Origin of the sequence: Micromonospora sp. NPDC049240 (genome assembly GCF_040647835.1) — a bacterium.
Classification (GTDB): Bacteria; Actinomycetota; Actinomycetes; order Mycobacteriales; family Micromonosporaceae; genus Micromonospora.
Genome location: NZ_JBEZCX010000008.1, coordinates 275,672 through 333,342, shown reverse-complemented (window position 1 = coordinate 333,342; position 57,671 = coordinate 275,672). Strand labels below are relative to the sequence as shown.

Sequence of the window (57,671 nt, the reverse complement as noted above, 5' to 3'; positions counted from 1 at the left end):
ACCCGCAGGCTGGGCACCAGCGCCTCGTCGAGCGCCTTCAGGGTGGGGCAGAGGACCACCGGCGCGCGGGTGGCGGCGGCCACGGTGGACAGGAACTCGGGCTCGCGCACCACCACCAGGAACGGCCGGCCGATCCGCTCCAGGTAGGGCAGCCACATGGTGACCTGGTACTCCGACCCGGGCGGGGCGGAGAAGTGCAGCACGAACTCCGGCTGCTGCCGCCGCAACGCCCGGCCGACCGGACCGCCCCCGGCCGGCGGCCGGAACCGGCGCCGGGCGAGGTCGAACGCGATCGCGGCACAACCGGCGCCGACCAGCAGCGTGGCGGCCAGCGGCAGCCAGGCCGGCAGCGGCCACGCGGCGGCGAGCGCCACCAGGGCGAGCAGCACCAGCAGGGCGTCGCCGAGCCGGGCGGCGACGAGTGGCGTCCAGGAGCGGACCGGCAGGTTCGCCGCCCGGATCTCCAGCGCGCCGGCCTGTCGCAGCGGGCCGACCAGCAGCACCAAGCCGAGCAGGACCAGCGCGGTGGCGGCCAGCGCCGGATCGAACCCGTCGTCGGCGCGGCGGGCGTAGCCGACCAGGATCCCGGCGGCCACCAGCACCGTCTCGACGAGCCCGTCGGCGCTGGGCCGGACCCGGCGCTCCCAGGCGGCGGCGGCCAGCGCGGCGACCGCCAGCGCCAGGCCGGCGCCGGTGGCGCCGGTGAGCGCCACGACGAGGAACGCCAGCACCGCCAGCCCGCTGGTCAGTACCCGGGCGAGCAGCTTCCGGACCAGGTCACCACGCATCTGCACGTCCCTCGGGTCAGGCGCGGGTGGACAGTTCGGACCGGTGCGCGCCGGGCTGCGCCGGCACGTCGGCCACCGGCTCGCCGGGTGCCCGGCGGACGTCGACCACCTGCCCGGTCAGTTCGGAGATCAGCACGTCCAGGGAGGCCTGGGCGACCGCCTCGGAGGCGAGCAGCGTGTGCTCCGGCTCCTCGCCGAACGCCTTGGTCCGCATCGGGGTGGCGGTGCGTTCCGGGTTGACGCAGTTGACCCGTACGCCGAACTCCGCCCACTCGTCGGCGAGCGCCTGGGTGAGGTTGACAAGCGCGGCCTTGGTGGCCGAGTAGAGCGCGTACCGGGCCCGGCCCCGGGTGTAGGAGCTGGACGTGTAGAGCAGCAACTGCCCCTTGGTCTGCTGGAGGTACGGCAGCGACTGGCGGGCGATGGTGACCGGGCCGACGAAGTTGACGTGCAGGAGCCGGTCCATCGTCTCGTCGTCCATCTCGGCGAGCGCGCCCTTCTCCAGGATGCCGGCGGTGACCACCACGTGGTCGATCCGGCCGGTCGCCTCGAACGCGGTCTTCAGCGCGGCGGCCACGTCCTCGGCGCGCTCCACGTGCGTGCCGGTGCTGGACCGGCTGAACGGGAAGACCTGGGCGCCGTAGCCGCGGGCCAGCTCGGTGAGGTCGTGCCCGATGCCGTAGCTGCCGCCGAAGACCACGATGGTCCGGCCGGTCAGCTCCTCGGCGTAGCCGCGGTGGCTGAGCCGGGGCGCCTGGGCGGCGGCGAGCTGGAACAGCTTGTCGGCCAGGTGCACGTCGACCGGGTGGGTGACCTTGATGTTCTCGTCCGAGCCGTCGATCACCTTGATCGGCGTGCCGGGCAGGTAGCGCAGCACCACACCGCAGTCGTCGGTGGCGGCGAAGTCGGGGTCGCCCTCGGCCCGCCGGTACGCCTCCCGGATGGTGCCGGAGCGGAACGCCTGCGGGGTCTGGCCGCGGCGCAGCCGGGACCGGACCGGGATGTCGGTGATGCAGTCGTCCGCGTCGACCTGGACGATCGTGTCGGCGGACGGGATGGCCACGTCGACCGCCGAGTAGCTCCAGAGCGCGTTCACGCACTCGCGCACGATCCGCGCGCTGACCAGCGGGCGGACCGCGTCGTGGAAGAGGATGTTGACGTCGCCCTCGCCGACCGCGTCGAGCGCGATCCGGGTGGTGTCGTTGCGCGTCTCGCCGCCCTCGATCACCTTGGTGACCTTGCGGAACCCGGCGCCGGCGACGATCCGTTCGGCGTCCGGCACGTGGCCGGTGGCCATCAGCACGATGATCTCGTCGATCTCCGGCGCGGCCTCGAAGACGGCAAGCGTGTGCTCGATGATCGGCTTGCCGGCGATCTTCAGGAGCTGCTTCGGGATGCCCAGACCGAGGCGGGTCCCGGTGCCCCCGGCGAGGATCACGGCCACCGTACGCGTGGGGCGCCAGGGTGCCGGGCTCGCCGGCGCGGCGTCCGGTGCGGTGGTGTGGTCCTGCGTCATTGCCGTACCTCACTCTGGGTGAAGGGGATGGGTCCGGAAACCTTAACGCGTACGGCGGAGCGCACCGCCCGGACGGATCCCGGGTCGGTGCGCTCCGGCGGGTTACTTCTGGTTCTCGTAGGCGTCGCAGACCTCCTGGGTGGGGCCGTCCATCCGCAGGACGCCGCTCTCCAGCCAGATGGTGCGCTCGCAGGTGTCCCGGATCGAGCCGATCGAGTGGCTGACCAGGAACACGGTGCCGGCGCTGTCGCGCAGCTCCCGGACCCGCTGCTCGCTGCGGACCCGGAACTTGCGGTCGCCGGTGGCCAGCGCCTCGTCGATGAGCAGCACGTCGTGCTTCTTCGCCGACGAGATCGCGAAGCGCAGCCGGGCGCCCATGCCGGAGGAGTAGGTGCGCATCGGCAGCGAGGCGAAGTCGCCGCGCTCGTTGATCCCGGAGAACTCGATGATCTCCGGGGCGATGCGCTTGACCTCCTCCGGCGGCATGCCCATGGCCAGGCAGCCGAGCACCACGTTCCGTTCGCCGGAGAGGTCGTTGAGCAGCGCGGCGTTCACGCCGAGCAGGGACGGCTGGCCCTGCGTGTAGACCGCGCCCCGGGCCGGCGGGAGCAGGCCGGCGATGGCCCGCAGCAGGGTCGACTTGCCGGAGCCGTTGCTGCCGATCAGGCCGATGGCCTCACCCTCGTACGCGGTGAAGCTCACCCCCTTGACGGCGTGCACCTCGCGGATGTTCGGCGCCTTGGTGCGGGAGACGATCCGCTTGAGCGCGGAGACCGGGGTGGTGCCGCCGGCCGCGCCCTTGTGGATCCGGTAGATCACGTGCACGTCGTCCACCACCACGGTGGGGACGCGGCCCGAGTCGGTCACGGTGCCGGCGTTCACCGGCAGCGTCTGCTCAGCCACGGCCGTACTCCTTCTCTCCGCGCCAGAAGTAGACGAACCCGCCGACGCCCATGACGACCGCCCAGAACACGCCGAGCGCCCAGAGCTTCGGCGGGGAGCTCACCATGTTGGGCTGGTGCGAGTCGAGCAGCGCGTAGCGGGCCAGCTCGATGAAGACCAGCGGCGGGTTCCACTCCAGGATGCTGGCCGCCCAGGAGGGCAGGTGCTCGCGCAGCAGCGCCACCGGGTAGAGCACGCCGGAGGCGTACAGCCAGGTGCGCATCACGAACGGCATGATCTGCTTGAGGTCGGCGACCTTGGAGCCGAGGCGGGCCATCACCATGCTCAGCCCGACGTTGAAGATCGTCTGGAGCAGCAGCATCGGGGGCAGCAGCAGCCAGCGGAACGTGACCGGCTCGCCGGTGAGCAGCACGATCGCGGCCAGCACCACCATCGACATGAGGAGCTGCTGGAGCTGCACCAGGGTGACCGTGATCGGCAGCGCGGCGCGCGGGAACTGCAACGCCCGGATCAGCCCCAGGTTGCCGGTGATGGCGCTGGTGCCGTTCGTGGCCGCGGTCTGGGTGAAGATGAAGATGAACACACCGGTGCACAGGTACGCGATGAAGTTGTTCACGTTCCGGTGCTGGGCCAGGATCAGCCCGAAGATCAGGAAGTAGACCGCCGCGTTGGTCAGCGGGGTCAGCACCTGCCAGAGTTGGCCGAGCTGGGTGTTGCTCAGCGAGGACGCGACCTTCGCCCGCGAGTACGCGGTCATGAAGTGCCGGTACGCCCAGAGCCGGCGGGCGTACTCGCCCAGGGGCGGTCGTTCCCCGGCGACCCGCAGTCCGTACCGCCCGGCCAGTTGGGCCCGGGTCAGTCCGGATTCGGGGTCGGCCACCGCGGTGTTGGCCATGGTCAGGCGCTCCGATCTTTTCGTGCCGATGGGGAGCAGTGCGGTGAAGACATCCAGCGTGGCCGGGCGGGGAGGAGCCGCCTCGCTGCTGCATGGAAGGTAGTCCACCGAACGTCGGGACGCAACCGTACCGTCGTTGCGCTACATTGTCCCACGTGACGACCGAGAAGAGGCGTGCCCCGGCCGGCGCGGCGGTGCTGCGCGGCGAGATCACCAGCGCCATCCGCACCGCCGTGATGCAGGAGTTGGCCCAGGTCGGCTACGGTCGCCTCTCGATCGAGGCGGTGGCCCGCCGGGCCGGCGTGAGCAAGACCGCGATCTACCGACGTTGGCGTTCCAAGCTCGACCTGGTGCTGGACATGGTCTCCGCGGTGGCCGGGCGGAACATCCCGCTGCTGGACACCGGGAGCCTCCTGGGCGACCTGGAGATCCTGCTGCACGTGATGGCGCGTGCGTTGCGTCACCGACTGGCCGCGCAGATCATCCCGGACCTGCTGGCCGAGGCGGCGCGCAACCCCCAGATCGCCGAGAAGCTCCAGACCGCGCTGGACGACTACCAGCAGGCCGTCGGCCGGATCCTGATCGGCCGGGCGGTGGAGCGCGGCGAGCTGTCCCCGGACACCGACCGGCGGGCCGCGGTCGACCTGATCGTCGGGCCGGTCTACTGGCGGATGGCCATCTCCCGGGCCCCGCTGGAGGCGGCCGAGGTGCCCCGGATGGCCGCCGCGATCGTCGCGGCGCTGCGGGTAGCATGCTTGGGGCCTGCCCGCGACGAGGTGGAAGTATGAGTCACCCGTCGATCATGAACAGCGCGGAACATCCGGTCGGACACTGAGCGCGAACGCAGCGTTTTCCGTCCAGACCGTTACCATCCCCCCGAACGTCCCCCACAGTCACGCGTCGACAGGAGGAAGCCCCATGGCCGGGCCGCATCCAGAGTTCATTCCCCCAGCACGACCGATCATCGGCGAGGCCGAGATCGAGGCGGCTGTCCGGGTGCTGCGGAGCGGCCGGGTGGTGCAGGGCCCCGAGGTCGCCGCGTTCGAGGAGGAGTTCGGCGACCTGGTCGCCGGCCGGCACTGCGTCGCCGTCAACTCCGGCACGTCCGCGCTCCAGCTCACCCTGATGGCGCTCGGCTTCGGCCCGGGCGACGAGATCATCGTGCCCTCGTTCTCGTTCGCCGCCAGCGGCAACGCGGTCCGGCTGGTCGGCGCCGAGCCGGTCTTCGTGGACATCGAGCCGGGCAGCTTCTGCGTCGACCCGGAGGCGGTCGCCGCCGCGATCACCCCGAAGACGGTCGCCATCATGCCGGTGCACCTCTACGGCCACCCCGCCGCGATGGACCGGATCATGGCGATCGCGCAGCAGCACGGCCTGGCCGTCGTCGAGGACGCCGCCCAGGCGCACGGCGCCGAGCTGAACGGCACCCCGGTCGGCGCGTTCGGCACCGCCGGCTGCTTCAGCTTCTACCCGACCAAGAACATGCACTCCCTCGAGGGCGGCATGATCACCACCGCCGACGCCGGGCTCGCCCGCACGCTGCGGCTGTTGCGCAACCAGGGCATGGAGCAGCGGTACGCCAACGAGATCGTCGGCGCCAACATGCGGATGACCGACGTGGCCGCCGCCATCGGCCGGGTCCAGCTCGGCCAGCTCGCCGGGTGGACCGAGCAGCGTCGCGCGAACGCCAAGTTCCTCGACTCCGCGATCACCGGCATGGTCACCCCGCCGGTCGCCGACGGCGCGAAGCACGTCTACCACCAGTACACGGTGCGGGTGACCGGCGACCGCGACGCCGCCCAGGCCCGCCTCACCGAGCTGGGCATCGGCAACGCGGTCTACTACCCGACCCCGATCCACCGGCTCAAGCCCTACCTGAACGCCGACGGCCAGCCCGGCCCGTGGCAGCTGCCGGAGACCGAGCGGGCCGCCGCCGAGGTGGTCTCGCTGCCGGTGCACCCGTCGCTGAGCCAGGCCGAGCTGGAGCGGATCGCCGACGCGGCGAACGTCGCGGGCGGTGCCCGATGAGCGGGGGACGCAAGCTGCGCGCCGGGCTGATCGGCCTCGGCGCCATGGGCCGCAACCACGCCCGGGTGCTGTCCAACCTGGACGGCGTCGAGCTGGTCGGCATCGTCGACCCGGCCGGTGACACCACCGGCACGCTGCGCGCGCCGGTCGTGGCCGAGCTGAGCGACCTGCTGGCGCTGGGCGTCGACTACGCGGTGGTCGCCTGCCCGACCGCGCTGCACGAGTCGATCGGCCTGGAACTGGCCGCCAACGGTGTCTGCGCGCTGATCGAGAAGCCGCTCGCGCAGTCCGTCGAGGCGGCCACCAAGCTGGTCGACGCGTTCGAGGCGGCCGGCCTGGTCGCCGGCGTCGGCCACATCGAGCGCTACAACCCGGCGTTGCAGAGCCTGCGTACCCGGCTGGAGGCCGGTGAGCTGGGCGAGGTCTTCCAGGTGGTCACCCGCCGGCAGGGCCCGTTCCCGCACCGCATCGCCGACGTCGGCGTGGTGATGGACCTGGCCACCCACGACATCGACCTGACCGCCTGGGTGACCGGCCAGGAATACACCTCGGTCGCCGCCCGCACGGTCTCCCGCAGCGGCCGGCTGCACGAGGACATGGTCGCCGTGGTCGGCACGCTCGCCGACGGCACCATGGTCAACCACCTGGTCAACTGGCTGAGCCCGCTCAAGGAGCGGTCCACCGTGGTCACCGGCGACAAGGGCTGCTTCGTCGCCGACACGCTCACCGCGGACCTCACCTTCTACGCCAACGCCGCCATCGACACCGAGTGGGAGGCGCTGCGCGCGTTCCGCGGCGTGGCCGAGGGCGACATGGTCCGCTACGCCATCCCGAAGCGGGAACCGCTGCTGGTCGAGCACGAGCGCTTCCGCGACGCGGTCGAGGGCAAGCAGAGCGACATCGTCACCCTGCGGCAGGGTCTGCGTACCGTGCAGGTGGCGGCGGCGCTGCTGGAGTCCGCGTCCGACGGCAAGGTCGTGTCGGTCGTGTCGAGCGGCAGCGACGCGGAGCCGGCGCTGCGATGAGCCCCGCGCCGGTGCGGCGGACGGTCTCGGCGGTACGGCGGCGGCTTCCCCGGCGGTGGCGCATCGCGCTCCGCCGGGCCGCCGCCGGCACGCGGCCCTTCCAGACCCCGTCGGTACGCGAGCTGTGTGAGCTGCCCGCCGGCACGCCGCTCCTGGTGCACGCCGGTGGGATCACGGCGGACCGGGCGCTGGACGGGGTGGTCCGTACGCTCGACCGGTTGCCCGAGTTCCACCTCGCGTTGGTCTGCGACGAGGCGGAGCAGACGGCGGCCCGGGAGCTGGTCGACCGCGCCGGCAGGGCCCGTCGCCGGATCCACCAGGTGCCACGCCCACGCGCGGTGACCGCCGCGTTCCTCGCCTCGGCGGACGTGGCGGTGTTCGGCTTCGACCCGGACGCCGGCCTGGCGCTGCTCGACACCTACCTCGCCGCCGGGCTGCGGATCGTCGCGGCGGACAGCCGGGTGGTCCGCGAGCACCTGGCCCGACACGGGACCGGCGAACTCTTCGCGCCCGGCTCGCTGCCCTCCTTCGCGAAGGCGGTGCAGCGGGCCCGGCAGCACGACGACGGGCCACCCGCGCCGGACGGGCCCACGGTCGCGCCGATCGAGGCCGGCACCCCGGGCCCCTGGCGGGCGCTCGGCGCCGGTCCGGTCCGGTTGGGGCTGGGCACCGCCAACTACGCCGGGCAGCTCTCCGCCCTGGCCGTGGCGCTCACCACCGCCCGGACGGACGTCGGCGTCGAGCTGGTGATGGCCAAGCCGCCGGAGACCTACCGCTACCCGGCCGACCGTTACCTGAACTACCCGGGCGAGCACCGGCTCGACGTGCAGGCGGAGCAGGCCCGCCGGGTGCTCGGCTGGTACACGCACCTGATCGTGGACGCGTTCCGCCCGGTGCTCGGCCGGGCCAACGGCGACGACATCGCCGCCGACCTGCCCGCGCTGCGCCGGGCCCGGCTCAAGGTCGCGCTGCTGGCGCACGGCAGCGAGATCCGCCATCCGGGCGCGCACCTGGAACGGCATGCCGAGTCCGCGTTCCGGGACGCCGACCCCGAGCTGCGCGAGCGGCTCACCACGGTGGCCGAACGCAACCGGCGCACCGCCGAGGAGAGCGGCCTGCCGTTCTTCGTGACCACCCCCGACCTGCTGGACGACGTGCCGTTCGCCACCTGGGCGCCGCTGATCGTCGACGTGGACGACTGGGCCTGCGACCGCCCGGTGCTGGAACGCGCCCGGCCGGTGGTGCTGCACGCGCCGTCGAAGCGGTGGACCAAGGGCACCGACCGGCTCCTGCCCCGGTTGCAGGAGCTGCACGACCGCCACGTCATCGAACTGCGCCTGGTGGAGGGGCTGCCGCACCACGAGATGCGCCGCCAGGTGCAGGACTGCGACATCGTGGTCGACCAGCTCGTGATGGGCAGCTACGGCACCTTCTCCTGCGAGGGGATGGCCGCCGGCAGGGTCGTGATGGCGTACGTCAGCGAGGGCCCGCACCGGGCCGCCGGCGTCCGCCCGCCGATCGCCAACGCCACGCCCGACACCCTCGTCAAGGCCATCGAATCGCTGCTCGACGACCGGCCCGCCGCGGTCGCCCTCGCCGCGGAGGGCACGCGTTACGTCCGTGACCACCACGACGGGCGACGGACCGCCGAGGTCTTCGACGCCTTTCTCCGATAGCCCCGCCCGCGCCCGCCCCCGTCAACGAGGAGAAGCACCCGATGCAAGCTGGCTCGAACACCGATGCCCGACCGACCCGGGGACGGGTGGTGATGCTGGTCGACAACGGGGTCCACGGCGACTCCCGGGTGCAGAAGGCCGCCCGATCCGCGGCGGACGCCGGCTGGGAGGTCGTCCTGCTCGGCATCCGCAACGCCCGCTCCGAGGTGGACACCTGGCGGATCGGCGGCGCGGAGGTGCGCCTGCTGCGCGTGCCCAAGCCGCTGCACCGGCTGCCCCGGGAGTACCGCCGCTCGCTGCGCCGGCCGCTGGCGTACGCGTCGACCAGCCGGGCCGCCTACCGGGTCCAGGAGATCAAGGCCTGGCAGGCCGACCTCTACGAGCGCCGGGTCCGCGCCCGGGCGCTCGACGGCGGGCCACCCGCGGCCGTGCGGCGGGCGGCCCAGTTGCCGTCCCGTGCCGCCGCCACGGCACTGGCCCGCTGGGTGCGGTTCCGCAACGGGGAGACCCACCGGCTGCGCAAGGCCCAGCTCGACCCGGAGGCGCCGCTGACCCGGCTGCCCATCCGGCTCTGGCAGAGCGTGCTGGGCAACCGCGCCTGGCGTCGGCTGGACCCCGGGTTGTGGGACTTCGAGCTGGCCTTCCGGACCGCGCTCGACGAGCTGAAGCCGGACATCATCCACGCCAACGACTTCCGGATGCTCGGCATCGGGGCGCGGGCGACGCTGCGGGCCCGGGCCGCCGGCCGGCACACCAAGCTGGTCTGGGACGCCCACGAGTTCGTCGGCGGCATCACCGGCCGGGCCGACAACCCGCGCTGGCTGCCGGCCCAGATCGCCTACACGGCCGAGTACGCGGCCTACCCGGACGCGGTGGTGACGGTCTCCGACACGCTTGCCGACCTGCTCCAGGAGACCCACGCCCTGCCCGAGCGGCCGGCCGTGGTGCTCAACGCGCCGATGGCACCGCCGGCCGAGGCCGAGGGCGAGGTGCCGGACCTGCGGGCGCTGTGCGGCGTGGACGACCGGACGCCGGTGCTCGTCTACTCCGGCGCGGTGAACCCGAGCCGGGGCTGCCAGATCATGGTGGAGGCGCTGCCGGAACTGCCCGACGTGCACGTCGCGTTCGTGACCATGAACCCGAACGGCGACAACACGTTCTCCGAGCGGCTGCGGGAGCGGGCCGTCGAGCTGGGCGTCGAGGACCGGGTGCACCTGCTGCCGTACGTGGCGCACTGGCAGGTGGTGCCGTTCCTGTCCGCCGCGGACGCCGGGGTCATCCCGATCCACCACAAGCCCAACCACGAGCTGGCGCTGATCACGAAGTTCCTGGAGTACTCGCACGCCCGCCTGCCCATCGTGGTCAGCGACGTGAAGACGATGGCGCAGACCGCGCGGGCCACCGGCCAGGGTGAGGTGTTCACCGCCGAGGACCTGGCCGACTACGCGCGCGCCGTGCGGGCCGTGCTCGCCGACCCGCAGCGCTACCGGGCCGCCTACGACAAGCCGGGCCTGCTGGACGGCTGGACGTGGGAGGCGCAGGCCCGCATCCTCGACGAGGTCTACACCTCGCTGCGGGGCGCGTCGCGCGCCGGCGGGGCCCACCCGCCGGCGTCCCGGCCGGCCGAGGACGAGCAGCAGCTCGCGGGCACCTCGCGCTGACCCGACGAACGAGTTCGGCCGGCTCCCCGAGGGGAGCCGGCCGAACTCGTTTCCGCCGGTCAGTCCGTGCTGGTCGGCGGCTCCAGCAGCAGCCGGTCGAAGTCCTTCTGGGTGACCGACCAGTCCCAGGTGCTCAACACGTGCGACGCCGCCGCCCGGCCCGCCTCGCGCCAGACCTCCTCCGACGCGGTGAGTGCCAGGATCCGCTCGGCGGCCTCCTCCGGCGTGCCCACCACCCAGTCGCTCGGGAAGAGCGTCCGGGCGCTGTGCTGCCGGCCGGCGAAGAACGGCCAGTCGCGGACCACCGGCACGGCGCCGCTGGCCGCGCCCTCGACGAGCGCGCAGTGGAAGCTCTCCCGCAGCGAGGTGCTGAGGATGACGCCGACGTCGGTGAGCGCGCCGGGCACGTCGTCGGTGCGGCCGGCCCGCACCACCGCGCCGGCCGCCTCCAGCTCGGCCAGCTCGGCGTCGAGGTCCCGGACGTACGCCGCGACCGCCGGGCTGAGCTCCGGGTTGAGCGGGTCGCCGACCAGTTTGAGGCGGTACCTGTCGTCGCGGCGGCGCAGCTCCCGCAGCACGGCGAGAGCCCAGCGCGGATCCTTGGCAAGGGAACTCACCCCGACCAGCCCGAGCGTGAACCGGCTGTCGGCGGAGACCTTCGGCGCCACGTACCGGTGCAGATCCATGGCGTTGAAGATCATGTGCGTCCGGGGCCCCTGCGGGGCACGCAGCCGCGGCACCGCGGCCAGCGCCAGGTCGCGGAGGTGTTCGGAGACGAAGACCACGTCGTCCACCCGGGACCAGTCGGTCACGTGCGGCCACCAGCTGAACGCCTCGAAGCTGTGCAGCCGGACGACCACCCGGGTGGTGCCCGGGTCGATCATCGACAGCATCGCGGCGCCCAGGTTGCACCAGTCCACGAAGACCGTGTCGGCCCAGTCGAGGTGCGGACCCCACGCCTCCCGGACCTCGCCGGCCCGCTTGGAGGCGCCGGCGAGCATGTGGAGCGTCACGTTCGTGCGGCCGTTGCTGAGCACCGGGAGGATCGACTCCTCCATCAGGTTCAGCCGGCGGACCTCCACCCCGGGCATCGCCTCGTAGCGGTCCAGGATCGGCCCGAGGAAGTTGTCGTTCAGGCCGGTGAAGAAGAGCATCCGGTGCGGCCGGTCGGCGGGCGGGAACGCCGCCGGCTGCTGCCGGCCGCGCGGGGTCGCCAGCGCCCGGCCGGCGTCGCTGTCGTGCAGCGGCGCGAGGAACTTCTCCGGGTCCTCGGCCAGCGGCGAGGTGGTGCCGTCGAACTGCACGATCCGGTGGAACAGCAGGTTGAACGCGCGCAGCACGTGCGGCGCGGCCTTGCCCGGGTTGCGCTTCTTGAGGAAGCCGTCGGCCAGTTTGAGCTGGCCCCGCACCACGGTCATCAGATGCTCGGGCACCCGGCCCTGGCTCAGTTCCGCGTCGACGATCGGGCCGAGGAGCTGCCCCCTGGTCGTCGGGCTCTTCAGGCGGCCCTGCGCCGCCAACGCCACCCGCTTCGCGCTGGCGCCGTGCCCGGACTTGAGCATGGTGCCGGTGACCCGCTGGGCGATCTTGCCACGGTGCCGTTCCGGCAGGCCGGGCGCCGTGACGGCCCCCTGCCAGAACCAGCGCACCGGGCTGAGCTTCATGGCCCGCTTGCCGGTGCTCAGCTCGAACATCCGCTTCGCCAGGTCGACGGTCTGGTTGCGGGTCGCGCTCGTCAGCACGGACGGGGCGGGGCCGACGGTGTGCAGCCGGGGACGGCGGTAGCGCGCCGGGTCGGCCGACCGCTTCTCCACCGCGCGCAGCGCCGGGGCGATGCCGTAGACCGCGTCCGCGCGCCGGTGCCGCTGGGCCAACTGCCAGACCGTGTGCAGCGCCTGCGCGTCCAGCGCGACCAGGACGTCGGCGCGCTTGGCGTGCCGGCGGACCCACGGGTCGCGCTGGGCGCGCAGCCAGGGCCGCCGGGCCGGGCTGGCCCGCTTGACCATCCGGCCGAACCGCGGGCCCAGTTCCTTGGCGGTCGGCAGCAGGTGCAGCTCGGCCAGCTCGGTGGCCGCCGGGATCCGCTCCGCCGGGTCGAACGTGGTGGCCACCCGTACGGTGACGCCCAGGGCGCGGAACTGCGTCAACGCGTCGGTGAGGACCGCCACCCGCCCGGGGACGGTGCCCATCACCATCAGGACCTCGATCATGACCTACCTTCTCGGGCCAGGACGCGCGCGCCGGCGGGGGACGTCCGCGGGGCGCCGGTGCCGAGGACCAGCTCGGTGACCTCGCGGACGGCGGGAATGAGCTGCTCCTCGCGGGCGTACTGCCGCGCCTCGGCGCGGGCCTTCGCCCGCTCCTGGGGGCCGGCCTCGCGGGCCATCGCGGCGGCCCGCCGGAACGCGCCGGCCAGCTCGGCCGGGTCCAACCCGACCGCGCCGGTCCAGAGCGGGTACGTCGACAGCACGGTGGAGGCGTCGTGGTCCGCCTCGTGGGCGGAGACCACCGGCATCCCGGTGGCCATGTACTCGTAGACCTTGCCGGAGGTCATGAACCGGCCACCGGTCACCATCAGCACCACCGCGTCCCACCGGGAGTAGAGGTCCACCACCTCGGCCTTGGGCACCGAGCCGCCGACCACCACCCCGTCGACGGCGGCGGCCCGGAGCAGCTCGGCGTGGGCGTTGTCGCCGCGCGCCCAGGCCGCGCCGATGTGGCCGCGGACCTCGAAGCGCGCGTCGGCCAGCGCCGGGTCCTCCGCGCGCGCCGTCCGCCACCCCTCCAGCACGGCGCTCAGCAGTGGCACCGGCAGGTTGAGCGCGCCGAGGTAGCCGAAGGTGAGCGGCCGGTCGGCGGGGGCGGGGAGCGTCTCGGCCGGGATGCTGCCCGCGTCGTAGCCGTTGCGCACGACCCGCATCTTGTGCGCCAGCTCCGGATAGCGTTCGCGGTACCAGCGGGAGATCGGCTCGTTGACGTTCCAGATGGCGATGGCGTTGGTCAGCAGCTTGATCTCCCACTGCCCGGAGACCGACTCCCGGGTGAACGCCTCGCCGTTGTTGATCACGTCGACCGACCAGCCGTCGCGGAAGTCCACCACGTACGGGACCTGGTGGGTCTCCCACAGCTTCCACGTGGCGGACAGGTTCACGTACGGGGCGCAGGTGGTGACCAGCAGGTCGACCGGCCGCTCCCGGTGGATCTGGAGCAGCGCCTTCTCCAGCGCGGGACGCCAGCCGCCGAAGACCGGCTCCGGGAAGATCTTCAGGTTCTGCTTGCGCAGGTCGGCCAGGTAGTCCAGGTGAGCCAGCGCGCGCTGCTCGGTGAACGCGCGGATGTCGGTCTCCAGGTCGTCCCGGAACAGCGGCAGCTTCACCACCCGGACGTGCGGGTCCACCCCCTGGGACAACGTGTGGTCCAGCCCGTACTCGCGCTCCCACGCCTCGTCCGCGATGGTGACCGCGGTCACGTCCCAGCCCGCCGCGGCGAACTGGTTCGCGGTCTCCCGCATCCGGTAGGCGCAGCTCTTGGCCGCCGGCGGAAAGCCGATGGCCAAATAGATCATGTGCGGTCGGGACCCGGACCGTCGCGGCCGGGGGAGCTTCAACGAGTCCCAGAGAGTTCGCCCGTTGTTCATCGATTCCGATCCTGGGAGGGTGGGGGAGAGCGGAACGGCCCTCGGACAGCCTGCGGACCCTACAATAACGCCGTCCCGCGCGCCGGACGTGCCACCGAGGGGTGGGGGTCACCGCTTTCGTAGACTGCTACGCCATGACCTCGCCCGCGCCCGACACCCGCGATCGTGAGCCCGTCCCCGCCGGGGACGCCGAGGTGGCCGGTGGCGACACCCCCGGTCCGGCACCGGCGGCCGAGGGTCGTCCGGCTCGCCGGCGGTGGTCCCGGGTCGACGCGGTGGTCGCGCTGGTGTTCCTGCTCGGCGCGGTCTGGGTCACCGCCCGGGGCTGGCGGGACCCGGGCGGGCGACTGCTCGGCAGCCGCCCCAACGACCAGGGTTTCAACGAGTGGATGCTGGCGTACGCGGCGCACGCGGTCAGCCACCTGGAGAACCCGTTCTTCACCACGCTCCAGAACGCCCCGGCCGGGGTGAACCTGATGACCAACGTCGGGCTCCAGCTCCCCGGGCTGGTGCTCGCCCCGGTCACCCTGCTGTTCGGCGCGTCCTTCTCCTATCTGCTGTTCATCACGCTGAACCTGGCCGGCACCGGATACGCCTGGTATCACGTGCTCTCCCGGCACCTGGTCGACTCCCGGGCCGCCGCGTTCGTCGGCGGGCTGTTCTGCGCCTTCGCCCCGGCGCTGGTCTCGCACAGCAACGGTCACCCGCACATCACCGCGCAGTGGCTGGTGCCGTTCATCGTCTGGCGGGTGGTCGCGCTGTCCCGGGGCGGGCACGTGGTCCGCGACGGCCTGGTGCTGGGCGGGCTGGTGGTGGCCCAGTTCTTCGTGAGCCTGGAGATCCTCTTCCTCACCGCGCTCGGCTGCCTGATGCTGGTCCTGGCCCACCTGGCGGTGCGACCCCGCGACGCGCTGCGCCGGGCGCGTCCGATGCTGCCCGGGCTGGCGATCACCGCCGTGCTGGTGGGGGTCGCGGCGGCGTACCCGCTCTGGATGCAGTTCGCCGGGCCGCAGCACCGGGTGGGCCACCCGGGCACCCCGGACATCTACGCCCTCAAGCTCGGCTCGTACGTCAGGTACGCCACCCAGTCGGTGGCCGGCGGCCCGACCAGCGCGGTCGGCTGGGCGCCGAACACCACCGAGCAGGCCGGCTTCTACGGCTGGTCGCTGCTGGTGCTCGCGGCCGGCGCGCTGTGGTGGCTGCGGCGGGACGTGACGGCCCGGGTGCTCGGCGTCGTCGGCCTGGTCTCGGCGCTGTTCTCGATCGGCACCACCTGGACGTCCGGCACCCGCCGCACCGACATTCCGGCGCCGTTCGCGCTGGTGCAGGACCTGCCCGTGTTCGACTCCGTGGTGGTGGCCCGGTTCGCGCTGATCACCACCGTGGCGCTCGGTGTCCTGCTGGCCGTGGCCGGCGACCGGCTCGCCGCCCGGCGGGACGAGCCGTCCGGGCGACTGGCCGCCCGGGTCGGTGCCGTCGCGGTGGCCGCCGCGCTGCTGCCGGTGCTGCCGGTGCCGCTTGAGGCGCGGGGTCGCACGCCGGTGCCGGAGTTCGTCACCGGCGGGGCCTGGCGCGACCACGTGGCGCCCGGTCGCACCCTGGTGCCGGTGCCGGTCAACGGCATGACGTCGCTGTACTGGAGTTCGGCCGCGGTGGCCGGCTTCGCGGTGCCCGAGGGCTACTTCCTCGGGCCGGTCTCCGCCACCGACGCGACCGGGCGCTGGGGCGTCGACCCGCAGCCCACCGCCAAGCTGCTCACCGCCGTGTCCCGGGGCGAACGGGACACCGCGGTCGGACCGGCCGACATCGCCCAGGCCCGCACCGACGTGCGGTACTGGAAGGCCGACGCGGTGGTGCTGCCGGACCGGGGGGCGCGCCGCCACGACGACCTCAAGGTCGTGCTCGACGCGCTGTACGGCCCCGGCCGGCGGGTCGACGACGTGTGGCTCTGGGACGTCCGGCCGGTCACCCGCTGACCGCCCGGCGGCGGGCCGGTCAGGGCGACTTCGTCCAGATCAGCAGCAGGTACCCCCCGAAGTAGGCGGAGAACACGACGAGCGTCACCAGCACCGTGACGGCCCGGGCCCGACCGGCCCGGGCCAGGCCCACGGCCGCCGGCAGCAGCAGCGGGAACGCCGGCAGCAGGAACCGCGCCTTGGAGTGGTAGTAGCCGGCCGCGCCGAGCGTGGTCACCAGCAGCAGGCCGCTGTAGAGCAGCAGTTGCCAGGGCTGCCGGTCGAGCACGCTCAGCACGAAGAACATCAGCGACACCAGCGCCACCACGGTGACCACCAGCAGCGGCAGCGCGGCCACCTGCACCAGCGCCTGCTGCCCCCGGTCGACCGTGTAGACGCCGAAGTCGAACGAGGTGCCCCAACCGGCCGACTGGATGTGGAACCAGCCGTCCGGCCGTCCGGTCCGCGCCCCCACCCAGGCCAGGTACGCCAGCCAGCCGGCGGGCGCGAGCAGCAGCGCCGCGTACGGCCGCCAGCCGTCCCGCCGCCGGACCACCGCCAGCAGCGCGGCCAGCCCGACCACCGGGATCAGGGACGAGGCGGTGGGCCGGGTCAGGCCGGCGAACAGGCAGACCACCCCGGCGGTGACCCAGTGCCGGCGCAGCAGCGCGTACAGCGTCCACGCGGCGAGCGCGGTGAACAGGCTCTCGCTGTAGCCCATCGACTCCACCACCGCGTGCGGCATCGCCGCCCAGAGCGCGGCGAGCAGGACGCCGGTGCGTCGGTCGTGCAGGTACGCGCCGATCGCGAACAGCGCCCACGCGGCGGCCAGCCCGGCCAGCCACGCCACCAGCAGCGCCGACTCGCGGGGGCTGAGCGGGGAGATCCGGTCCAGGGCCGCGGTCAGGCCCGGGTAGAGCGGGAAGAACGCCATGTTGCTCTGCGTCTTCTCGTACCCGTCGTACCCGTGCCGCGCGATCGCGAGGTACCAGTTGCCGTCGGCCCGGGTGAGCTCCTCGACCGGGTTTCTCCCCACGTTGCCGGCCCAGATCCAGACGGTCAGCAGCCCGATCAGGCGGATCACGGCGTAGACCGCCAGCGCGGGCAGCGCGGCGCGGGCGGCGTGGCGCAGCCGCCCGGCGGGCGTGGGCCGGGGCGGGTCGGGCGCTGCCGACGCCGGGCGGCTCGGTTCCTCGGTCGTCACCACGTCCATTGTCTGATCCATCCGCGCTGACCTGGTGTGATCCGGCGGCACGCGGGCCGTGGGCGGGCGGCGTGCCGCCGGCCCGGCGACGACCCGGGGCGTGCACCGGTCGTTGAACAGCATGGAGGGTAGCAATCGGCGCGACAGGTCACGGATCGCCGACGGCGGCCGGCGTGGCGGCCGGAACCGTTGTCGTAGACTCGCTCGGGTCCGCGGGCGCGGTGCTGGCGACGACGGAACGGGCAGGAATGGGATCTGACGGCACGACCGCAGCGGCGGGCACCCGGGGACGGGTGGTCATGCTGGTGGACAACGGGGTCATCGGGGACTCCCGGGTGCAGAAGGCGGCGCGGTCCGCCGCCGACGCCGGCTGGGACGTCGTCCTGCTCGGGCGCGCGCCGGTGGGCCAGCCGCAGAGCTGGCGGCTCGGCGCCGCCGAGGTGCGCCTGATCCCCATGGCCGAGCCGCTGTCCCGTCGCCGGCACGAGTTCCGCCGCGCCTGGCTGCGGCATCCGCTGGCGTACCCGCCGAGCGGCGTCGCCGCGCACCGCACCCAGACGGTCCGGGCGTGGCGCGCGGACCTGGCCGTCCGCCGGGCGGCGCTGACCACCGCGGCCCGCGAGTCCGGCGCCGGCCGCCCCGGCGGGCTGCCCTGGGCCACGCTGCGCGCCGAGGAGAAGCTGGCCGGCCTGACCCGTCGGTGGGTCGGGTTCCGTAACCGCCAGCTCACCCGCGCCCGCAAGGGCCGCAAGCTGGACGGCCCCTGGGACCGCGCGTACACGGCGTTCTGGCGTCGGCTGCGCGGCGACGGCGCGTGGCGCCGGCTGGAGCCCGGCCTGTGGGACTACGAGTTGGCGTACGGCCCGGTCGTCGACGAGCTGGCGCCGGACCTGATCCACGCCAACGACTTCCGGATGCTCGGCGTCGGCGCCCGCGCGAAGATCCGGGCCGCCGCCACGGGCCGGCGGATCGCGCTGGTGTGGGACGCCCACGAATACCTCCCCGGCGTGCAGCCGTGGCGGGACAACGCCCGTTGGCTGCCCGGCAACGTGGCGCACGAGCGGGAGTACGTGCCGTACGCGGACGCCACCACCACCGTCTCCGGCGGCCTGGCCGACCTGCTGCGCGAGGAACACCGGCTGGCCGAGCGCCCGGCCGTCGTGCTCAACGCCCCCGCGGTCGACGAGTTGCCGGCCGACCCGACCGGGCCGGTGCCGGACATCCGCGCGCTGTGCGGGCTCGGGCCGGACGCCCCGCTGCTGGTCTACAGCGGGGTGGCCGCCGCCAAGCGCGGGCTGGGCGTGCTGGTCGAGGCGCTGCCCCGGCTGCCCGGCGCGCACGTCGCCCTGGTGGTCAACAAACCCACCTCGGCGTACGTCAGGGGTCTGGTCACCCGGGCCGGTGAGCTGGACGTGGCGGACCGGCTGCACGTGCTGCCGTACGTGCCGCACCACCAGGTGGTCCGCTTCCTGGCCGGCGCGCAGGTCGGCGTCATCCCGATCCAGCACTGGCCGAACCACGAGATCGCGCTGATCACCAAGTTCTTCGAGTATTCACACGCCCGCCTGCCGCTCGTCGTCTCCGACGTGCGGACCATGGCCGAGACTGTCCGGGAGACCGGCCAGGGCGAGGTGTTCCGCGCCGAGGACGTGGCGGACTTCGTCCGGGCGGTCACCGCGGTGCTCGCCGATCCGGCGCGGTACCGCGCCGCGTACGACCGGCCGGGCCTGCTGACCGACTGGACGTGGGAGGCGCAGGCGCGGGTGCTCGACGACGTCTACGCCCGGCTGCTGCCCGACGCGCCGCCCCGCCCGGCCACGCCGGCGCCCGCGCCGGCTCCGGCGGCGGTTCCGGCTTCGGTGGAGGTGGGCGCGTGAGCCAGCCGGACGTGACGGTGGTGGTGGCCGTCTACAACACCATGCCGTACCTCACCGCCTGCCTGGACTCGCTGGTCGGCCAGACCATCGGCCGGGACCGGCTGGAGGTCGTCGCCGTCGACGACGGTTCCACCGACGGCAGCGGCGCGGAGCTGGACCGTTACGCCACCCGCTACCCGGGGACGGTCCGGGTGCTGCACCAGGCCAACTCCGGTGGCCCGGCGGCGCCGAGCAACCTGGCGCTGGACCACGCCCGGGGCCGCTACGTCTTCTTCGTCGGCTCCGACGACCACCTCGGGCCGGAGGCCCTGGAGCGCCTGGTCGCCGCCGCCGACCGGTGGGACTCCGACGTGGTGCTCGGCCGGATGGTCGGCACCAACAAGCGCTACGTGCACCAGGCGGCGTACGCCTGCACCGCGGAGCGGCTCGACCTGTTCGACAGCGCGCTGCCCTGGTCGCTGTCGAACACCAAGCTGTTCCGCCGGGACCTCGTCGAGCAGCACGGGCTGCGCTTCCGCACCGACATGCCGATGGGCAGCGACCAGCCGTTCACGCTGGAGGCGTGCTTCCGGGCGAAGAAGGTCTCGGTCCTCGGCGACTACGACTACTACTTCGCCGTCAAGCGGGACAACGCCCAGAACATCACCTACGCCAGCCGCTTCTCCGAGCGGTTGCGCTGCGCCGAGGAGCTGGTCGCGTTCGTGGCCGGCCTGATCGGGCCCGGCCCGAAGCGGGACGCGGTGCTGGTGCGCCACTTCAGCTGGGAGGTGGCGAAGCTGCTCCGCGAGGAGTTCCTGACCCTCTCCCCGGACGTGCAGCAGCACGTCCACGACCGGGTCCGGAAGCTGGCCGGGGCGTACCTCACCGAGGGCGTGCTCGCCCGGATGGAGCCGGCCCTGCGGGTGCGGCTGGCGGTGGCGCGCGACGGCGGGCTCGACGCGCTGCGCGAGCTGATCGGGCAGCAGGCCGACAAGACGCTGCCCGAGGTCACCGTGGACGACGGTCGCTGGTACGCCCACCACGTCGGGTTCCGCGACCCCGCGTTCGGCTACCCGGACGACTGGTACGACGTCACCGACCGTGCCGCCGCGCAGCTCGCGAAGCTGACCGCGACCGGGCTGGCCTGGGGGCGGGACGCCGCCGGTGCGCGGGCCCTGGTGGTCACCGCCCGGAGCCGGTGGGCGGAGCTGGCCGAGCTGAGCGCCGAGGCGCTGCGGGTGAGCGTGGGCGATCTCACGGGTGCCACGTCGGTGACGCCGGACGGGCCCGGTACCGTCGTACGGACCGACTTCGCGGTGGACCGGCTGTTGGCGGTCGTCGCGCCGAACGGGGAACGGCGGACGGTACGCGCCGAGGTGTCCGCGCTTGACGGGGCCGGCTCGGCGCCGATGCGCACCGACCGACCCGTCGCCGCGCCCAAGCTGCTGGCCCGCCACGGCGCCCGGTTGCACCTCGTCACACCCACCACGAACCACAAGGGCCACGTGATCGTCGCGATCACGCCGGTGACCCCCGGTCGGTTCCTTGCCCGCCTGCGCCGCATCTGGCCCTCTGGAGGAAAGTAGTTCATGAACATCTGCGTCGTCGCGCTCGGAAAGATCGGCCTGCCGCTCGCCGTGCAGTTCGCCTCGAAGGGGCACCGGGTGATCGGTGCCGACGTCTCCGAGCGGGTCGTCCAGCTGGTCAACGACGGTGCCGTGCCCTTCCCGGGTGAGGCCGACCTGGACGTCAAGCTGAAGGAGGCGGTCGCCGCCGGGCTGCTGTCGGCCACCACCGACACCGCCGCCGCGGTCGCCGAGTCGGAGGCGGTCGTCGTGGTCGTGCCGCTGTTCGTGGACGCCGAGGGCGTACCGGACTTCGGCTGGATGGACGACGCCACCCGGGCCATCGCCCGTGGCCTCAAGCCGGGCACGCTGGTCAGCTACGAGACCACGCTTCCGGTCGGCACCACCCGCAGCCGCTGGGCGCCGATGCTCTCCGAGGGCTCCGGCCTCACCGCCGGCACCGATTTCCACCTGGTGTTCAGCCCCGAGCGGGTGCTCACCGGCCGGGTCTTCGCCGACCTGCGCCGCTACCCGAAGCTGGTCGGCGGCATCGACGAGGCGTCCGCCGCGCACGGCGTGCGGTTCTACGAGGCGGTGCTCGACTTCGACGAGCGGGCCGACCTGGACAAGCCCAACGGCGTGTGGGACCTCGGTTCGGCGGAGGCGTCCGAGCTGGCCAAGCTCGCCGAGACGACCTACCGGGACGTGAACATCGGCCTGGCGAACCAGTTCGCCCGCTTCGCGGACACGGTCGGCGTGGACGTCACCAAGGTGATCGAGGCGTGCAACACCCAGCCGTACAGCCACATCCACTCGCCGGGCATCGCGGTCGGCGGCCACTGCATCCCGATCTACCCGCGGATGTACCTGTGGAACGACCCGGCGGCCACCGTGGTCCGCTCGGCGCGTGAGGCCAACGCCGCGATGCCGGACTACGCGGTCGACCTGCTCGCCGCCGCGTACGGCGACCTGACCGGGGTGGGCGTGCTGGTGCTGGGCGCCGCCTACCGGGGCGGCGTGAAGGAGACCGCCTTCTCGGGCGTCTTCCCGACCGTGGAGGCGCTGCGCCGGCGGGGCGCGACCCCGTACGTCGCCGACCCGATGTACTCGAACGAGGAGCTGGCCGCGCACGGCCTGCCCGGCTACGACGGTGAGCCGGTCGGCGCGGCGGTGATCCAGGCCGACCACGCGGAGTACCGCAACCTCACCCCGGCCGACCTGCCGGGCGTGACGGTGCTGGTGGACGGCCGTCGGGTCACCGACCCGGCCCGCTGGGCGGGCGTGCGCCGGGTGGTCATCGGCGGTTGATCAGGCTGCGCGGCGGGCCCCGGCCGGAACGGCCGGGGCCCGCTTCGTGTTGTGCCCCGGCGGGTACCGGGCGTGAAAGTCGTCGTCCGATGTTCACCTCTCGGACACCCCGGTAATACTTGCGTCACTTGACCCGTTTAGGGTCGCAGCCGTCCGGTATCGGGCCTCGCCGACAGCGGCGGGCAGACAGGGAGCGTGTCGTTGTTCAGCAGAGTACGCAGCCAGCAGGGCCTCGCCGCGGTGGGCGCGACGCTCCTCGGGTACGGCGTGATGATCCTCGCCGGGGCGCTCGGCCTGGTGGTCCCGTACGCGGTGGCCGCGGTGGTCGCCCTCGCCGGTGAGGCGGCCCTGGCCGTCCGGTACGCCGGGACGGCCGAGCTGCTCGCCAAGGCCGGTGTGGGCGCCACGTTCCGGCGGCTGCTGCGGGACCTGTCGGTGGTCCTGCTGGTGCTCGCCGCCGTGCGTCCGGGCGTCACCGGCACGGTCGGGGTGCTGCTGCTGCCCGCCGCGCTGTGGACCCTCGCCGTGCTCACCACCGCCGTGACGAAGACGATCGACGGGCGGGTCGACCCGCCGGCGTACACCCGCAACATCGACCTCGGCGCGCTGCGCCGCGTCCCGGTGCCGCCGGCCTGGGCGCGCGGGCTGGCCGGGCTGCGGATGCCGCTGCTCAACGTGCTGCTGGTGCCGGCGGCGGTGGTGGCCGCCGCGCTGGACCGGGTCGCCCCCGTGGTGTTCACCGGCCTGGTCACGCTGGTCGCCGGTCTGGTCACCGCCGTGGTGCTGGCGCTGACCGCGCTGCGCGGCCGGGGCGGGACGCCGGGCGTGCTGCCCGCCGTGCACGACTGGCTGGCCCGGGAGCAGCCCGAGGTGGCGCTCTACTTCGCCGGCCCGGCCAAGGACGTCTACCAGGCCAACATGTGGCTCGCGCCGCTGGAGGCGACCGGCCGCCGCGCGGTGGTGCTGCTGCGCGCCGCGGACGCGTTCGACCAGCTCGCCGACACCCGGCTGCCGGTGGTCTGCGTGCCGGCCGGTGTCGACTTCATGAACCTCGACCTGGGCTCGCTGCGGGTCGCGCTGTACGCGGCCAACGTCGGCGCCAACATCCACCTGCTGCGCGAGCCGGGCGTGAAGCACGTCTTCGTCGGTCACGGCGACAGCGACAAGGCGGCTAGCGTCAACCCGTACAGCAAGGTGTACGACGAGGTGTGGGTGGCCGGCCCGGCCGGCCGGGAGCGGTACGCCCGGGCCGGCGTCGGCGTGCTGGACCGCGACATCGTGGAGGTGGGTCGCCCGCAGCTCGCCGGCGTGCACACGTTCGGCTCCGGCGCCACCGACCACGCGTTCACCGTGCTCTACGCGCCGACCTGGGAGGGCTGGCTGGACGACGACCCCTACCACACCTCGCTGGTGCTGATGGGGGAGCGGATCGTGGCCGGGCTGCTGGCCGCCGGGAACCTGCGGGTGGTCTACAAGCCGCACCCGTTGACCGGCACCCGCTCGCCGAAGGCCAGGGCGGCGCACGAGCGGATCGTGGCCCGGATCCGGGCCGCCGGCGGCGACACCGACCCGACCTCGCTCGACGGTGCCGCGCACCTGGTGGTCACCGGCCGCACGCCGGCGCTGTTCGACTGCTTCAACGTCACCGACCTGCTGGTCAGCGACGTGTCCAGCGTGGTCTCCGACTTCGTGCAGAGCGAGCGGCCGTACGTGGTGGCGAACCCGGCCGGGCTGTCCGAGGACGAGTTCCGCCGGCAGTTCCCCACCGCGCGGGCGGCGTACCTGCTCTCGGCGGACTGCGGCGAGCTGGCCAAGATCCTGGACGTGACCCGGGGCGGCGACGACCCGATGACCGAGGCGCGGCGGGAGCTGAAGGAATACCTGCTCGGCCCGGCCGGGTCCAACCCGATGGACCGCTTCCGGGACGAGATCGGCCGGCTCTGCGGCTGACCGGCGCACCGACGCGCGGGGGCGGTGACCGGTCCGGTCGCCGCCCCCGTCGCGCGTTCAGCCCTGCTGCGGCGGGTTGTCGACGTCCCGGGAGACGACCTCGCCCTTGGCGTCGACCCAGCCCTTGGGGCGGGCCGGGTTGCCGGCCACCAGCTGGTACGGCTGGACGTCCCGGGTGACCACCGAACCGGCCGCGATCATCGCGTACTCGCCGACCTCGATGCCGCACACCAGCGTCGCGTTGGCGCCGATCGACGCGCCGCGGCGGACCAGCGTCGGGGTGATCGTCCAGTCCGGATTCTGGGCACGCGGCCGGAAGTCGTTGGTGAACACCGCGCACGGCCCGACGAAGACCTCGTCCTCGATGGTCACGCCCTGGTAGACCGAGACGTTGTTCTGGATCTTCACCCGGTCACCGACCGTGACGCTCGCGTCGACGTACACGTTGCGGCCGATCACGCAGCCGGCACCGACCTGGGCGCTCGACCGGATGTGGGCCAGGTGCCAGACCTTGGTGCCGTCGCCGACCCGGGCGCCGTCCTCGACGTCGGCCGTCGGGTGGACGAAGACGGAGGCGGACCGGTCGTTGCTGTCAGTCATTTCCACTCGCATCGTTGCGGGGCGCGTCGCGCCGTCGGGCGGGGCTCGACGCAGCATAACGAGCGCTTCAGATGATCAGTTCGGCCACCGCGTCGGCGGCCGGCCGGTCCGCCGGCAGCGCGTGCGCGGCGACCACCGCGTCGACCGGCAGCGCGGCGTACAGGTGCGGGAAGAGCGCGCCGTCGCGGGACTCCTCCCAGCGCAACGCGTCGCCGAGCCGCGCCTCGTCCACCGCGAGCAGCGTGAGGCCGGTGACGCCGGCGAAGTACCGGCGCGCGGTCTCCACCACCTGCCCGGCGGCGGAGAGGTGGAGGTAGCCGTCCTGCCGGTCCAGGGCGGTGCCGGCGAAGCTCCCGGCCGCCCGCGCCGCCCGCCACTCGTCGTCGGCGAGAATCTTGTAGATCACCACCGCAGCCTAGAACGGCCCTCGCGTCCGGGCGACGCGTCTGCCACCATTCCGGGGGCAACAGGTCGAGCGGACGGAGAGACACGGGTGCGGATCCTCCTGGTCGAGGACGACCGACGGGTCGCCGCGGCGCTGTCGTCCGCGCTGACCCGCCGGGGATACCAGGTGGAGCACGCCGCCACGGTCGCCGCCGCGCTCTCCGCCGCCCCCTGCGACCTGGTGCTGCTCGACCTGACGCTGCCCGACGGCGACGGCACCGACCTGTGCCGCGAGCTGCGCCGGCGCAGCAGCCAACTCGGCATCATCGCGGTGACCGCCCGGGGCGAGGAACGCGACCGGGTGCTGGGCCTGCGACTGGGCGCCGACGACTACGTGGTCAAGCCGTTCTCGATGGTGGAGTTGCAGGCCCGGATCGAGGCGGTGCTGCGCCGGGCCGCGCACACCGTGCCGGAACGCCACCTGATCGAGGCGGGCGAGGTCCGCATCGACGTGGGCGGCCGGACGGTCAGCGTGGCCGGGCGGGCGGTGACGCTGACCCGTAAGGAGTTCGACATCCTGCTCTCGCTGGCCCGCCAGCCCGGGGTCGCGGTGCCCCGGGACCGCATCCTGCTCGACGTGTGGGGCACCACCTGGGCCGACCGGCACACCGTCGAGGTGCACGTCGGTTCGTTGCGCGGCAAGCTCGGCGACCCGACGCTGGTGGAGACCGTACGCGGGGTCGGCTACCGGCTCCGCACCACGTGAGGAGGCCGCGGTGCGCCGCCGGTTGGTGATCAGCTACCTGCTGCTGATGGTGCTGGTGCTGCTCGCGCTGGAGACCCCGCTGGCGGTGACGCTGGCGTCCCGGGAGACCGACCGGGTCCGGGCCGACCGGCTCGCCGACGCCACCCGCTTCGCGTCGCTCGCCGGTCCGGCGCTGCGCGGCGGCAGTCCCGGCCCGCTGGACGGGGAACTGGCCGCCTACGACGACCTCTACCGCATCGGCGCGGCGGTGGTGGACCGGGACCGGCGCACCGTCGCCGCGTCGTCCCGGTGGGAGCCGGACGCCGGCACCGGCCCGGCGGTCGACACCGCGCTGTCCGGGCAGCAGTTCAGCGGCCCGGAGTCGGTCTGGCCCTGGGTGGACGGGCCGCTGGTGACGGCCGTCCCGATCAACGACGGCGGCGAGGTGCTCGGCGCGGTGGTCACCACCACCCCGGCCGACGCGGTGCGCCGCACCGTCACGGTGTGGTGGCTGATGCTGGCCGGCATCGGCCTGCTCGCGGTGCTGGCCTGCGTCTCCACCGCGTTCGGGCTGGCCGGCTGGGTGCTGCGCCCGGTCACCGAGCTGGACGCGGCGACCCACGAGATCGCCGAGGGGCGCCGCACCGCCCGGGTCCGGCCCCGCCTCGGCCCGCCGGAGCTGCGCCGGTTGGCGACCAGCTTCAACCACATGGTCGACGCGGTCTCCGACGTGATGGACCGGCAGCGGGCCTTCGTCGCGCACGCCAGCCACCAGCTCCGCAACCCGTTGACCGCGCTGCGGCTGCGGGTGGAGGAGCTGGGCCCCAGCCTCACCGACCCGGACGGCCGGGCCGAGCACCGGCTGGCGCTGGAGGAGACCGACCGGCTGGCCACCGTGCTCGACGCGCTGCTGACGCTGGCCCGGGCCGAGCGGGAGGAGAACCAGCGGGTCACCGTGGACGCGGGCACGGCCGCCGCGTCCCGGGTGGCGGCCTGGCTGCCGCTGGCCCGGCACCGGGCGGTCACGCTCCGGCTCGACCCGGTCGACACGCCGGCGTACGCCCGGACCGTGCCGACCGCGATCGACCAGGCGCTCGACGCGCTGATCGACAACGCGGTCAAGTTCAGCGGCGCCGGGGGAGAGGTGACGGTGACCGTCCGCCCGGCCGACGGCGGGACGGCGCTGACCGTGGCCGACACCGGCCCCGGCATGACGGCCAGCCAGCTCGACCAGGCCACCGAGCGGTTCTGGCGGGCGCCGGACGCGCAGAACGTGGACGGCGCGGGGCTGGGGCTGACCATCGCCGCGGTGCTCGTCGACGCGTCCGACGGCCGGCTCACCATGCGCCAGGGAGAGCCGAGGGGCCTGGTCGCCGAGCTGTGGTTCCCGGCGCCGCCCGACGACGCCGACGCCCTCGACCCGGCCGACGGGCCGGCCGCGCCGCAGCGCCACGACGAGCCGGTCGGCCGCTGACCCCGGTCAGGGCTTGGCGTCGCGGTACCACCGGGCCGCGCCCGGGTGCAGCGGCAGCGGGGTGGTCACGATCGCCGACCGGGGGCTCATCCGGCCGGCCGCCGGATGCGCCGCGGCCAACTCCTCCCGGCGTTCCATCAGCAACCGGGTCACCTCGCGCACCAGGTCGGCGGGGAGGCTGGCGCGGACGATCAGGTAGTTCGGGTTCGCCACCGTGCTGACCGGCTCCGCCTGGTAGACCGAGCGGGGAATGTCCCGGGTGACGTAGACCTGCCCGTACGCGCGCCGCAGCGGCTCGGTCCAGTCGCCCAGGTCGACCATCCGCAGCGAGGTCTGCTGGGCCAGCTCGGCGACGCCGCGCACCGGCAGGCCGCCGGAGAAGAAGAACGCGTCGATCCGCCCCTCGCGCAACGCGGCCACCGAGTCGTCCAGCCCCAGGTGCTCCTGGCGGATCCGGGCGCCGCCGAGCTGCGCCACCTCCAGCAGCCGGGTGGCGGTGACCTCGGTGCCGGAGCCGTCGGCGCCCACCGAGACCCGCCGCCCCCGCAGGTCGGCGAGCGTGCGGACCGGACCGCCAGCGGTGGTCACCAGGTGCAGCAGGTCGTCGTAGACGCGGGCCACGGCGAGCACGGCCGGGTGGGCCGGCTCCCGGGGCGGCAGCACGTCGGCCTGGGTGAAGCCCAGCTCCGCGTCGCCGGCGCCGACCAGCCGGACGTTCTGCGCGGAGGCGGCGGTCACCACCACGTCCGCCCGCACCCCGGGCAGCTCCCGGTTGAGCAGCGCGGCGAGCGACTGGCCGAAGGCATGGTAGACGGCGGTCGGGCTGCCGGTGGCGATCCGGATCCGCACCGGCTCGGAGGGCTCGTCCCGGCAACCGGCCACCGCGGCGACGAGCAGCAGCAGCAACGCCAGCGGGGCTGCGGTCCGGCGCCGGCCGCGCGCAGACCAGTGTCGGTTCACGCGCTGCACTCTGCGCCGTGCAACCGCCGCCGCGCAAGCCCGCCGCCGGGACCGGTCAGCCCAGGGCGGCGCTCTCGGTGATCCGGGCCCGGTGCTCGCCGTTGGCGACGCTCACCAGGAAACAGCCCGAACCCGGCCGCAACGCCGCCGGCACCTCCAGCAGCGCCGCGCCGCGCACCAGCACCGCCGCCAGGTCCCGGTCGGTGAGCCGGATGCCGAGGCAGTGCCGGCGTACGTGCCGGCCGCCGGCGAGCAGCGCGGCCCGCCAGACCGCGGTGGCCAGCCGGGGACGCCAGACGCGGCGGGCCGTCGACGCGCCCGGGAACGGCCCGCCGAGCAGCTCGCGACGGCCCTGCCGCCAGCCGGCCGCCAGCAGGTTCGCGTACGTCGACCGGTGCTCCGGGAGCACCGACAGCCGGTGCAACTCGTACCGGCGGCGCAGCCCACCGGTGGTCAGCTCGTGCGCGACCGGCACGTCGAGCCGGCGCAGCAGGTACCGCATCCGGTGCGCCGCGTCCTCCCGGTTGAACTCGGCGATCCCGCCCCGGTACGGGTCGACGTCGAGCCGGCGGACGTGCCCGGCCGGCGGCGTCGTGCAGCGCACCAGGCAGGCGAGTTCGAAGGCGTCGGTCAGGGTCGGCCAGTCCAGCGGCGGGGGCGACGACGGGCGCGGCCGGTCGAGCAGCGTGGTGGGCTCGGAGAGCATCGGCACAGCTCCTTGGTCGACGTCGGGGCCCCTCTACCGTGGCCCGCACCGCCGGGCCGGGGAACCGCTGCGCCCGAGCCTTGAGCAAAATTTGCGCGAAGCCGCGCTCAGAGTTCGGTCACGACCACGTCGAGCAGCCGGGGCCGGCCGGGCGTGCGGGGGCCCTCCTCGACCGTGTGCCCCAGCTCGCGCAGCGCCCCCACCAGCGCGGCGGCGCTGCGCGGGCGGGCGTCGGCGACGAGCAGGTCACGGACCAGCCGGCCCTTGGTGGCCTTGTTGAAGTGGCTCACCACCGACCGGGACGGGGTGCCGTCCACCAGCCGTTCGTGCAGCACCCGCACCGTCACCGTCCGGTCGGCGAGCGGGCCCGATGGCGTCCAGGTGGCCGCGTACGCGCCGGAGCGCAGGTCCAGCACCGGGCCGCGACCCGCCGCCGCCGTCATGGCCGGGTCCAGCGCGGCCCGCCAGTACGCCGCCAGCGCCCCGATCCCCGGCAGCCGCGCCCCGACCGGGCAGCGGTACGGCGGCACCCGGTCGGTGAGCCGCACCGCGCCCCACAGGCCGGAGCTGATCAGCACCGACCGGCGGGCGGCCCGCTGCGCCGCCGGGGGGAGCGTGGCCAGGTCGAGCGCCTCGTAGAGCACCCCGGTGTAGAGCCGCCCGGCCGGTGCGGTCGCCGCCACCCGCAGGCGCGCGTTGCGGCGCAGCTCGCCGCGCTGCCCCTCGCTCAACCCCAACGCGTCCCGGGCGGCGGCCTCGTCCGGCCCGGCGCACAGCGCGACGAGCGCGTCCAGCACCGCGTCCCGGGCCGGGTTCAGCTCGGGCAGGGAGAGCCGGGACAGGTCCAGCCGGCGGCCGGTGCCGGCGTCGGCCTTGCCCTCGGACGGGGGCAGCAGGATGAGCATCGGCACAGCGTACGGGCGCGCCTCAGCGCCACGGCCGCACGGCACGCTCCGGGTGGTACACGCGACTGTGCCCCACCTCGGCCACCACCGCCGCGTCGGCCCGCCCGCCCAGCAGCCGCCGCAGGGCGCGCTCGGCCGGCGACCCGACCGCCACCACGTACCCGGGGCGGGCCGCCCGTGCCACCCGCTGCCAGTACGCCGGGTAGCGGTTCTGTCCCGGGGTCAGGTTGCCGTCCAGCACGCCGCAGGCCACCGCCTCGCCGGTGTTGAAGATCAGCCGGTTGCAGGTCCAGTAGTCGCCGTACACCTCGTGCAGCCCGGCGCGCCGCACCGCGCCGGCCAACCGGCGGGCGTCCCGCTCGTCGGCGCGGATCCCGGGCAGGCCGACCAGGAGCGTCGCGGTGCCGGCCAGCGTGGCGGCGGTCAGCCCGGCCAGCATCACGGCGGCCGGCAGGCCGCGCAGCCGGTCCGCCCGGCCGGCGGTGGCCCGCAGCGCGGGCGCGGCGGCGCGCCAGAGCGGCCAGAGCACCGCCGGCAGCGACACCTGGAGCACCGACAGGTAACGCGCGTCGCCCAGCGGGTCGGTGGCGGCGAGCGGGCTGCGCACGTACGCCAGCAGCGTCAACGCCGCGCCGGCGACCAGCGCGAGGATCGCCGCGGCCCGGACCCGCGCGGCCGGGTCCCCGGCCCGGCGGTACGCGACCACGCCGAGCCCGGCGGCGGTCACCAGCAGCACCGGGTAGAGCACGCCGAACCACTGCGCCCAGCGCGCGCAGCCGTCCATCGGGCAGAGCCCGGACGCCAGCGGCACCCCCTCCAGCAGCCCGCCGTGCAGCCGCGCCGCGAGCGACGGGGCGACCCCCTCCTTCGTGCTGATCTCCCGGAACACCGACAGGGAGTCCTGCCCGGGCGGCGCCACCACGTTGTCCTTGATCATCGGTGCGACGCCGGCCAGGAAACCGACGACCAGCAGCACGCCCGGCCAGCCGATCAGGTCCCGGGGCGCGGCCAGCACCAGCACCACGCCGGCCGCCAGCAGGTAGGGCGTGATCAGCCAGTCCGACCAGAGCGCCAGCCCGGTGAGCAGGCCGAACGCGCCGGTGGCGAGCCAGCGGTGCCGGACCCGCCGCTCGCCGAGCGCGACCGCGAGCAGCAGCAACGCCAGCACCGCCGGTTTGACCTCGGGCCGGCCGCCGACCACGGTGAGCTGGTCCCGGACCACCCGCTCCGAGCCGAGCGCCAGCAGGCCCACCACGGCCACCGCCAGCCAGGGGGAGAACAGCCGGCGGGTCAACCGGTACGCCAACCACAGGAAGACCGCGTAGAGCGCGAGCAGTGGCAGCCGCAGCACCGGCCAGCTCGGCCCGGCCCAGCCCACCAGCGGCGCGGCCAGGTACGACTCCAGCATCCCCATGTAGCGCTGGCCGTAGAGGAAGACCGGCCGCTCGTGGCCGCCGGCGATGTGCAGCGCGGCCAGGCCGAACGTGGCCTCGTCGCTGTTCGAGGCGGGCACCGTGAACAGCGTCAGCACCAGCCGGTAGCCGACCCCGGCCGCGCCGAGCAGCAACGCCACCAGCGCCGGCGCGTCCGGGTTGCGCTTCGCTGTCGACACGACCCAGGCCCCCGTCGTCGCCCCCGACCGCAGTCTGACACGCTGCTCACCCGGTGCCGGGGCGGATCGGCGGAGATCACTCGCGTGGCCGGGCCCGGCCTGTTGTGGCAGGGTTGGCACGTGCCGCCGACACCACCGGACCAGCTCGCCGTGCCCCAACTGCACCGCGCCGCGCGCATCGAGGACGCGCTGCACGGCCTGGTGGAGCGCCGGTTGCGGCGCACCGGGTGGCAGCCCAACATCATCGCGTACGCCGGTTACGGCGCGCCGGGCTGGGCGCGGGTGCTCTGCCGCGTGCTGCTGGGCCGACCGGACACCCGCCGCCGCGGCCGGCTGGACAAGGTGCGCGGCTGGCGCAGCTTCGCCACCCTGCCGGCCAAGCACGCCCGGGTGACCGTCGAGGTCAACGGCGTGCGCCACGAGGTCACCGCGGACCGCAGCGGCTTCGTCGACACCGTCGTCGAGGGTGACTTCACGCCCGGCTGGGGCTGCGTACGCCTGAGCGTGGCGGACGCCGAGCCGGTGGAGGCGCTGGTGCGCGTCCTCGACCCGAACGTCCGGTTCGGCATCCTCTCCGACATCGACGACACGGTCATGGTGACCGCGCTGCCCCGGCCGATGCTCGCCGCGTGGAACACGTTCGTGCTCGACGAGCACGCCCGCAACGCCGTGCCCGGCATGGCGGTGCTCTACGAGCGCCTGGCCACCGCCCACCCCGGCGCGCCGGTCTTCTACCTCTCCACCGGCGCCTGGAACGTCGCGCCCACGCTGACCCGGTTCCTGTCCCGGCACCTCTACCCGGCCGGGCCGCTGCTGCTCACCGACTGGGGGCCGACCGCCGACCGCTGGTTCCGCAGCGGGCGGGAGCACAAGCGGGCCACGCTGGCCCGGCTGTCCCGCGAGTTCCCCGAGGTGCGCTGGCTGCTGATCGGCGACGACGGGCAGCACGACCCGGAGATCTACCGGGAGTTCGCCGCCGCCCACCCGGACAACGTGGCCGGCGTGGCGATCCGGCGACTCTCGCCGACGCAGTCCGTGCTCGCCGGCAGCCTCCCCGCGCCGCAGGGACGGTCCTCCTCCGGCCCGGTCGGCCAGAAGTGGCTCAGCGCCCCCGACGGCGCCGGCCTGTGGAAGCTCCTCCGCGAAGCCGACCTGGTCTGATCGCCGGGCTCCGGAGTCAGTTCTGGCGGAGCCAGAGGACGCCGAGCGGGGGGACCTGGAGGGCCGCTGAGGCGGGCAGGCCGTGCCACGGGATGTTCTCCGCGTGCACCTCGCCCAGGTTGCCCACCCCCGACCCGCCGTAGTGGTGGGCGTCGGTGTTCAGCGCCTCGGTCCAGGTGCCGCCCGCCGGCAGGCCGATCCGGTAGTCCGCCAGCGGCGTCGCGGAGAAGTTCGCCACGCACACCAGCGTCCCGCCGTCCGGAGCGATCCGGATGAACGAGACCGCGTTGTTGGCGACGTCGTCGCCGGCGATCCAGCGGAACCCGGCCGGGTCGGTGTCCTGCGCCCAGAGCGCCGGGGTGGCCCGGTAGGCGCGGTTCAGGTCGGCGACCAGGCGCTGCACGCCGGCGCGCGCCGGGTCGTGGGTGAGGTACCAGTCGAGGCCGCGTTCCTCGCTCCACTCCCGGTCGTCGGCCAGCTCGCAGCCCATGAAGAGCAACTGCTTGCCCGGGTGCGCCCACATGTACGCCAGCAGCGCCCGCACGTTCGCCAGCCGCTGCCAGGTGTCGCCGGGCATCTTGCCGGCGAGCGACCCCTTGCCGTGCACCACCTCGTCGTGGCTGATCGGCAGCACGTAGTTCTCGCTCCACGCGTACGCCAGGGAGAACGTGAGCTGGTGGTGGTGGTGCTGGCGGTAGATCGGGTCCTTCGAGGTGTAGAGCAGGGTGTCGTGCATCCAGCCCATGTTCCACTTGAAGCCGAAGCCGAGCCCGCCGTCGGAGGTCGGCCGCGTCACGCCCGGCCAGGCGGTGGACTCCTCGGCGACCATCAGCACGCCCGGGTGGTGCCGGTAGACGGTGGCGTTGACCTCCTGGAGCAGCGCGATGGCCTCCAGGTTCTCCCGGCCGCCGTGCACGTTCGGGGCCCACTGCCCCTCCGGCCGGGAGTAGTCGAGGTACAGCATCGAGGCGACCGCGTCGACGCGCAGCCCGTCGACGTGGAACTCGTCCAGCCAGTAGAGCGCGTTGGCGACCAGGAAGTTGCGCACCTCGTTGCGTCCGAAGTCGAACACGTACGTGCCCCAGTCGGGCTGCTCGCCGCGGCGCGGGTCGGGGTGCTCGTAGAGCGGGGCGCCGTCGAAGCGCGCGAGGGCCCACTCGTCCGTGGCGAAGTGCCCCGGCACCCAGTCGAGGAGGACCCCGATGCCGGCGGCGTGCAACCGGTCGACCAGGTGGCGGAAGTCGTCCGGGTCGCCGAAGCGGGCGGTGGGCGCGTAGAAGCCGGTGACCTGGTAACCCCACGAGCCGCCGTACGGATGCTCCATCACCGGCAGCAGCTCCACGTGCGTGAAGCCCATCTCGGTGACGTACGCGGTCAACTGCTCGGCCAGCTCGCGGTAGCCGAGGCCGGGCCGCCAGGAGCCCAGGTGCACCTCGTACACGCTCATCGGCTCCTCGTGCGGTCGCCGCGTCGTCCGGCGCTCCAGCCACTCCGCGTCGCCCCACGCGTACGCCGAATGGTGCACCACCGACGCGGTGGCCGGCGGCACCTCGGTGCGGGTGGCCATCGGGTCGGCCTTGTCCCGCCACCGGCCGTCGGCGCCGAGAATGCGGTACTTGTAGCGGCTGCCGGCCGGCACGCCGGGCAGGAAGACCTCCCACACGCCGCTGGACCCGAGCGACCGCATCGGCCAGCCGTCGTCCGGCCCCCAGCCGGTGAAGTCGCCGACCACCCGCACGCCGCGCGCGTTGGGCGCCCAGACCGTGAACGCCACGCCCTCGTCGAAGACCCGGGCGCCGAGCGCCGACCAGAGCCGCTCGTGCCGCCCCTCGCCGATCAGGTGCAGGTCCAGGTCGCCGAGCGTGGGCGGGTAACGGTACGGGTCGTCGAGGGTCGCGCCGTCCACCTCCACCCGGTAGTCGAGCACCTCGCCGGGCACCACCGACTCGAAGACGCCGACGTCGTGCACCCGCTTCATCGGATGCCGTTCCCCGTCGACGAGCAGCGTCACCTCGCCCGCGCCCCGGCGCAGCGTGCGGATCGTGGTGCTCCCGTCGGCCGGGTGCGCGCCGAGCACGGCGTGCGGGTCGTGCGCCTCGCCGGCGATCAGCTGGTCCATCGTGCGTCGTCCTTCTCGGCCGGTGCGGTCGGTGCGGTGCCGCCGGAGAGGTCGGCGGGTACGTCTTCGACGGTCAGGTCGGGCGTCGCCGGGTGCGCCGGCTCGGCGTCGGCCGGTGGCGCCGGGCGGCGCACGGTGAGCACGTGCGCCGGTTGCAGGTACGGGTCGAGGCGCACCGCGTTGCGCTGCCCCCAGTCGTACTCCGTGCCGGTCAGCTCGTCGCGCACGGTGAACCGCTCGTGCCAGTCGAACCCGAGCGCCGGCATGTCGAGCGTGGTGTTGCCCCACTGCACGGTGCGGGAGTCGAACGAGCAGACCACGATCACCGTGTTGCCGGTCGCCGGGTCGTGCTTCGACCAGCACAGCAGCGCCGGGTTGTCGATGTCGTGGAAACGCAGGTTGCGGAGCTGGTGCAGGGCCGGGTTGTCGCGCCGGACCCGGTTGAGCGTGGTGATGAACGGCGCCAGCGACCGCCCGCGCGCCAGCGCGCCGGCCCAGTCGCGGGGCCGCAGCTCGTACTTCTCGTTGTCCAGGTACTCCTCGGCGCCGGGACGCGCGACGTGCTCGAACAGCTCGAAGCCGGCGTACATGCCCCAGGAGGGGCTGAGCAGCGCGGCCAGCACCGCCCGGATCTTGAACATCGGCGGCCCGCCGTGCTGCAACGACTCGTGCAGGATGTCGGGCGTGTTGGGCCAGAAGTTCGGCCGCATCCAGTCCGCCGAGGCGACCAGCTCCTCGCAGTACTCCCGCATCTCGGCCGCCGTCGTGCGCCAGGTGAAATAGGTGTACGACTGGGTGAAGCCGACCTTGCCCAGCCCGTGCATGATCGCCGGGCGGGTGAACGCCTCGGCCAGGAACAACACGTCCGGGTCGACGCGCTTCACCTCGGCGATCAGCCAGTGCCAGAAGTCGAACGGCTTGGTGTGCGGGTTGTCGACCCGGAAGATCTTCACGCCCTCGCCGACCCAGTGCAGGACCACCCGCAGCACCTCGGCCCGGATGCCCTCCGGGTCGTTGTCGAAGTTCACCGGGTAGATGTCCTGGTACTTCTTCGGCGGGTTCTCCGCGTACGCGATGCTGCCGTCGGCGCGGGTGGTGAACCACTCCGGGTGCTCGGTGACCCACGGGTGGTCCGGCGCGCACTGCAACGCCAGGTCCATCGCCACCTCCAGGCCCTGCTCGGCCGCGGCGGCGACGAAGTCGCGGAAGTCCTCCGGCGTACCCAGGTCGGGGTGGATGGCGTCGTGGCCGCCCTCGGCCGCGCCGATCGCCCACGGCGAGCCCACGTCGTCCGGCCCGGCGGTGAGCGCGTTGTTGCGGCCCTTGCGGTTGACCCGGCCGATCGGGTGGATCGGCGGCAGGTAGAGCACGTCGAAGCCCATCGCGGCCACGCCGGGCAGCCGGTCGAGCGCGGTCACGAACGTGCCGGAGCGGGCCGGCGCGTCCACGGTGGCCGGGATCGCGCCCTCGGAGCGGGGGAAGAACTCGTACCAGGCGGAGAACAGCGCGCGCGGCCGGTCCACCCACAGCGTCCGCTCGTCGCCGGCGGTGACCAGCTCACGGACCGGGTGCGCCCAGAGCAGCGGCGCGAGGTCCAGCGCCGCGCTCACCCGGTGGGGCAGGTCCTCGTCGTCGTCGCGCAACGCCTTGACGGCTGCCCGCACGCGCTCCCGGTCGGCCTTCGGCACCAGGTCGAGCGCGGCGGTCAGCACCCGCGCGCCCTCGGCCAGGTCGTTGGCCAGCTCGGCCGGCCCCTGCCCGGCGGCCAGTTTCTTGGTCACCGCGTTCTGCCAGGTGAGGTACGGATCTCCGAACGCCTCGACGGCGAACCGCCACTCGCCGACCGCGTCCGGGCAGATGGTGGCGTGCCAGCGGTCCTGCCCCGGCTCGCCGGGACGCATCCGGGTGAACGGGCGGGCCGCGCCGTCCGGGCCGAGCCAGACCACGTTGCAGCCGAGCGCGTCGTGGCCCTCGCGGTAGGCGCGGGCCGACACCGGCACGACCTCGCCGACCACCGCCTTGGCCGGGTAGCGACCGCAGGCGACGACGGGGGAGACGTCTTCGATCGGGAACCGTCCAGTCACCCGCTCAACCTACTGCGCGAGATCGTCTCGCGCTCGGCAGCGCCCCCCGATGCCCCCGTCGGTGCCCACCGCCGCGCGGCGGGGGTCTCCGGCGTGCGCAGGCGCCTTATCGCCTGCCGGCCTACCAACTTGATGGCGTGGACGGGTCGCCTCGTGACTCGTCCACGCCATCAAGTTGGTAGCGCTGCGCGCACACCCATTGCCCCGCTACGGCGTCTCGCACCGGCCAGGTACTGGACTGGTACTGCTCACGCAGTTCGGCGATGGACGGCAACTCGTCGCCGCCCAGTGGCGGGTGCGCCGCAAGCTGACCCCGCCGCCGGCCGGCCCGCCTAGGGTTCCCGCATCCGGGCCCGGAGCACGTCGAACTCGCATCCCGGCGCGTCCGGGTCGAAGCCGTGCTCGATCAGCCAGCGTGACGCCACCAGGCTGCGCAGCGACCACCAGGCGCGGATCACCTCCCGATCCGCGCCGGCGCCGTAGCCCGCGAGCAGGTCGTCCAGGCGTTCCTCGTGCCCGAGCGTCAGCGTCGCGAGGTCGGCCATGGCGTCGCCGGGGGCGGCCTCGGACCAGTCGATGACGCCGGTGACCTCGTCGTTGTCGACGAACACGTGGGTGATCTGGAGGTCGCCGTGGACGAACGCCGGGTTCCACGGGCGGAGCGCGGCCCCGGCGATCTCCCGGTTGCGCCGGATCACCTCGGCGGGCAGGACGGCGTTGGCGAGCAGCCACGCGCACTCGCTGTCGAGTTCGGCCGCCACGTCGTCGAGCCGGTGTCCGGGCCACGGCGGCAACGGCGCGTCGTGCAGCCGCCGGACGGCGGCGCCCGCGGCGGCCCACGCCGCCGGCGACGCGGTCGACGGTTCGCCGAGGAGGCCGAGCGCCGTGCCGGGCACGGCAGCGATCGCGAGTACGGGCGGCTCGTGCCAGCGGACCGCCGGGGTCGGTATCGGCGCGAGGGCCATCGCCCGCACCTCGATCTCGGCGTGCGACGGGTCGCCGTCGATCTTCAGGAACACGTCGCCGACGCGCAGCGTCACGCGCTGGCGGTGGGCGACGACGACCTCGACGTCCTGCGGGCCGGCCGTCCGGGCGGGATCTGCCATGTCGGCCATCCTGGCCGGGACGGCCGCCGATGTCGCCGGAGTTTGCCGGGCGGGACGGGTCTCCGTCGGTTTGCGGCTCGGTAACGGCTCACCACGGCCACCTGCTCGCCTCGTCATGCTGGACCAGCGCCGGCTTCGACGTCCGGGGCTTAGGTCCCGACTCCCGGGACGTCACGGTGACCGGAAGAAGGGGCCCCGCCTCTACCGGAGGCGTTAGGAAGGGGCCCCTCCTTTCACGGAGTGGTAGAGGGCGAGCGTCTGGTCGGCGATGGCGGGCCAGGAGAAGTGCTCCACGGCGCGCCGCCGGCCCGCCGCGCCGAACTCCGCGATCCGCGCCGGGTCGGCCAGCAGCTCGTTCATCCGGGCGGCCAGGTCGGCCACGAAGCGTTCCGGGTCACGTGGCGTGCCGGAGCCGTCGGCGGCCTGTTCGATCGGCACCAGCAGCCCGGTCTCGCCGTCGGCGACGACCTCCGGGATGCCGCCGGTGGCGGTGGCCACCACGGCCGTCTCGCAGGCCATCGCCTCCAGGTTGACGATGCCCATCGGCTCGTAGACGGACGGGCAGACGAAGATCGTGGCGTGCGTGAGCACCTGGATCACCTCGTGCTTGGGCAGCATCGCCGCCACCCAGACCACGCCCGAGCGCTTCGCCCGCAGCTCGGCGGCCAGCTCCTGGACCTCGGCGCCGATCTCGGGGGTGTCCGGCGCGCCGGCCAGCAGCACGAGCTGGGTGTCGGCGGGCAGCTCCCGGGCCGCGCGCAGCAGGTACGGCAGGCCCTTCTGCCGGGTGATCCGCCCGACGTAGACCACGCTGGGCCGGGCCGGGTCGATGCCGAGCCGGTCGAGCACGTCGGTGTTCCGGTCCGGGGCGTACTGCGTGGTGTCGATGCCGTTGTAGACCACCCGGACCCGGTCCAGGTCCACCGCCGGGTACGCGGTGAGCACGTCGCGCCGCATGCCCTCGCTCACCGCGATGATCGCGTCGGCGCTCTCGTACGCGGTCCGCTCGCACCAGGAGGAGAGCGCGTACCCGCCGCCGAGCTGTTCGGCCTTCCACGGGCGCAGCGGCTCCAGGCTGTGCGCGCTCACCACGTGCGGCACTCCGTGCAGCAGCTTCGCGGTGTGCCCGGCGAGGTTGGCGTACCAGGTGTGGCTGTGCACCACGTCGGTGCCGGCGGTGCCGGCGGCCATCTCCAGGTCGACGCCCATGACGCGCAGCGCGGCGTTCGCGTCGGCCAGCCCGGCCGGCTCGGCGTACGCGGTGACGCCCGGCTCGTCGCGCGGCGCGCCGAAGCAGTGCACCCGCACGTCGGCGAGGCGGCGCAGCTCGCGGGCCAGGTATTCCACGTGCACCCCGGCCCCGCCGTAGACCTCCGGCGGGTATTCACGAGTGAGCAGGTCGACGCGCATCGGTGCCATGCCCGCACCCTAGTGCAGACCGCCGGATCGCACCGGGTACGCAAGTGTGGCCGTCCGAGTGGTGAAGTCGCGCCCGGGTGGATAGCGTCTGACCATGGCTGCCAAGGTGCTCGCGATCGTCCTGGCCGGCGGGGAGGGCAAGCGCCTGATGCCCCTGACCACCGACCGGGCGAAGCCGGCCGTCCCCTTCGGCGGGATGTACCGCATGGTCGACTTCGTCCTCTCCAACCTGGCGAACGCCGGCTTTCTCAAGATCGTCGTGCTGACCCAGTACAAGTCCCACTCCCTGGACCGTCACATCACCAAGACCTGGCGGATGTCGACGCTGCTCGGCAACTACGTCACGCCGGTGCCGGCGCAGCAACGCCGCGGCCCGTGGTGGTTCGCCGGCTCGGCCGACGCGATCTACCAGAGCTTCAACCTGATCAACGACGAGCAGCCCGACTACGTGATCGTCTTCGGCGCCGACCACATCTACCGGATGGACCCCCGGCAGATGGTGGAGGACCACATCGCCTCCGGCGCCGGGGTGACGGTGGCCGGCATCCGCCAGCCGCTGAGCATGGCCGACCAGTTCGGCGTGATCGAGGTCGGCGAGGACGGCAAGCGGATCCGGGCGTTCCGGGAGAAGCCCACCGACGCGGTGGGGCTGCCCGACGCGCCCGACCAGATCTACGCCTCGATGGGCAACTACGTGTTCTCCACGGGCGCGCTCTGCGAGGCGGTCGAGCGCGACGCGGAGGACAAGACGAGCAAGCACGACATGGGCGGCAGCATCATCCCGATGCTGGTCGAGCGCGGCGAGGCCAACGTCTACGACTTCAAGGACAACGAGGTGCCGGGCAGCACCGACCGGGACCGCGGCTACTGGCGCGACGTGGGGACGCTCGACTCGTTCTACGACGCGCACATGGATCTGATCAACGTGCACCCGGTGTTCAACCTCTACAACTTCGACTGGCCGATCTACACCGAACAGCCGCCGTACCCGCCGGCCAAGTTCGTCCACCAGTGGGGCGAGCGGGTCGGCCGGGCGGTCGGCTCGATGGTCTCGCCCGGCGCGGTGATCTCCGGCTCGCTGGTGGAGAACTCGGTCGTCTCGCCGAAGGTCAAGGTGCACTCCTGGGCGCACGTCGACGGCGCGGTGCTGATGGAGGGCGTCGAGATCGGCCGGCACGCGGTCGTCCGCCGCGCGATCCTGGACAAGAACGTCTACGTTCCGGAGGGCGCCGAGATCGGCGTCGACCTGGAGAAGGACCGCCAGCGCTACACCGTCTCCGACAACGGCATCGTCGTCATCGGCAAGGGCCAGCGCGTCGAGCCCTGACCGGCCCCCATCCAACCCGAGGAGGATCCCGCAGTGGCCCACCCCCGTGCCGGGCAGCCCGCCGAGCCCGCCGACCTGGTCGACGTGCCCCGGCTGGTCACCGCCTACTACGCCGAGCACCCGGACCCGGACGACCCGGCGCAGCAGGTCTCCTTCGGCACGTCCGGGCACCGCGGGTCGAGCCTGCGCAACGCGTTCAACTCCGACCACATCCTCGCCGTGACCCAGGCGCTCTGCGACTACCGGCGGGAGCACGGCGTGGACGGGCCGCTGTTCCTGGCCCGGGACACCCACGCGCTCTCCGCGCCGGCCGAGGCCGACGCGCTGGAGGTGCTGGCCGCGAACGACGTCACCGTGCTGCGCGACAGCCGGGACGGCTACACCCCGACCCCGGCGGCGTCGCACGCCATCCTCACCCACAACCGGGGCCGCACCGGCGGGCTCGCCGACGGCATCGTGATCACGCCGTCGCACAACCCGCCGTCCGACGGCGGGTTCAAGTACAACCCCACCAACGGCGGGCCGGCCGACACCGACGTCACGAAGTGGATCCAGGACCGCGCGAACGCCATCCTCGCCGCCGGGCTCAAGGAGGTGAAGCGCATCCCGTACGCGCGGGCCCGCGCCGCCGACACCACCGGGGAGTACGACTTCCTCGCCCGGTACGTCGACGACCTGCCCGCAGTGCTGGACATCGACGCGATCCGGGACGCCGGGGTGCGCGTCGGGGCCGACCCGATGGGCGGGGCGAGCGTCGCGTACTGGGGGGCGATCGCCGAGCGGCACCGCCTCGACCTCACGGTGATCAACCCCGAGGTGGACCCGACCTGGCGGTTCATGACGCTCGACGGCGACGGCAAGATCCGGATGGACTGCTCCTCGCCGAACGCGATGGCCTCGCTGATCGCCGCCCGGGACCGCTTCGCGGTCTCCACCGGCAACGACGCCGACGCCGACCGCCACGGCATCGTCACGCCCGACGGCGGGCTGATGAACCCCAACCACTACCTGGCGGTGGCGATCGGCCACCTGTTCCGTACCCGGGAGCGGTGGAGCCCGGCCGCGGCGGTGGGCAAGACGCTCGTCTCCTCCTCGATGATCGACCGGGTCGCGGCCGACCTGGGCCGGCCGCTGCTGGAGGTGCCGGTCGGCTTCAAGTGGTTCGTGCCCGGCCTGCTCGACGGCACGGTCGGCTTCGGCGGCGAGGAGAGCGCCGGCGCGTCCTTCCTGCGCCGCGACGGCAGCACCTGGACCACCGACAAGGACGGCATCCTGCTCTGCCTGCTGGCCGCCGAGATCATCGCGGTGACCGGGCGCACGCCCAGCGAACACTGGGCCGAGCTGGCCGAGCGGTTCGGCGCGCCCGCCTACGCCCGGATCGACGCCCCGGCCAGCCGGGAGCAGAAGGCCGTCCTCGGCAAGCTCTCGCCGGAGCAGGTGACCGCCACCGAACTGGCCGGCGAGCCGATCACCGCCACGCTCACCAGCGCCCCGGGCAACGGCGCGTCGATCGGCGGGCTGAAGGTGACCACCGAGTCGGGCTGGTTCGCGGCCCGGCCGTCGGGCACCGAGGACGTCTACAAGATCTATGCCGAGTCGTTCCAGGGGCCGGAGCACCTGGCCCGCATCCAGGACGAGGCGAAGTCACTCGTCGACGGCGTGCTCGGCACGGCCTGACGGTCAGCGGTCCGGGGGCAGCTCACGGCGGTTGAGCTGCTCCCGCAGCCCGTCCGGCAGCAGCTCGCGGAGCTGGTCGGGCAGCAGCGGCAGGTCCAGCAGGCTCAGCTTGAGCTGGTTGCGTTCCTGGTAGCGGCGCGGGTCGAGGCGGACCACCCGGCCGGCGTCGCGGACGTACCGGACGTGCACCGACCCGCCGGTCGCCGCCTCGCGGATCAGCAGCCCGTCCATCTCCACCGCCACCGGCGCCGAGTCCGGGCGCAGCTCCAGATGGACGCTCTCGTGCGGGGAGAGCAGCACCGACCGGGAGATCCCGGCCATCGGCGCCGACGGCGTCACCACCAGCGCCTCCGTGGCCGGCGAGACCAGCGGGCCGCCGGCGGCGTAGCTGTACGCGGTCGAGCCGGTCGGCGTGCTCACCACGATCGCGTCGCACCGGTAGTAGCCGTACCGCTGGCCGTCCACCGCGAGCGTGGCGGTGACGAAGCCGGCCCCCGGCTGCCGGACCAGCGCGATGTCGTTGAACGCCACCACGTCGTCGCCGCACACGTCACAGGCCAGGCAGGCGTGCGACTCGATGGTGAAGTCGTGCGCCACCAGCCGTTCCAGCGCCCGGGGCAGATCGGGCGGCTGCACCTCGACCAGGAAACCGACCCGGCCCAGGTGCACCCCGAGCACCGGCTTCGGGTCCCGTACGGCCAGCCGCAACGCGCCGAGCATGGTGCCGTCCCCGCCGATGCTGATCAGCGCGTCGCTCTGCGCGGCCAGCGCGTGGGCGGCCACCGCCGCCACCGAGGGCGGCACGCGGTGCCGGTCCTCGGCGCGTACGGCAAGCGTCTTGCCGTGCCGGGTGGCCCAACCCACGATCATCTCCACCACCTCGGAGACGTCCCGAGTCGGGTGCAGCACCAGCCCGAACACATACCCCGCCACCGATACAGCTCACCACACCGGCGGGCGGCCCGCCGGGTGTACGGCCGCGACCGCGCGGCTCAGTGGGAGGTGACGAAGACGAGCTGCTCACCGGGCCAGGGCTCGGTGATGCCGTGGCGGTCCAGGAGCGTCATGCCGCGGGCCTCGATCGCCTTCACCAGGTCGTCGGTCTCTTTCCAGGCGGTGGCGGCCCACGCGTCGAAGGCCGCGTCGGCGACGCCCTGCTGCGCGTCCACGATCAACCGACCGTCGGGCCGGAGCACCCGCTGGATCTCGTCGACCGTGCGGTCCAGGTCGAGCGCGTGGTCCAGGGCATTGCAGTAGACGGCGTCGACGCACCGGTTGGGGAAGACCAGATGGTGGAAGTCGCCGTGCAGCACCCACGGGTTCTCCTCGCCGGGGTTCAGGTCGATGCCGACGGCGAAGGCGCCCACGTCGTGGAACGCCTTGACCTCGGTGCCGAGCCGGGCGGCGAGGCAGAGCACCGATCGGCCCGTCCAGTCCTCCCCGGCCAGCCTCGCGGCCAACGCGGCGCGGAACCTCCGGTCGTACTCCGACAGGTCCAGCAGCGCGAGCTTGCTGCGTTGGTGTGCCACGTACGACTTGTACGAGCGGTAGCGGCGACTGGTCACGAGCTGGTCGGCGTCCGCTGGTTGCCAGGACCGGGCGTCGCGGACGAACCAGGCCAGGCCGGCCCAGGCCCGGCGGTCCAGCAGGACCCGGGTGGTACGCACGGGGCGTCGGACGGCCTTGGTGACGGTCCTGGCGAGGGTGCGCGCGCTCATCGTGCTCCTTCCGGGTGATCGCGATGCGGGGCGTGGATCACCATCCGACCTGCGGGCGGCGTTCGACCCGCTCCTGTCCTCCTACCAACGGCCGTCGTCCGGTCCGGTGATGGGCGACCGGATGATTTGTCCCTTTAGCGCGGTTGCGCCGCCTCGGTCGCTCGCGCCGCCGGACGTGACCTCCTGCCGCGGTGGTCGTTAGGTGGTGGGTCGGGTGGGAACGGATGAGCGTTCTCGGGGACCAAAACTCCCGCTTTGCCCCACTTGGTGGCGTTCAATCACCCAGAATGTCCACGGTGTGCATCGCAGGAGACGACAAGGAGAGTCCACGTGCCAGGTGACGGTGGGTCGCTGCGGGATCAGCCGCCGACGCGGCCGATGACTGCACACGCCCGCCCCCCGGAGTGGCGGTCCCGCCCGTACGACACGGTCAAGCGGGTGATGGACGTCGCGTTGGCCGTCGTCCTGCTCGTCCTCGCGGCCCCGCTCATGCTGCTGGTGGCGGGCGTGATCCTGGCGACGCACGGGCGTCCGGTGCTGTTTCGGCACACCCGGCCGGGCCGGGACGGCGCGTTGTTCGACGTCGTCAAGTTCCGCACCATGCTGCCGTTGGATCCCCGCCGTGGCCTGGTCACCGACGCCGACCGGCTGACCCGGCTCGGGGCCTGGCTCCGCGCCAGCAGCCTGGACGAGCTGCCGGAGCTGTGGAACGTGCTCCGCGGCGAGATGAGCCTGGTGGGCCCCCGCCCGCACCTGGTCAGCTACCTGGAGCGGTACACCCCGGAACAAGCCCGCCGCCACGAGGTCCGCCCCGGTCTGACCGGTCTCGCGCAGGTGCGCGGGCGCAACGCGTTGAGCTGGGAGAAGAAGTTCGAGTACGACCTGGAGTACGTCGACCGGCGGTCCCTCGCCCTGGACCTGCGGATCCTCGCCGAGACCGTCAAGGTGGTGCTGCGTCGGGAGGGCATCTCGGCACCCGGCACCGTCACCTGGCACGAGTTCATGGGCACCCCGAGCGAGCGTGACGCCAGTGACCGTCGCTCGTCCCCGGCGGCGACATCGGCACGTTCGTCCGGCTGATCTCGACACGACGGGAGCCCCATGGTCAGGATCCTGCTCTTCGGCGCGTCCGGCTTCATCGGCCGTGCGGTCCGGGTCGTCCTCGCGGAGCACTTCACGGTCGTCGCGCCGAGCCGGCGGGAATGCGACCTCGTCGCGCTGGACGGGGCGGACCTGATCGCGTTCCTGCGACGGGTACGACCCGACGCGGTGGTCAACTGCGCCGGGCGGATCGTCGGCACCGCCGCCCAGTTCATCGAGGCGCACACGCTGGTCACCGCCAAGCTGATCGAGGGGGTCGAGGCGGTCTCGCCGCGGACCCGGCTGGTCCGGATCGGCTCGGCGGCCGAGTACGGGATCATCCCGTACGGCGGCGACGCGGCCGAGACGGATCCGGCCCACCCGGTGAGCGAGTACGGAATCAGTCAGCTCGCCGCGACCGACCTGGTGCGGCTGGCCGCCGGTCGTCCCCAGGTCGACGCCGTGGTGCTGCGGGTCTTCAACCCCGTCGGACCGGGTTCGCCCCACGGCACCGTGCTGGGGCGGGCCGCCGACCTGCTGAAAGCCGCGTCGGCCAGCGGAGCCGGCCAGATCGAGCTGGGGCTCAGCGACGCACACCGCGATTTCGTCGACGTCCGCGACGTGGCGGGGGCGGTGCTGGCGGCGCTGCGGGCCGATCGTCTGCCGGCGCCCGTCTTCAACGTGGGCAGCGGCCGGGCGGTTGCCGTCCGGGAGGCCGTCGAGATGCTCGCCCGCCAGGCCGGGTTCACCGGGCACATCGTCGACGGGCTGCGATCACCGGCCGCCGAGCGGTCCGCGGCGGTGCCCTGGACCCGCGCCGACATCAGCCGGGCCGCCGACGCGCTGGGGTGGTCTCCCCGGCACTCGCTGGCCGACTCCCTGGCCGGGCTGTGGGCCGGCCGGCTGGGTGCCCCGGCCGCGCCGAACGACACCCTCGCGTTCGAGTCGGTCAACTCCTGACACCGACTTCCACCTCGACGAAAGAGGACATTGTTGAGTGCGACCCGCGTACTGGTCACCGGCGGCGGTGGCTTCGTCGGAAGCAACCTCGTCCGGGCCGCCCTGGCCCGGGGTGCGTTCGCCGACATCCGGGTGATCGACGACTTCTCCGTCGGCCTGGAGAGCAACCTGGACGGTTGCGACGTGGAGGTGATCCGCGGCTCGATCCTCGACCCGTCGGCGCTCCACCGGGCGATGGTCGACCGGGACGCCGTCGTGCACCTGGCCGCCCTGCCGAGCGTGCCGCGCTCGCTGCGCGACCCGATGGCCTCGCACGCCGCCAACGCCACCGGCACGCTCGCGGTCCTCGACGCCGCCCGGCACGCCGAGGTGGGCCACGTGATCGTCGCCTCCTCGTCGTCGGTGTACGGCAGCAATCCGGCGCTGCCCAAGAGCGAGACGGACTGGACCCGACCGCTGAGCCCGTACAGCGCCAGCAAGCTCGCCACCGAGGCGTACGCGTTGGCGTTCCAGTCCAGCTTCGGCCTGCCGGCCCTGGCCTTCCGCTTCTTCAACATCTACGGCCCCGGCCAACGTCACGACCACGCCTACGCCGCGGTGATCCCCCGGTTCGCGTACGCGGCACTCGTCGGTGAGCCGCTCACCGTGCACGGAGACGGCGGCCAGTCCCGGGACTTCACCTACGTGGAGACCGTCTGCCAGGTGCTGATCGACGCGGTGCTCCGTCGGGTCGCGCACCCGCAGCCGGTGAACCTCGCCTTCGGCACCCGCACTGACCTGCGCACCGTGCTGGACGAACTCCGCCTGCTCGTGGACCGGCCGCTCACCGTCCGGCACGAGCCGCCCCGGCCCGGGGACGTGCGGCACTCCCAGGCCGACAACCTGCTGCTGCGAGAGCTGTTCCCCGGCATCCGCCCGGCGCCCTTCGCCGACGGCCTGCGCCACACGGTGGACTGGCTGCGGTCCCGGCTCGGCCCGCTCACCGCCCGGGTTCACGGCGAGGTGGCCCCCAGCGGCTCGCTCAGCGCGCGTACCGTGCGGTAGAAGTCGGACCGGCGGGTGTCGAGCACGTCGGCGCGGTAGTCCTGGGCGCGCCGCAGGTTCCGCCGCGACGCCTCGGTCAGCCGCGCCGGATCGGCCACCAGCGTCCGGATGCGCTCCGCCAGCGCCGCCGGGTCGTCCGGCCGGACCAGGACGTCCTCGGCCAGCAGCTCCGGGATGCCCCCGGCGGTCGAGCCGATCGCCGGCAGGCCCCGCGCCATCGCCTCGATCAACGCCCGGGGCAGCCCCTCGGTGCGCGACGGCATCACGAACACGTCCGCCCGGTCCAGCACCTCGCGCAGGGCCGTGGGGGAGGACACCCAACCGGCGAACGTGACCTGCCCGGCCACTCCTCGTTCGTCGGCGTACCGGCGCAGCCGGTCGGCGAACCGCCCCACGCCGACATGGGTCAGTTCGTGCCGTTCGCCGGTGCGGTTCAGCTCGACGAGCGCGTCGATCAGCGTGTCGACGCCCTTGTACATCTGGTCGAGCGAGCCGACGGAGAGCAGCCGGGCCGCCGGCAGGGCCGCGGTGTGCACCCGCGGTTCGTCGACGTACGCCTCCGTGGGCAGGTCCACCGACGAGATGCTGACCGAGGGCGCGCCGGCGGCGGCCGGATACCGTCGTTGGAGCACGTGCTCGGTCTCGTAGGAGACGGCGGCGGCAGAGCGGCACTGCTGCTGCATGGTGGTGGTGGCCCAGTAGCGCAGGGCGGGCCGCGCCGGGTGCTGCACCCCGCCGGGGGCGAACAGGTCGTAGGGATCCCCGATGACCTCGACGGCGTATGGCCGACCCCGCCGTCGCAACCGACCGCTGGCGATCGTGGCGATCGGTGAGGGCACCCGGAGGATGACCGAGTCGGCGTCCACCACCGCCCGGGCGATCGACTGCCGGATCGCCACGTTGTGCCGGGCGAACTGTGCCGGACCCTCGTAGTACGGAACCGCCCACACCTCGACGCCAGGTCCGTCCACCCGGCCGGCGTCGGACGGCGCGGCGTCGACATGGCGTACCCGGGACAACAGCCGAACCTCGTCGAAGGCGGCCAGATAACGGGACCAGATCGAATGGTCGGGTCCGGCCTCGATCCAGGTGCGGCCGTCGGGCGTTCGCAGCAGCCGGTGCTCCGACGTGACGACGACTTTGGACATCAGTTCTCCCGTCGAGAGTCGGACAGGCTTACCCCGGGTGCATCAGCGTTCTATCAGAATAGTCAGACGCTTGCTGTCGCGTCCTCGAAACAGGACAGATATCCGTGCACCTCGACGATTCCTGCGGTTCTGCCCGTCACTTTCCACGCGACAAGATCGTTGCACCGGACGGTGCGGCAGGCTGGGCGTGGCCGACATTCCAATTCGGGGGCTCAAGGGGGAATTCGGTGTTCTCGTTCGTCGGACTGCCAGGAAGGCCGTGAACCGGGGCTATGTCGGCGCGCACGCCGCCGCGGAGGCGGCCACGCGGCGGGACCGCGCCGCTCGGCGGGCCGACGGAGCCCGGATAGCTGACCCGGGCAAGGTGCTCTGGGCCATGCTCGGCCTGGCCGTGGCGTCGGTGGCCCAGTGGGCGGTCATCACGTTGCTCGCCCGCTTCGGCACCCCGCACATGGTGGGGCAGTACGCGTTCGGCCTCGCGGTCAGCGCGCCGGTGATGCTGGTGGCCGGCCTCGGCCTGCGTACCGTCCTGGTCACCGAGACGCAGGGGCGCTTCGACTTCGACGACTACCTGCGGCTGGGTGTCGTCGCGGCGCTGGTCGGGCTCGTGCCGCTGACCCTCATCGCCGGTGTGCGAGGGTCCGCCGACGGCGTGATCATCATGCTCGTCGGGCTCGCCAAGGCGATCGACGGGATCGGTGAGATCTACTTCGGGTTCTTCCAGCGGCGGCTGCTCATTCGAACGATCAGTGTCGCGATGATGGTCAACAGCGTTCTCACGCTGCTGTTGATGGGAGGCCTGCTGCTACTCACCGGCAATGCGGCGTGGGCGACGCTCGGCTCGGTCATCGGGTCGACCATCGGGTCGATCGCCTACTCCCGCCGGGCGGCCCGTCGACTGACCGGACCCTCGGTGCCGGGCACCGGCGGAAAGGCATGGCGACACTCTCGGCTGCTGCTGGTGATCGCCTTTCCGGTGGGGCTGTCCGTGGGGCTCAACTCGTTCACCACAAACATTCCCCGATATATTCTGGAGCGGCAGCAGGGTACCGCCGCACTCGGCATCTTCGCGGCGCTCAGCTACGTGGTGCTGGCCGCCAACACGTTCTTCTCGGCGGTCTCGCAGACGGTGCTGCCCCGGATGGCTCAGCTCCACCAGGGCGGTCACCACCGCCGGCTGGCGGCGCTGACCGGGCGGCTGGTTCTCGCCTGCCTGGTTCTCGGCGCCTGCGCCTGTCTCGTTGCCGCGGTGGTCGGTGGGCCGGCGCTGAGGTTGCTGTACGGAGCCGAGTATGCCGGCTACACCGGTGTCCTCGTCGTCCTCACCGTCGCGGTTGCGTTCAGCGGGACGCTGTTCTTCATCAACACCGCGTTGCTCGCCGCCCGACGATTCGGCAACCAACTGACGGCGAGTGTCGCGATGCTGGGGCTCAACATGGCCGTCAGCGTCCTGCTGGTTCCGGCGTACGGCCTCGTCGGCGCCGCGTGGACGGTGGTGGTCGCCCTCGGCGTCGAGACCCTGATCAAGGTCGTGATGCTGATCCGGTCGCTCTCGATCCGCCCCGGGGAGAGGGCTCCGGGTGCCGGCCGACGGTCAGGTCTGAATCCTGGTGGGACCCGTCACGTCGGCCCGCAGCATCGGCGGGGACGGATCCGCGCCTGAGGACGGCCGGGCCATCGCGTCCCGCACCATCTGGTAGAAGCCGTTGCGTCGAGGCTCCAGGGTCTCCCGGGAGAACTGACGGGCCCGGGCCAGGTTCCGTGCCGAGGCCGCATCCATGCGAGCGGGATCGTCGAGCATCAGGGCAATGGCCGTGGCCAGGGCCGAAGGGTCCCCCGGAAGCACCGTGTCAGCCGCGGGCAGGAGTTCGGGGATGCCACCGACCCGCGTGCCGATGGCCGGCAGGGCGCGTGCCATGGCCTCGATCAGCGCGCGCGGCAACCCTTCCGTCCGCGACGGCATCACGAACAGGTCCGCGCGGTCGAGCTGTTCCCGGAGCGGGGTGCCGGGGGCAACCCATCCGGCGAGCGTCACCCGGTCGGCCACGCCGTGCTCGGTGATCAGACGATGCAGCCGGTTCCGGTACTGACCGTCACCGAGGTGCACGAGTCGCACCCGCACCCCCCGGGCGGCGAGCTGCGCCACCGCGAGGACGAGCGTGTCGACCCCCTTGTACATCTGCTCGAGCGTGCCCACCGCGACGATGGTGGGTACGACACCGACCTGCCTGGCGAACCGTCGAGGACGAGCCACGAATGCCTCGGCCGGCAGATCGATGCTGGACACGGCGACGGTCGGCACGCCCGGCGCGCCGGGATACCGGGCCTGGAGGTGCGACTCCGTCACGTACGACACGGCTGCCGCGGCGCGGCACTCCCGCCGCAGCCGCCTTGTTGCCCGGCTCCGCAACAGCGGGCGGAGGGGATGCCGGATGACGCCCTTGGCGAAGACGTCCCAGGGATCACCCACGACCTCCACGGCGAACGGCAGTCCCTGCCGGACGCGGGCCGAGCACAGCAGCGTTCCGAGGACGGACGGGACCCGGAGGATCACGGCGTCGTCCGCGGTGGCGGCGGCACCGACGGCGCGGCGTACCAGGTGACGTCGACGGAGATACTGCCAGGGACCGAGGTAGTAGGGCACCGCGTGGACCTCGACGCCCTCGCCGTCGACCCGTCGTAGGTCGGCCGGAGGCTCCCGCTGGTCCCGGACCCGGGCCACGACACGGACCTGGTCGAAGGCGCTGAGGTAGCGTCGCCAGAAGCGGTGGTCGGCGGTCGTGGACGTCCACACACTGCCGTCCGGGGTCCGGATGAGCCTGCTCTCCGTGGTGACCACGACCCTCACTCGGCGGTCTCCAAGGAAGAACGTCGAGTGCCGGCTACCGGGCGTCGCGGGCGATCGGTCGCATGTCGCTCGACGGCCTCCTCAATGAGGTCGACCATCCGGTGTTCCGCCCGCTGCCTGTCGAAATGCTGCTCGGCGTATCGGCGGGCATGGTCGCCACGGGTGTCCAGCCGCCCGGCCGCGTACTCGCGGTACGCCACCTCCAGGCCTTCGGCCAGTGCGTCGACGTCGTCTCGTGGCACCACCCAGCCGGACCGCCGGTCCACGGTCTCCGGCAGTCCACCCGCATCGCTGACCACACTCGGCACCGACATGGCGCTGGCCTCCACCGGGGCCCCGTGCCCCTCGGACAGGGACGGGCTGACGCTGAGGTTCGCCGCTCGGTAGGCCGGGCGCACGTCCTCGACCGAGTTCAGCCACGTCACGCTCGGATCGGCGGTGACGTCGAACCGCCGGATCAGCTCGTCCCGATGCGCCACCCCGATCCGGTTGGTGCCGCCGCCGACCAGCAGGAGGTGCGCGTCGGGCCGGCGGGCCCGGAACGACCGCCATGCCTCCAGCAGCACGTCGTGGCCCTTGATGCCCCGCCGACTCGTGCCCAACCACCGTGGTGGATAGACGAAGGCGACCATGATGACCACGAAGCCCGACAGCGGCAGGCCGAGGTCGGCCCGGGCCTTTGCCCGCTCCCGGTCCCGGTGTGACGGGGGCCGGTAGCGGGAGATGTCGACCCCCACCGTCACCGCGGGGCGGCGCTCGCTCGACAGGCCGAGCTCTCCGTAGAGTCGAGAGGTGTAGGCGGTGCCGCAGATCACGAGATGGTCCAGGCGGCAGAGCACCCGTTCCACCGCGCGGATCACGGGCGACTCGAGGAACAACGGGCCGACCACCGTGTGCACCCGGCAGAACCCGAGCCCCAGGGAGGCGATCCGGGCGGCGAGGGCGGCGGCGTACAGGTGATGGTTCACCACGTCGGGCCGCAGCTCACGCAGGAGCCGGCGGAGCTGCCACAGTTGGCGCACCGTGGCGGGGGTCGGACGGAAGCGGAAGCTGAACGGGGACGGCACGGTCCGTACGCCGATCTCGTGCAGGCGTTCGGTGAGTCGACCGGGGCCGGCCGGAAGGACGACGATGGGCTCGTGCCCACGGTCGCGCAGGGTCGCTGCCTGCGTGGCGACCCAGGCGCCGCCCACATTGGTCTTGACGATGATGGCGATGCGCAGACCCCTCATGGCGTAGTTCACCCGCGCTCCAGGAACCGCTCGATGGTCCGGAAGACGTGTGCCTCCTGTGAGTCGTCCATGGCAGAGCCGCTCGGTAGCGCGAGGCCGTGGGCGAAGAGTCGGTCCGACACCCCGTTCAACGCTGCTCGGGCGCCTGCGTAGACCGGCTGGCGGTGCATCGGCTTCCACAGCGGGCGGGTCTCGATGTCGGCGCGGGAGAGTGCCGCCGCGAGGTCGGCGGCGGGCCAACTCGACCGTTCGGGATCGACCACGACACAGGTCAGCCAACAGTTGCTCTCGACGTCACCTTCGCCGAGCAGTCGCACTCCGGGTATGGCCGCGAAGAACTTGGCGTACCGCTCGCGCAGTTGCCGGCGGCGTGACCTCATCTCGTCGAGCCGGGTCAGTTGGGCCCGGCCGAGAGCGGCCAGCAGGTTGCTCAGCCGGTAGTTGTAGCCGACCTCGTGGTGCTCGTAGTGCACGACCGGCTGCCGGGACTGGGTGGCCAGATGCCGGCACCGCTCCACCAACTCGCCGTCGTCGGAGACCAGCATCCCGCCACCGGAGGTGGTGATTATCTTGTTGCCGTTGAAGGAGAAGACTCCGGCACGTCCGAACGAACCGGCCGGGCGCCCGCCGTGGGCCGCACCCAACGACTCGGCGGCATCCTCCAGTAACGGAACGCCGGCCGCATCGCACACCGGGACCAGGCGGGTGTAGTCGGCGCAGGCGCCGAAGAGATCGACCGCCATGACCGCCGCGACGCTTCGGCCCTCAGCCCGCAGCGTCTCCAGCAGCGCGGCGAGAAGCGCGGGATCGATGTTGCCGGTGTTGGGCTCACTGTCGACGAAGACGGGCTCGGCGCCGGTGTAGACCACCGCGTTCGCGCTGGCCACAAACGTCATGGTGGGTACGACGACGACCTGGCCCGGGCGGACGCCCAGGGCGAGCAGCGCGAGATGCAGCGCCGCGGTGCCCGAGCTGACGGCCACGGCGTGGGCGCACCCGGCTCGCTCCGCGATGTCCCGCTCGAAAGCGGTCACCTCGGGACCTACCGGCGCGATCCAGCCGGACCGCAGGGCGTTGATGAGATAGGACTCCTCGAGCTGCCCCACGTCGGGCGGGGACAGATGGACCCGGCCGCTCATGCAGTCTCCCGTCACGATGGTGGACACCCTCGGGGGGTTCATAGCAAGGATGAACAGATCTTATACGACATATACCTTGAAAGCGGTCATAATTCCCTCAACGGGTAACCGAAGATGATCGGCCCACTTCCCGTGGCGGCCCGACGCTTGCGACGGCATCAGGACCTGCGGCTAGGCGACCGACGTGACCGATGCTCGCCGGTGCCGGCCCGCCAGTTCGTCGCGAACGGGCCCCGCTGGATGTGGCGGGACGCGAGCGAGATCGTGTGGAGAGGTGTGGTGGGTTCGGCGGGAGAAGAAGACGACGGTGACCAACGGCAGCGCGGTCTTCACGAGGTACCAGAGCAGATTGTCGAGGTCGCTGCCGAGGGCAAGGATCACGATCACCCCGGCGATGCCACTCATGACCGCCACCCCGGATTCCCTGCTCAACCGGGCGCCGAGGTAACGGCGGCGGGCTGTCCGGACCACGGCGGCCAGCACGGCGAACGAAGCTACCGAGCCGGCCGGACCGAAGTTCAGCAGCGCCTCCCCGGCAAGGCCGTAGATGCGGGACGATCGCCAGCCGGAGTCGAAGGCGCCTGTGCCCATCAGCATGTCGGTCCCGGCCTGCACCTTGTCGCGCATCCACTCCGGACGCGAGGCATCGGGAATCATGAACGCCGCGGCGCCGACGTAGGTGACGCCGTAGCTCAGCGGCGCGTATCCGGCCCGTTCATGGTGAAGAAGTACCGCTTGGATATCGGACCGGCCGAGGTCGCCGAGCAGCATGGTCGGCATGGTCCGCCCCGTCTCGTCGCCGAGTTCGGTGACCGAGGTGGTTCCTTTGGTGGCGAACAGGATCTCGCTACCGGCGCTCTTGTAGACGCCATAGGCGTACATGAAGACCAGGAACGAGATGCCCATCGCGGCAAGTGCGCGTCGAGTGACCGGCCGCACCGCCAGGTGCACGACGATCAGTCCGATGAGCAGGGGCCAGATCGTGTTACTACGTGAGCCCCGCAGGCCGCCGACGGCGAACTGCGTGATCGCGAACACCAGGAACAGTGCGGACAAGGTGGCCGGCCGCCCGGTCAGTGCCACCCGGAAGCGCACCACCGCCACGACGAATCCGACAAGCGGGAACGACTCGCCGATGAGGAGCAACCACCCGTAGCCGATGAAGGAATCGCGATCGTCGGCTGCTGCCGACACGTAACCGCTCAGGCCGCCGAAATGGATGATGACGGCGACGAAGCCGGCCAGGCCGACCGCGAACGCCAGCCACCCGAGCTGGACGAACACCCGATCGTTCAGCTTCCGTACGATGCGCGGGCTCCGTGTCGACGGCACCCGGAGGTTCAGGACCACGCGGTAGACACACAGGCCCAACACGTTCAGCGTCGCCATCGCGCCGAGCCCGGCCTTCCAGTCGGGAAGCGGGTCTATGAACCTGGGCCAGTAATCGAGCATGACGTGCAGGATCGGCGCCAGATAGAAGAAGTGGAATCCGAACAGGCCGACCAGCGCCCGAGGGTCGAATGTGTCCAGGCGCCGCGCCGCCCAGTCCACCACGTCCGGCGCGACCAGCATGCCGCAGATGGTGACCGGGATCATGTACCAGTGCAGGAGTCGTGCATCGAATGCGATGAGGACCAGGCTGATCAGGGTGGGCAGGATGACGGCGAAGAGCCACGGGTCACCGCCCCTGGTGGTCCTCTCCATGCCGTTGTAGCCGATCATCAGCGCCATCCCCGTATGCGTCCTGCCGCCTTCCCGCACCGACGACCGTGATCGCAGACGCGGCCTGCCGTATGGCTAACGGAACCAGACGTGGAAAGTTGTGAGGGAATCTGCGACGAACTGAAATCGCGAAAAGGGCCGTGTGCCCGCACCTCTCCCTCTACCCTCCAGCCAGGTCGAGTCGTATGTGACGATCAGCAGGGAGGGCCGAGATGGCCACCGTCATCCCGACCGGGGCCGCGGCGGCGACGCCCCCGACCGCCGGCCGACCCGCCACTCCCACGGTCGTCTTCGTGGCGGGCGTCGGCATGACGCTCACCAACATCGTCGCGCCCGTCGCGCGGTCGCTCGCCGACCGTGGCATCCGGCGGGTGGCGGTGGCCGGGCGTGGTTCCGTCGGCCCCGAACTGCTGGCTTCCTTCGACGACGTCCGCGAGGTGACGCCGTTCCGCCGGGGGCGACCGGCGGAGATCGTACGGGCGGCCGGGGAACTGCGTCGCATCGTCCGCGAGGAACGGGCGGCCCTGCTGCACCTGCACTCGCCGTTCGGCATCGCGGTGGGCCGGCTCGTCGCCCGCAGCAGCCGGACCCGCCATCTGGCGGTGGTGAGCGGTACCCTCTTCGGCGTCCCGGGGTTGTCCGGCCGCGTCTTCACCGTGGCCGAGGCGGCGTCCGCGTGGTGCACGCCCACCTACGTCACCCTGAACCCGGAGGACGAGCGCAGCTACCGTCGCCTCGCGCCCTGGAGCCAGGTCCACCGTGCGCCGTGCGGAGCGGCCGGTGTGGACCCGACGCAACTGCGCCTCGATGACGCCGGGGACGCGGCACCGAGGGACCGCCCACCCCGGGTGCTGGTGCTCGGCCGCCTCACCCCGGACAAGAACCTCGACCTGGCGGTCGCGGCGTGGCGCCGGGCCCGGTCCCACCTGCCCGGTCTCGAACTGCGCATCGTGGGGTCGTCGCCGCCCGGCGAGAGGGCGTGGACGCCACCGGCCGAGCCGGGGGTGAGTGTCAGTCCGTGGACCTCCCGGCCGGGTACGGAGCTCGCCCGGGCCGACGTGCTGCTCTCCACCAGTGGCCGGGAGGGCCTGCCGATGACCCAGGTGGAGGCGCTCAGCCTCGGCACGCCGGTGGTGGCGGTGCAGAACCGGGGCAGCTGCGCGTTGGCCGACCAGGTGGAGGCGGGGTTCACGTTGGTGCCGGCCTGCGCCGAGGCGGTGGCGGATGCGCTGCTGGACCAACTGCGGGCCAAGCGGGTGGTGGTTCCGGCCCAGGTGCTGCGGAGCTGGGAACGGCAGTCCGTGGTCGACTTCCACGTCCGGCTGATCCTGCGGGAACTCGGGGTCGGGTGATGTCCGGCGGCCCGGTGTAGGGTGCGACGACCCGTATCCCGACCGGCCGTCCTGGAGTTTGCCCGTGCTGCACCTGAGGGTGATCGCGCCCGCCGACCGGTCGTCGGCCGTCGTCGACCTGTTGGCCGCCGACCCCGGCGTGACGCACCTCGTGGTGCTCCCCGGCGCCGCCCGCGAACCGGCCGGCGACTACGTCACCTGCGACGTGGTCCGGGAGAGCGCGGACGGGGTGCTGCACAAGCTGCGGGAACTCGGCGTCGAGGCGCACGGGGCGATCGCCGCCGAGGACGTGGAGCTGACGCTCTCCGCGGCGGCCGACCGGGCCGCCGACGAGGCTCCGGGGCACGGCGAGGACGCGGTGGTCTGGGACGAGATCGCGGCGAAGACCGGCGAGCAGACGGTGCTCACCGGCACCTTCCTCGCCCTGATCACCGTGGCCACCATGATCGCCGGCATCGGCGTGCTGCTCGACCAGCCCATCCTGATCGTCGGCGCGATGGTGGTCGGCCCCGAGTTCGGCCCGCTCGCCGCGCTCTGCGTGGCGCTGCTGCGCCGTCAGCCCGGCGTCGTCGGCCGCTCGGTGCAGGCCCTGACCGTCGGCTTCCTCGTCGCCATGGTGGCCACCGTGTTGAGCACCTGGGCGCTCACCGCGGCCGGTCTGGTCAGCCGGGACATGTTGCTCGACGAGCGTCCGCTCACCGACTTCATCTGGCGCCCGGACGCGCTCTCCTGGGTGGTCGGGCTGCTCGCCGGTGTCGCCGGCATGCTGTCACTGACCTCGAAGAAGTCCGGCTCACTCGTCGGCGTGCTGATCTCGGTGACCACCGTCCCGGCGGCCGCGAACGTGGCGGTCGCGGCGGGCTACGGGGTGTGGCACGAGGCGGCCGGTTCCGCCCTCCAACTGGTGATCAACCTGGCCGCCATCGTGCTGGCCGGGCTGCTCACGCTGGTCGTGCAGTTGTGCTGGTGGCGGCGGGTGGCGCGGCGGGCCGGGCGGGGGGTGCCGCGGCAGCGGGCCGACCGACCGACGCCGGTCACCGCCAGTCGTCGCCCGCCTCGAGACGCCGGCTGAGCAGCGTCGCCAGCGGAACGGACTCGCCGTCCCGGCCGCCCCGCCCGACCACCAGCGGGGGCGCGCTCGGCGGCGGCTCGGCCCCGAACAGCCGCGACCCCAGGCTCGGC

General features: G+C 73.1%; 46 protein-coding genes (2 of these 46 running past the window's edge). 21 read left to right on the top strand and 25 right to left on the bottom strand.

Going from position 1 to position 57,671, the window contains the following annotated elements; all coding sequences use genetic code 11:
* The 4 genes from AB0B02_RS15100 to AB0B02_RS15085 all read right to left on the bottom strand — a co-directional run.
* Positions 1-788: the beginning of a CDP-glycerol glycerophosphotransferase family protein gene (locus tag AB0B02_RS15100; protein WP_357300592.1), read on the bottom strand. The gene continues 886 nt to the left of window position 1, outside the view; only the first 788 of its 1,674 coding nucleotides appear in the window; its start codon is at positions 786-788; its stop codon lies off the left edge, out of view.
* A 16-nt stretch (positions 789-804) separates the two neighbouring features.
* Positions 805-2,304 (bottom strand): bifunctional cytidylyltransferase/SDR family oxidoreductase, encoded by a 1,500-nt coding sequence (locus AB0B02_RS15095; RefSeq protein ID WP_281934709.1) that lies wholly within the window; start codon positions 2,302-2,304, stop codon positions 805-807.
* Positions 2,305-2,406: 102 nt separating this feature from the next.
* Entirely contained in the window at positions 2,407-3,207 is an 801-nt protein-coding gene (locus tag AB0B02_RS15090; RefSeq protein WP_107156656.1) for an ABC transporter ATP-binding protein, read from the bottom strand.
* Positions 3,200-4,102: an ABC transporter permease gene (locus tag AB0B02_RS15085; protein ID WP_107156657.1), complete on the bottom strand. Its 903-nt coding sequence runs from the start codon at positions 4,100-4,102 to the stop codon at positions 3,200-3,202. Before AB0B02_RS15085 ends, AB0B02_RS15090 begins: the two co-directional genes overlap by 8 nt.
* 155 nt (positions 4,103-4,257) lie before the next feature.
* Between AB0B02_RS15085 and AB0B02_RS15080 the strand changes: the two genes are divergently transcribed.
* From AB0B02_RS15080 to AB0B02_RS15060, 5 genes are all read left to right on the top strand, one after another.
* On the top strand, positions 4,258-4,890 hold the full coding sequence (locus AB0B02_RS15080; protein ID WP_281934705.1) for a TetR/AcrR family transcriptional regulator: 633 nt from the start codon (positions 4,258-4,260) through the stop codon (positions 4,888-4,890).
* 130 nt (positions 4,891-5,020) lie between these two features.
* On the top strand, positions 5,021-6,130 hold the full coding sequence (locus AB0B02_RS15075; RefSeq protein WP_281934703.1) for a DegT/DnrJ/EryC1/StrS family aminotransferase: 1,110 nt from the start codon (positions 5,021-5,023) through the stop codon (positions 6,128-6,130).
* Positions 6,127-7,155, top strand: a complete 1,029-nt coding sequence (locus AB0B02_RS15070; protein WP_281934701.1) for a Gfo/Idh/MocA family oxidoreductase — start codon at positions 6,127-6,129, stop codon at positions 7,153-7,155. Before AB0B02_RS15075 ends, AB0B02_RS15070 begins: the two co-directional genes overlap by 4 nt.
* On the top strand, positions 7,152-8,831 hold the full coding sequence (locus AB0B02_RS15065; RefSeq protein ID WP_357300587.1) for a glycosyl transferase family 1: 1,680 nt from the start codon (positions 7,152-7,154) through the stop codon (positions 8,829-8,831). Before AB0B02_RS15070 ends, AB0B02_RS15065 begins: the two co-directional genes overlap by 4 nt.
* Positions 8,832-8,872: 41 nt before the next feature.
* Positions 8,873-10,492 (top strand): glycosyltransferase family 4 protein, encoded by a 1,620-nt coding sequence (locus AB0B02_RS15060; RefSeq protein WP_357300585.1) that lies wholly within the window; start codon positions 8,873-8,875, stop codon positions 10,490-10,492.
* A 59-nt stretch (positions 10,493-10,551) separates the two neighbouring features.
* Here AB0B02_RS15060 and AB0B02_RS15055 read toward each other — a convergent pair whose 3' ends face one another.
* Positions 10,552-12,702 (bottom strand): glycosyltransferase, encoded by a 2,151-nt coding sequence (locus AB0B02_RS15055; protein ID WP_357300583.1) that lies wholly within the window; start codon positions 12,700-12,702, stop codon positions 10,552-10,554.
* Positions 12,699-14,057, bottom strand: a complete 1,359-nt coding sequence (locus tag AB0B02_RS15050) for a glycosyl transferase (protein WP_357300581.1) — start codon at positions 14,055-14,057, stop codon at positions 12,699-12,701. Before AB0B02_RS15050 ends, AB0B02_RS15055 begins: the two co-directional genes overlap by 4 nt.
* 206 nt (positions 14,058-14,263) lie before the next feature.
* Between AB0B02_RS15050 and AB0B02_RS15045 the strand changes: the two genes are divergently transcribed.
* Complete coding sequence (locus tag AB0B02_RS15045) at positions 14,264-16,105, top strand: hypothetical protein (RefSeq protein ID WP_357300579.1); 1,842 nt, start codon at positions 14,264-14,266, stop codon at positions 16,103-16,105.
* A 19-nt stretch (positions 16,106-16,124) separates the two neighbouring features.
* Here the strand turns inward: AB0B02_RS15045 and AB0B02_RS15040 are convergent, their stop codons facing one another.
* A complete protein-coding gene (locus AB0B02_RS15040; RefSeq protein ID WP_357300577.1) occupies positions 16,125-17,309 on the bottom strand; it encodes a hypothetical protein in 1,185 nt (394 codons plus the stop codon).
* A 278-nt stretch (positions 17,310-17,587) separates the two neighbouring features.
* Between AB0B02_RS15040 and AB0B02_RS15035 the strand changes: the two genes are divergently transcribed.
* From AB0B02_RS15035 to AB0B02_RS15020, 4 genes are all read left to right on the top strand, one after another.
* Positions 17,588-19,165, top strand: coding sequence for a glycosyltransferase family 4 protein (locus AB0B02_RS15035; RefSeq protein ID WP_281934689.1), 1,578 nt, complete (start codon positions 17,588-17,590; stop codon positions 19,163-19,165).
* Positions 19,162-20,730, top strand: a complete 1,569-nt coding sequence (locus AB0B02_RS15030) for a glycosyltransferase (RefSeq protein ID WP_281934687.1) — start codon at positions 19,162-19,164, stop codon at positions 20,728-20,730. The genes AB0B02_RS15035 and AB0B02_RS15030 overlap by 4 nt, the downstream gene beginning before the upstream one ends.
* Before the next feature lie 3 nt (positions 20,731-20,733).
* Positions 20,734-22,017 (top strand): nucleotide sugar dehydrogenase, encoded by a 1,284-nt coding sequence (locus AB0B02_RS15025; RefSeq protein WP_357300574.1) that lies wholly within the window; start codon positions 20,734-20,736, stop codon positions 22,015-22,017.
* A 201-nt stretch (positions 22,018-22,218) separates the two neighbouring features.
* Entirely contained in the window at positions 22,219-23,967 is a 1,749-nt protein-coding gene (locus AB0B02_RS15020) for a CDP-glycerol glycerophosphotransferase family protein (protein ID WP_281939352.1), read from the top strand.
* 57 nt (positions 23,968-24,024) lie between these two features.
* On the opposite strand, the gene AB0B02_RS15015 is transcribed toward AB0B02_RS15020, so the two are convergent.
* Positions 24,025-24,567, bottom strand: coding sequence for an acyltransferase (locus AB0B02_RS15015; protein ID WP_281939354.1), 543 nt, complete (start codon positions 24,565-24,567; stop codon positions 24,025-24,027).
* A 67-nt stretch (positions 24,568-24,634) separates the two neighbouring features.
* A complete protein-coding gene (locus tag AB0B02_RS15010) occupies positions 24,635-24,973 on the bottom strand; it encodes a DUF952 domain-containing protein (protein WP_281939356.1) in 339 nt (112 codons plus the stop codon).
* 87 nt (positions 24,974-25,060) lie between these two features.
* Between AB0B02_RS15010 and AB0B02_RS15005 the strand changes: the two genes are divergently transcribed.
* Both AB0B02_RS15005 and AB0B02_RS15000 read left to right on the top strand, forming a co-directional pair.
* The gene (locus AB0B02_RS15005) at positions 25,061-25,717 is read left to right on the top strand and encodes a response regulator transcription factor (protein WP_107156668.1); all 657 of its coding nucleotides are present in this window, start codon (positions 25,061-25,063) and stop codon (positions 25,715-25,717) included.
* Between the two features lie 10 nt (positions 25,718-25,727).
* Positions 25,728-27,170, top strand: coding sequence for a HAMP domain-containing sensor histidine kinase (locus tag AB0B02_RS15000; protein ID WP_357300570.1), 1,443 nt, complete (start codon positions 25,728-25,730; stop codon positions 27,168-27,170).
* A gap of 6 nt (positions 27,171-27,176) precedes the next feature.
* On the opposite strand, the gene AB0B02_RS14995 is transcribed toward AB0B02_RS15000, so the two are convergent.
* The 4 genes from AB0B02_RS14995 to AB0B02_RS14980 form a co-directional block, all read right to left on the bottom strand.
* Positions 27,177-28,130 (bottom strand): TAXI family TRAP transporter solute-binding subunit, encoded by a 954-nt coding sequence (locus AB0B02_RS14995; RefSeq protein ID WP_281939362.1) that lies wholly within the window; start codon positions 28,128-28,130, stop codon positions 27,177-27,179.
* A gap of 55 nt (positions 28,131-28,185) precedes the next feature.
* Positions 28,186-28,836 (bottom strand): hypothetical protein, encoded by a 651-nt coding sequence (locus AB0B02_RS14990; RefSeq protein ID WP_281939364.1) that lies wholly within the window; start codon positions 28,834-28,836, stop codon positions 28,186-28,188.
* Between the two features lie 107 nt (positions 28,837-28,943).
* Complete coding sequence (gene yaaA / locus AB0B02_RS14985) at positions 28,944-29,741, bottom strand: peroxide stress protein YaaA (RefSeq protein WP_281939365.1); 798 nt, start codon at positions 29,739-29,741, stop codon at positions 28,944-28,946.
* Positions 29,742-29,763: 22 nt separating this feature from the next.
* The gene (locus AB0B02_RS14980; RefSeq protein WP_281939366.1) at positions 29,764-31,353 is read right to left on the bottom strand and encodes a hypothetical protein; all 1,590 of its coding nucleotides are present in this window, start codon (positions 31,351-31,353) and stop codon (positions 29,764-29,766) included.
* Between the two features lie 120 nt (positions 31,354-31,473).
* Here AB0B02_RS14980 and AB0B02_RS14975 point away from each other — a divergent pair, with 120 nt between their 5' ends.
* Positions 31,474-32,514 carry a phosphatase domain-containing protein gene (locus AB0B02_RS14975; protein WP_281942593.1) on the top strand — a complete coding sequence of 347 codons (1,041 nt, stop codon included), beginning with the start codon at positions 31,474-31,476 and terminating at the stop codon, positions 32,512-32,514.
* Positions 32,515-32,530: 16 nt separating this feature from the next.
* Here AB0B02_RS14975 and glgB read toward each other — a convergent pair whose 3' ends face one another.
* From glgB to glgA, 4 genes are all read right to left on the bottom strand, one after another.
* Entirely contained in the window at positions 32,531-34,633 is a 2,103-nt protein-coding gene (gene glgB / locus AB0B02_RS14970) for a 1,4-alpha-glucan branching protein GlgB (RefSeq protein WP_281939367.1), read from the bottom strand.
* Positions 34,621-36,717 carry an alpha-1,4-glucan--maltose-1-phosphate maltosyltransferase gene (locus AB0B02_RS14965; protein ID WP_281939368.1) on the bottom strand — a complete coding sequence of 699 codons (2,097 nt, stop codon included), beginning with the start codon at positions 36,715-36,717 and terminating at the stop codon, positions 34,621-34,623. The genes glgB and AB0B02_RS14965 overlap by 13 nt, the downstream gene beginning before the upstream one ends.
* Positions 36,718-37,049: 332 nt before the next feature.
* A complete protein-coding gene (locus AB0B02_RS14960; RefSeq protein ID WP_281939370.1) occupies positions 37,050-37,823 on the bottom strand; it encodes a phosphotransferase in 774 nt (257 codons plus the stop codon).
* 213 nt (positions 37,824-38,036) lie between these two features.
* Entirely contained in the window at positions 38,037-39,242 is a 1,206-nt protein-coding gene (gene glgA / locus AB0B02_RS14955) for a glycogen synthase (protein WP_281939372.1), read from the bottom strand.
* A 94-nt stretch (positions 39,243-39,336) separates the two neighbouring features.
* Between glgA and glgC the strand changes: the two genes are divergently transcribed.
* Together glgC and pgm are read left to right on the top strand one after the other, a co-directional pair.
* Positions 39,337-40,569, top strand: coding sequence for a glucose-1-phosphate adenylyltransferase (glgC, locus tag AB0B02_RS14950; RefSeq protein ID WP_281939374.1), 1,233 nt, complete (start codon positions 39,337-39,339; stop codon positions 40,567-40,569).
* Positions 40,570-40,602: 33 nt separating this feature from the next.
* Positions 40,603-42,246 carry a phosphoglucomutase (alpha-D-glucose-1,6-bisphosphate-dependent) gene (gene pgm, locus AB0B02_RS14945; RefSeq protein WP_281939376.1) on the top strand — a complete coding sequence of 548 codons (1,644 nt, stop codon included), beginning with the start codon at positions 40,603-40,605 and terminating at the stop codon, positions 42,244-42,246.
* Between the two features lie 3 nt (positions 42,247-42,249).
* Here the strand turns inward: pgm and AB0B02_RS14940 are convergent, their stop codons facing one another.
* A complete protein-coding gene (locus AB0B02_RS14940; RefSeq protein ID WP_281942594.1) occupies positions 42,250-43,116 on the bottom strand; it encodes an NAD(+)/NADH kinase in 867 nt (288 codons plus the stop codon).
* A gap of 122 nt (positions 43,117-43,238) precedes the next feature.
* Positions 43,239-43,964, bottom strand: a complete 726-nt coding sequence (locus tag AB0B02_RS14935; RefSeq protein WP_281939378.1) for a class I SAM-dependent methyltransferase — start codon at positions 43,962-43,964, stop codon at positions 43,239-43,241.
* A 378-nt stretch (positions 43,965-44,342) separates the two neighbouring features.
* On the opposite strand from AB0B02_RS14935, the gene AB0B02_RS14930 reads away from it, so the two are divergent.
* The 3 genes from AB0B02_RS14930 to AB0B02_RS14920 are packed head-to-tail and all read left to right on the top strand — an operon-like array spanning position 44,343 to position 47,048.
* Positions 44,343-45,044 carry a sugar transferase gene (locus tag AB0B02_RS14930; protein WP_281939380.1) on the top strand — a complete coding sequence of 234 codons (702 nt, stop codon included), beginning with the start codon at positions 44,343-44,345 and terminating at the stop codon, positions 45,042-45,044.
* 21 nt (positions 45,045-45,065) lie between these two features.
* Positions 45,066-46,004 carry an NAD-dependent epimerase/dehydratase family protein gene (locus AB0B02_RS14925; RefSeq protein WP_357300564.1) on the top strand — a complete coding sequence of 313 codons (939 nt, stop codon included), beginning with the start codon at positions 45,066-45,068 and terminating at the stop codon, positions 46,002-46,004.
* Between the two features lie 33 nt (positions 46,005-46,037).
* Positions 46,038-47,048: an NAD-dependent epimerase/dehydratase family protein gene (locus AB0B02_RS14920; protein WP_281939384.1), complete on the top strand. Its 1,011-nt coding sequence runs from the start codon at positions 46,038-46,040 to the stop codon at positions 47,046-47,048.
* On the opposite strand, the gene AB0B02_RS14915 is transcribed toward AB0B02_RS14920, so the two are convergent.
* Positions 46,997-48,196, bottom strand: coding sequence for a glycosyltransferase (locus tag AB0B02_RS14915; protein ID WP_357300561.1), 1,200 nt, complete (start codon positions 48,194-48,196; stop codon positions 46,997-46,999). The two genes, AB0B02_RS14920 and AB0B02_RS14915, sit on opposite strands and share 52 nt — an antisense overlap.
* 70 nt (positions 48,197-48,266) lie before the next feature.
* Between AB0B02_RS14915 and AB0B02_RS14910 the strand changes: the two genes are divergently transcribed.
* Complete coding sequence (locus tag AB0B02_RS14910) at positions 48,267-49,859, top strand: oligosaccharide flippase family protein (RefSeq protein ID WP_357300558.1); 1,593 nt, start codon at positions 48,267-48,269, stop codon at positions 49,857-49,859.
* On the opposite strand, the gene AB0B02_RS14905 is transcribed toward AB0B02_RS14910, so the two are convergent.
* The 4 genes from AB0B02_RS14905 to AB0B02_RS14890 form a co-directional block, all read right to left on the bottom strand.
* Complete coding sequence (locus AB0B02_RS14905; protein ID WP_281939389.1) at positions 49,791-51,044, bottom strand: glycosyltransferase; 1,254 nt, start codon at positions 51,042-51,044, stop codon at positions 49,791-49,793. The genes AB0B02_RS14910 and AB0B02_RS14905 overlap by 69 nt on opposite strands.
* Entirely contained in the window at positions 51,041-52,276 is a 1,236-nt protein-coding gene (locus AB0B02_RS14900) for a glycosyltransferase family 4 protein (protein WP_357300555.1), read from the bottom strand. Before AB0B02_RS14900 ends, AB0B02_RS14905 begins: the two co-directional genes overlap by 4 nt.
* Positions 52,277-52,284: 8 nt before the next feature.
* Entirely contained in the window at positions 52,285-53,415 is a 1,131-nt protein-coding gene (locus AB0B02_RS14895) for an aminotransferase class I/II-fold pyridoxal phosphate-dependent enzyme (protein ID WP_281939393.1), read from the bottom strand.
* A gap of 171 nt (positions 53,416-53,586) precedes the next feature.
* A complete protein-coding gene (locus AB0B02_RS14890) occupies positions 53,587-55,146 on the bottom strand; it encodes a hypothetical protein (protein ID WP_357300552.1) in 1,560 nt (519 codons plus the stop codon).
* Positions 55,147-55,349: 203 nt separating this feature from the next.
* Between AB0B02_RS14890 and AB0B02_RS14885 the strand changes: the two genes are divergently transcribed.
* The gene (locus AB0B02_RS14885) at positions 55,350-56,489 is read left to right on the top strand and encodes a glycosyltransferase (protein WP_357300550.1); all 1,140 of its coding nucleotides are present in this window, start codon (positions 55,350-55,352) and stop codon (positions 56,487-56,489) included.
* A gap of 64 nt (positions 56,490-56,553) precedes the next feature.
* A complete protein-coding gene (locus AB0B02_RS14880; RefSeq protein WP_281939397.1) occupies positions 56,554-57,561 on the top strand; it encodes a DUF389 domain-containing protein in 1,008 nt (335 codons plus the stop codon).
* On the opposite strand, the gene AB0B02_RS14875 is transcribed toward AB0B02_RS14880, so the two are convergent.
* On the bottom strand, positions 57,524-57,671 hold the 3' portion of the coding sequence (locus AB0B02_RS14875; RefSeq protein WP_357300548.1) for a hypothetical protein. The gene runs 287 nt beyond the window's last position; only the last 148 of its 435 coding nucleotides appear in the window; the start codon falls outside the window, past its right edge — the gene reads right to left on this strand; it ends in the stop codon at positions 57,524-57,526. The two genes, AB0B02_RS14880 and AB0B02_RS14875, sit on opposite strands and share 38 nt — an antisense overlap.

Excerpts from the sequence above, each read along its gene's own strand:
- AB0B02_RS14885 (WP_357300550.1), top strand. The coding sequence starts at position 55,350 with ATGGCCACCGTCATCCCGACCGGGGCCGCGGCGGCGACGCCCCCGACC.
- AB0B02_RS15085 (WP_107156657.1), bottom strand. The coding sequence starts at position 4,102 with ATGGCCAACACCGCGGTGGCCGACCCCGAATCCGGACTGACCCGGGCC.
- AB0B02_RS15035 (WP_281934689.1), top strand. The coding sequence starts at position 17,588 with ATGCTGGTGGACAACGGGGTCATCGGGGACTCCCGGGTGCAGAAGGCG.
- AB0B02_RS14940 (WP_281942594.1), bottom strand. The coding sequence starts at position 43,116 with ATGATCGTGGGTTGGGCCACCCGGCACGGCAAGACGCTTGCCGTACGC.
- AB0B02_RS15050 (WP_357300581.1), bottom strand. The coding sequence starts at position 14,057 with ATGATCTATTTGGCCATCGGCTTTCCGCCGGCGGCCAAGAGCTGCGCC.
- glgB (WP_281939367.1), bottom strand. The coding sequence starts at position 34,633 with ATGGACCAGCTGATCGCCGGCGAGGCGCACGACCCGCACGCCGTGCTC.
- AB0B02_RS15045 (WP_357300579.1), top strand. The coding sequence starts at position 14,264 with ATGACCTCGCCCGCGCCCGACACCCGCGATCGTGAGCCCGTCCCCGCC.
- AB0B02_RS15060 (WP_357300585.1), top strand. The coding sequence starts at position 8,873 with ATGCAAGCTGGCTCGAACACCGATGCCCGACCGACCCGGGGACGGGTG.
- AB0B02_RS14930 (WP_281939380.1), top strand. The coding sequence starts at position 44,343 with ATGACTGCACACGCCCGCCCCCCGGAGTGGCGGTCCCGCCCGTACGAC.
- AB0B02_RS14925 (WP_357300564.1), top strand. The coding sequence starts at position 45,066 with ATGGTCAGGATCCTGCTCTTCGGCGCGTCCGGCTTCATCGGCCGTGCG.
- glgC (WP_281939374.1), top strand. The coding sequence starts at position 39,337 with ATGGCTGCCAAGGTGCTCGCGATCGTCCTGGCCGGCGGGGAGGGCAAG.
- AB0B02_RS15015 (WP_281939354.1), bottom strand. The coding sequence starts at position 24,567 with ATGACTGACAGCAACGACCGGTCCGCCTCCGTCTTCGTCCACCCGACG.
- AB0B02_RS14895 (WP_281939393.1), bottom strand. The coding sequence starts at position 53,415 with ATGAGCGGCCGGGTCCATCTGTCCCCGCCCGACGTGGGGCAGCTCGAG.
- AB0B02_RS15055 (WP_357300583.1), bottom strand. The coding sequence starts at position 12,702 with ATGATCGAGGTCCTGATGGTGATGGGCACCGTCCCCGGGCGGGTGGCG.
- AB0B02_RS14900 (WP_357300555.1), bottom strand. The coding sequence starts at position 52,276 with ATGAGGGGTCTGCGCATCGCCATCATCGTCAAGACCAATGTGGGCGGC.
- glgA (WP_281939372.1), bottom strand. The coding sequence starts at position 39,242 with ATGGCACCGATGCGCGTCGACCTGCTCACTCGTGAATACCCGCCGGAG.
- AB0B02_RS15075 (WP_281934703.1), top strand. The coding sequence starts at position 5,021 with ATGGCCGGGCCGCATCCAGAGTTCATTCCCCCAGCACGACCGATCATC.
- AB0B02_RS15070 (WP_281934701.1), top strand. The coding sequence starts at position 6,127 with ATGAGCGGGGGACGCAAGCTGCGCGCCGGGCTGATCGGCCTCGGCGCC.
- AB0B02_RS15040 (WP_357300577.1), bottom strand. The coding sequence starts at position 17,309 with ATGGATCAGACAATGGACGTGGTGACGACCGAGGAACCGAGCCGCCCG.
- AB0B02_RS15025 (WP_357300574.1), top strand. The coding sequence starts at position 20,734 with ATGAACATCTGCGTCGTCGCGCTCGGAAAGATCGGCCTGCCGCTCGCC.
- AB0B02_RS14935 (WP_281939378.1), bottom strand. The coding sequence starts at position 43,964 with ATGAGCGCGCGCACCCTCGCCAGGACCGTCACCAAGGCCGTCCGACGC.
- AB0B02_RS14990 (WP_281939364.1), bottom strand. The coding sequence starts at position 28,836 with ATGCTCTCCGAGCCCACCACGCTGCTCGACCGGCCGCGCCCGTCGTCG.
- AB0B02_RS15095 (WP_281934709.1), bottom strand. The coding sequence starts at position 2,304 with ATGACGCAGGACCACACCACCGCACCGGACGCCGCGCCGGCGAGCCCG.
- AB0B02_RS15065 (WP_357300587.1), top strand. The coding sequence starts at position 7,152 with ATGAGCCCCGCGCCGGTGCGGCGGACGGTCTCGGCGGTACGGCGGCGG.
- AB0B02_RS14960 (WP_281939370.1), bottom strand. The coding sequence starts at position 37,823 with ATGGCAGATCCCGCCCGGACGGCCGGCCCGCAGGACGTCGAGGTCGTC.
- AB0B02_RS14890 (WP_357300552.1), bottom strand. The coding sequence starts at position 55,146 with ATGGCGCTGATGATCGGCTACAACGGCATGGAGAGGACCACCAGGGGC.
- yaaA (WP_281939365.1), bottom strand. The coding sequence starts at position 29,741 with ATGCTCATCCTGCTGCCCCCGTCCGAGGGCAAGGCCGACGCCGGCACC.
- AB0B02_RS14915 (WP_357300561.1), bottom strand. The coding sequence starts at position 48,196 with ATGTCCAAAGTCGTCGTCACGTCGGAGCACCGGCTGCTGCGAACGCCC.